This window comes from Shewanella denitrificans OS217 (genome assembly GCF_000013765.1).
GTDB lineage: Bacteria > Pseudomonadota > Gammaproteobacteria > Enterobacterales > Shewanellaceae > Shewanella > Shewanella denitrificans.
This window is the reverse complement of record NC_007954.1, coordinates 461374-518731: the sequence shown is the minus strand read 5'-3', so window position 1 is coordinate 518731 and position 57358 is coordinate 461374. Positions and strand designations below refer to the sequence as shown.

53 protein-coding genes, 4 tRNA genes and 4 pseudogenes (2 of these 61 running past the window's edge) are annotated in these 57358 nt (G+C 44.3%); 33 read left to right on the top strand and 28 right to left on the bottom strand.

From position 1 onward, the window contains the following. The 4 genes from rho to fis form a co-directional block, all read left to right on the top strand. A protein-coding gene (rho, locus tag SDEN_RS02360; protein ID WP_011494905.1) for a transcription termination factor Rho crosses the window boundary here: on the top strand, positions 1 to 1048 show its 3' portion. The gene continues 218 nt to the left of window position 1, outside the view; 1048 of the gene's 1266 nt are visible here — the last part of the coding sequence; its start codon lies off the left edge, out of view; the stop codon is at positions 1046 to 1048. Between the two features lie 126 nt (positions 1049 to 1174). After that, positions 1175 to 2056: a 50S ribosomal protein L11 methyltransferase gene (gene prmA / locus SDEN_RS02355; protein WP_011494904.1), complete on the top strand. Its 882-nt coding sequence runs from the start codon at positions 1175 to 1177 to the stop codon at positions 2054 to 2056. Between the two features lie 276 nt (positions 2057 to 2332). Then, the gene (dusB, locus tag SDEN_RS02350; protein WP_011494903.1) at positions 2333 to 3301 is read left to right on the top strand and encodes a tRNA dihydrouridine synthase DusB; all 969 of its coding nucleotides are present in this window, start codon (positions 2333 to 2335) and stop codon (positions 3299 to 3301) included. A gap of 16 nt (positions 3302 to 3317) precedes the next feature. Beyond that, positions 3318 to 3623 (top strand): DNA-binding transcriptional regulator Fis, encoded by a 306-nt coding sequence (gene fis / locus SDEN_RS02345; protein WP_011494902.1) that lies wholly within the window; start codon positions 3318 to 3320, stop codon positions 3621 to 3623. Positions 3624 to 3851: 228 nt separating this feature from the next. Here fis and SDEN_RS02340 read toward each other — a convergent pair whose 3' ends face one another. Beyond that, the gene (locus SDEN_RS02340; RefSeq protein WP_011494901.1) at positions 3852 to 4865 is read right to left on the bottom strand and encodes a GGDEF domain-containing protein; all 1014 of its coding nucleotides are present in this window, start codon (positions 4863 to 4865) and stop codon (positions 3852 to 3854) included. Positions 4866 to 4958: 93 nt separating this feature from the next. Here SDEN_RS02340 and SDEN_RS02335 point away from each other — a divergent pair, with 93 nt between their 5' ends. From SDEN_RS02335 to SDEN_RS02325, 3 genes are all read left to right on the top strand, one after another. Then, positions 4959 to 6038, top strand: coding sequence for a linear amide C-N hydrolase (locus tag SDEN_RS02335; protein ID WP_011494900.1), 1080 nt, complete (start codon positions 4959 to 4961; stop codon positions 6036 to 6038). A 247-nt stretch (positions 6039 to 6285) separates the two neighbouring features. Further along, a complete protein-coding gene (locus SDEN_RS02330) occupies positions 6286 to 7011 on the top strand; it encodes an excalibur calcium-binding domain-containing protein (protein WP_041405643.1) in 726 nt (241 codons plus the stop codon). A 201-nt stretch (positions 7012 to 7212) separates the two neighbouring features. After that, on the top strand, positions 7213 to 7491 hold the full coding sequence (locus tag SDEN_RS02325) for a hypothetical protein (protein WP_011494898.1): 279 nt from the start codon (positions 7213 to 7215) through the stop codon (positions 7489 to 7491). A gap of 140 nt (positions 7492 to 7631) precedes the next feature. Here SDEN_RS02325 and SDEN_RS02320 read toward each other — a convergent pair whose 3' ends face one another. Beyond that, positions 7632 to 8552: a PD40 domain-containing protein gene (locus SDEN_RS02320; protein WP_011494897.1), complete on the bottom strand. Its 921-nt coding sequence runs from the start codon at positions 8550 to 8552 to the stop codon at positions 7632 to 7634. Between the two features lie 24 nt (positions 8553 to 8576). Further along, the gene (locus SDEN_RS02315) at positions 8577 to 9461 is read right to left on the bottom strand and encodes a PD40 domain-containing protein (protein WP_011494896.1); all 885 of its coding nucleotides are present in this window, start codon (positions 9459 to 9461) and stop codon (positions 8577 to 8579) included. 258 nt (positions 9462 to 9719) lie between these two features. On the opposite strand from SDEN_RS02315, the gene SDEN_RS02310 reads away from it, so the two are divergent. The 3 genes from SDEN_RS02310 (at position 9720) to SDEN_RS19715 (ending at position 14037) form a co-directional block, all read left to right on the top strand. Next, positions 9720 to 12008, top strand: coding sequence for a winged helix-turn-helix domain-containing protein (locus tag SDEN_RS02310; protein ID WP_011494895.1), 2289 nt, complete (start codon positions 9720 to 9722; stop codon positions 12006 to 12008). A 164-nt stretch (positions 12009 to 12172) separates the two neighbouring features. Next, positions 12173 to 12661 carry a TIGR00645 family protein gene (locus SDEN_RS02305; protein WP_011494894.1) on the top strand — a complete coding sequence of 163 codons (489 nt, stop codon included), beginning with the start codon at positions 12173 to 12175 and terminating at the stop codon, positions 12659 to 12661. Positions 12662 to 13128: 467 nt separating this feature from the next. Beyond that, positions 13129 to 14037 carry an energy transducer TonB gene (locus SDEN_RS19715; protein ID WP_011494892.1) on the top strand — a complete coding sequence of 303 codons (909 nt, stop codon included), beginning with the start codon at positions 13129 to 13131 and terminating at the stop codon, positions 14035 to 14037. Here the strand turns inward: SDEN_RS19715 and SDEN_RS20455 are convergent. Both SDEN_RS20455 and SDEN_RS20780 read right to left on the bottom strand, forming a co-directional pair. After that, a complete protein-coding gene (locus SDEN_RS20455; RefSeq protein WP_157599817.1) occupies positions 14009 to 14167 on the bottom strand; it encodes a hypothetical protein in 159 nt (52 codons plus the stop codon). The genes SDEN_RS19715 and SDEN_RS20455 overlap by 29 nt on opposite strands. Continuing rightward, positions 14164 to 14322, bottom strand: a pseudogene (locus SDEN_RS20780) (helix-turn-helix domain-containing protein); the annotation flags it as partial. The pseudogene SDEN_RS20780 and the gene SDEN_RS20455, both read right to left, overlap by 4 nt. A gap of 228 nt (positions 14323 to 14550) precedes the next feature. Here SDEN_RS20780 and SDEN_RS02290 point away from each other — a divergent pair. The 4 genes from SDEN_RS02290 to SDEN_RS02275 all read left to right on the top strand — a co-directional run bounded on the left by SDEN_RS02290 (position 14551) and on the right by SDEN_RS02275 (position 19766). Continuing rightward, positions 14551 to 15795, top strand: a complete 1245-nt coding sequence (locus SDEN_RS02290; protein WP_011494890.1) for a hypothetical protein — start codon at positions 14551 to 14553, stop codon at positions 15793 to 15795. Beyond that, positions 15795 to 16232 carry a hypothetical protein gene (locus SDEN_RS02285; protein WP_011494889.1) on the top strand — a complete coding sequence of 146 codons (438 nt, stop codon included), beginning with the start codon at positions 15795 to 15797 and terminating at the stop codon, positions 16230 to 16232. Before SDEN_RS02290 ends, SDEN_RS02285 begins: the two co-directional genes overlap by 1 nt. After that, complete coding sequence (locus SDEN_RS02280; RefSeq protein ID WP_011494888.1) at positions 16225 to 17823, top strand: sensor domain-containing diguanylate cyclase; 1599 nt, start codon at positions 16225 to 16227, stop codon at positions 17821 to 17823. The genes SDEN_RS02285 and SDEN_RS02280 overlap by 8 nt, the downstream gene beginning before the upstream one ends. 191 nt (positions 17824 to 18014) lie before the next feature. Continuing rightward, positions 18015 to 19766 (top strand): putative bifunctional diguanylate cyclase/phosphodiesterase, encoded by a 1752-nt coding sequence (locus tag SDEN_RS02275; protein ID WP_232279921.1) that lies wholly within the window; start codon positions 18015 to 18017, stop codon positions 19764 to 19766. A 162-nt stretch (positions 19767 to 19928) separates the two neighbouring features. Here the strand turns inward: SDEN_RS02275 and SDEN_RS02270 are convergent, their stop codons facing one another. The 3 genes from SDEN_RS02270 to SDEN_RS02265 are packed head-to-tail and all read right to left on the bottom strand — an operon-like array spanning position 19929 to position 20530. After that, a complete protein-coding gene (locus SDEN_RS02270) occupies positions 19929 to 20108 on the bottom strand; it encodes a hypothetical protein (RefSeq protein WP_157599816.1) in 180 nt (59 codons plus the stop codon). Continuing rightward, the gene (locus SDEN_RS20450) at positions 20108 to 20278 is read right to left on the bottom strand and encodes a hypothetical protein (protein ID WP_157599815.1); all 171 of its coding nucleotides are present in this window, start codon (positions 20276 to 20278) and stop codon (positions 20108 to 20110) included. Before SDEN_RS20450 ends, SDEN_RS02270 begins: the two co-directional genes overlap by 1 nt. Before the next feature lie 3 nt (positions 20279 to 20281). Beyond that, positions 20282 to 20530, bottom strand: a complete 249-nt coding sequence (locus tag SDEN_RS02265; RefSeq protein ID WP_011494886.1) for a helix-turn-helix transcriptional regulator — start codon at positions 20528 to 20530, stop codon at positions 20282 to 20284. Positions 20531 to 20898: 368 nt separating this feature from the next. Between SDEN_RS02265 and SDEN_RS02260 the strand changes: the two genes are divergently transcribed. Then, on the top strand, positions 20899 to 21255 hold the full coding sequence (locus SDEN_RS02260) for an Abi family protein (RefSeq protein WP_011494885.1): 357 nt from the start codon (positions 20899 to 20901) through the stop codon (positions 21253 to 21255). On the opposite strand, the gene SDEN_RS02255 is transcribed toward SDEN_RS02260, so the two are convergent. The 4 genes from SDEN_RS02255 to SDEN_RS02235 form a co-directional block, all read right to left on the bottom strand. Next, positions 21232 to 22391, bottom strand: a protein-coding gene (locus SDEN_RS02255) for an IS3-like element ISSde6 family transposase (protein ID WP_086022092.1) whose coding sequence is annotated in 2 segments (ribosomal slippage) — positions 21232 to 22142 and positions 22142 to 22391 — 1161 coding nt in all. Because the reading frame shifts where the segments join, the coding sequence is not laid out codon by codon here. The two genes, SDEN_RS02260 and SDEN_RS02255, sit on opposite strands and share 24 nt — an antisense overlap. 135 nt (positions 22392 to 22526) lie before the next feature. Continuing rightward, positions 22527 to 23108: a hypothetical protein gene (locus tag SDEN_RS02245; protein ID WP_011494882.1), complete on the bottom strand. Its 582-nt coding sequence runs from the start codon at positions 23106 to 23108 to the stop codon at positions 22527 to 22529. A gap of 458 nt (positions 23109 to 23566) precedes the next feature. Beyond that, a complete protein-coding gene (gene groL, locus SDEN_RS02240; protein WP_011494881.1) occupies positions 23567 to 25204 on the bottom strand; it encodes a chaperonin GroEL in 1638 nt (545 codons plus the stop codon). A gap of 59 nt (positions 25205 to 25263) precedes the next feature. Beyond that, positions 25264 to 25554 carry a co-chaperone GroES gene (locus SDEN_RS02235; RefSeq protein ID WP_011494880.1) on the bottom strand — a complete coding sequence of 97 codons (291 nt, stop codon included), beginning with the start codon at positions 25552 to 25554 and terminating at the stop codon, positions 25264 to 25266. A 225-nt stretch (positions 25555 to 25779) separates the two neighbouring features. Here SDEN_RS02235 and SDEN_RS02230 point away from each other — a divergent pair, with 225 nt between their 5' ends. Next, positions 25780 to 27159, top strand: a complete 1380-nt coding sequence (locus tag SDEN_RS02230) for an MATE family efflux transporter (RefSeq protein WP_011494879.1) — start codon at positions 25780 to 25782, stop codon at positions 27157 to 27159. 49 nt (positions 27160 to 27208) lie between these two features. Next, positions 27209 to 27556 carry a hypothetical protein gene (locus SDEN_RS02225; protein WP_011494878.1) on the top strand — a complete coding sequence of 116 codons (348 nt, stop codon included), beginning with the start codon at positions 27209 to 27211 and terminating at the stop codon, positions 27554 to 27556. Between the two features lie 184 nt (positions 27557 to 27740). On the opposite strand, the gene SDEN_RS02220 is transcribed toward SDEN_RS02225, so the two are convergent. Then, the gene (locus tag SDEN_RS02220) at positions 27741 to 28394 is read right to left on the bottom strand and encodes an FxsA family protein (RefSeq protein ID WP_011494877.1); all 654 of its coding nucleotides are present in this window, start codon (positions 28392 to 28394) and stop codon (positions 27741 to 27743) included. A gap of 284 nt (positions 28395 to 28678) precedes the next feature. On the opposite strand from SDEN_RS02220, the gene cutA reads away from it, so the two are divergent. The 5 genes from cutA to SDEN_RS02195 all read left to right on the top strand — a co-directional run bounded on the left by cutA (position 28679) and on the right by SDEN_RS02195 (position 35124). Continuing rightward, on the top strand, positions 28679 to 29002 hold the full coding sequence (cutA, locus tag SDEN_RS02215) for a divalent-cation tolerance protein CutA (RefSeq protein ID WP_011494876.1): 324 nt from the start codon (positions 28679 to 28681) through the stop codon (positions 29000 to 29002). Further along, a complete protein-coding gene (locus SDEN_RS02210) occupies positions 28999 to 30873 on the top strand; it encodes a protein-disulfide reductase DsbD (RefSeq protein ID WP_011494875.1) in 1875 nt (624 codons plus the stop codon). Before cutA ends, SDEN_RS02210 begins: the two co-directional genes overlap by 4 nt. A 142-nt stretch (positions 30874 to 31015) precedes the next feature. Further along, on the top strand, positions 31016 to 32695 hold the full coding sequence (locus SDEN_RS02205) for a cation:proton antiporter family protein (RefSeq protein ID WP_011494874.1): 1680 nt from the start codon (positions 31016 to 31018) through the stop codon (positions 32693 to 32695). 225 nt (positions 32696 to 32920) lie between these two features. After that, complete coding sequence (galK, locus tag SDEN_RS02200) at positions 32921 to 34066, top strand: galactokinase (protein ID WP_011494873.1); 1146 nt, start codon at positions 32921 to 32923, stop codon at positions 34064 to 34066. A 29-nt stretch (positions 34067 to 34095) separates the two neighbouring features. After that, positions 34096 to 35124: an aldose epimerase family protein gene (locus SDEN_RS02195; protein WP_011494872.1), complete on the top strand. Its 1029-nt coding sequence runs from the start codon at positions 34096 to 34098 to the stop codon at positions 35122 to 35124. A 352-nt stretch (positions 35125 to 35476) separates the two neighbouring features. Here SDEN_RS02195 and SDEN_RS02190 read toward each other — a convergent pair whose 3' ends face one another. Further along, positions 35477 to 35902, bottom strand: a complete 426-nt coding sequence (locus tag SDEN_RS02190) for a hypothetical protein (RefSeq protein WP_011494871.1) — start codon at positions 35900 to 35902, stop codon at positions 35477 to 35479. A 325-nt stretch (positions 35903 to 36227) separates the two neighbouring features. Next, a complete protein-coding gene (locus SDEN_RS02185; RefSeq protein ID WP_011494870.1) occupies positions 36228 to 37217 on the bottom strand; it encodes an NAD(P)H-quinone oxidoreductase in 990 nt (329 codons plus the stop codon). A gap of 160 nt (positions 37218 to 37377) precedes the next feature. Between SDEN_RS02185 and SDEN_RS02180 the strand changes: the two genes are divergently transcribed. From SDEN_RS02180 to SDEN_RS02170, 3 genes are all read left to right on the top strand, one after another. Further along, the gene (locus SDEN_RS02180; protein WP_011494869.1) at positions 37378 to 38133 is read left to right on the top strand and encodes a substrate-binding periplasmic protein; all 756 of its coding nucleotides are present in this window, start codon (positions 37378 to 37380) and stop codon (positions 38131 to 38133) included. A gap of 184 nt (positions 38134 to 38317) precedes the next feature. Then, positions 38318 to 40765 carry a M1 family metallopeptidase gene (locus tag SDEN_RS02175; protein ID WP_011494868.1) on the top strand — a complete coding sequence of 816 codons (2448 nt, stop codon included), beginning with the start codon at positions 38318 to 38320 and terminating at the stop codon, positions 40763 to 40765. After that, the gene (locus SDEN_RS02170) at positions 40765 to 41274 is read left to right on the top strand and encodes a DUF6702 family protein (protein WP_011494867.1); all 510 of its coding nucleotides are present in this window, start codon (positions 40765 to 40767) and stop codon (positions 41272 to 41274) included. Before SDEN_RS02175 ends, SDEN_RS02170 begins: the two co-directional genes overlap by 1 nt. A 361-nt stretch (positions 41275 to 41635) precedes the next feature. Here the strand turns inward: SDEN_RS02170 and SDEN_RS02165 are convergent. From SDEN_RS02165 to SDEN_RS02150, 4 genes are all read right to left on the bottom strand, one after another. After that, positions 41636 to 41712, bottom strand: a tRNA-Pro gene (locus SDEN_RS02165). A gap of 153 nt (positions 41713 to 41865) precedes the next feature. Next, positions 41866 to 41942, bottom strand: a tRNA-Pro gene (locus SDEN_RS02160). Between the two features lie 129 nt (positions 41943 to 42071). Further along, positions 42072 to 42147, bottom strand: a tRNA-His gene (locus tag SDEN_RS02155). Positions 42148 to 42219: 72 nt separating this feature from the next. After that, positions 42220 to 42296: transfer RNA gene (locus SDEN_RS02150), tRNA-Arg, on the bottom strand. 218 nt (positions 42297 to 42514) lie between these two features. On the opposite strand from SDEN_RS02150, the gene SDEN_RS02145 reads away from it, so the two are divergent. Beyond that, positions 42515 to 45136, top strand: coding sequence for a sensor domain-containing phosphodiesterase (locus tag SDEN_RS02145; protein WP_011494866.1), 2622 nt, complete (start codon positions 42515 to 42517; stop codon positions 45134 to 45136). 75 nt (positions 45137 to 45211) lie between these two features. Here SDEN_RS02145 and rep read toward each other — a convergent pair whose 3' ends face one another. Then, a complete protein-coding gene (gene rep / locus SDEN_RS02140; protein ID WP_011494865.1) occupies positions 45212 to 47224 on the bottom strand; it encodes a DNA helicase Rep in 2013 nt (670 codons plus the stop codon). A gap of 158 nt (positions 47225 to 47382) precedes the next feature. On the opposite strand from rep, the gene ubiK reads away from it, so the two are divergent. Continuing rightward, a complete protein-coding gene (gene ubiK, locus SDEN_RS02135; protein WP_011494864.1) occupies positions 47383 to 47637 on the top strand; it encodes a ubiquinone biosynthesis accessory factor UbiK in 255 nt (84 codons plus the stop codon). Between the two features lie 149 nt (positions 47638 to 47786). Here the strand turns inward: ubiK and SDEN_RS02130 are convergent, their stop codons facing one another. Next, positions 47787 to 48926 carry a pyridoxal-phosphate-dependent aminotransferase family protein gene (locus tag SDEN_RS02130; RefSeq protein WP_011494863.1) on the bottom strand — a complete coding sequence of 380 codons (1140 nt, stop codon included), beginning with the start codon at positions 48924 to 48926 and terminating at the stop codon, positions 47787 to 47789. A gap of 542 nt (positions 48927 to 49468) precedes the next feature. Here SDEN_RS02130 and SDEN_RS02125 point away from each other — a divergent pair. Beyond that, complete coding sequence (locus SDEN_RS02125; protein ID WP_011494862.1) at positions 49469 to 49723, top strand: hypothetical protein; 255 nt, start codon at positions 49469 to 49471, stop codon at positions 49721 to 49723. 92 nt (positions 49724 to 49815) lie between these two features. Here the strand turns inward: SDEN_RS02125 and SDEN_RS20645 are convergent, their stop codons facing one another. The 3 genes and pseudogenes from SDEN_RS20645 to SDEN_RS21000 form a co-directional block, all read right to left on the bottom strand. Next, a complete protein-coding gene (locus SDEN_RS20645; protein ID WP_198134624.1) occupies positions 49816 to 49971 on the bottom strand; it encodes a hypothetical protein in 156 nt (51 codons plus the stop codon). Between the two features lie 144 nt (positions 49972 to 50115). Then, positions 50116 to 50349: a hypothetical protein gene (locus SDEN_RS20775; protein WP_049762924.1), complete on the bottom strand. Its 234-nt coding sequence runs from the start codon at positions 50347 to 50349 to the stop codon at positions 50116 to 50118. A gap of 60 nt (positions 50350 to 50409) precedes the next feature. Continuing rightward, a pseudogene (locus SDEN_RS21000) lies at positions 50410 to 50529 on the bottom strand (Abi family protein); the annotation flags it as partial. A 110-nt stretch (positions 50530 to 50639) separates the two neighbouring features. On the opposite strand from SDEN_RS21000, the gene SDEN_RS02115 reads away from it, so the two are divergent. Then, complete coding sequence (locus SDEN_RS02115; RefSeq protein ID WP_011494504.1) at positions 50640 to 51581, top strand: IS30-like element ISSde3 family transposase; 942 nt, start codon at positions 50640 to 50642, stop codon at positions 51579 to 51581. On the opposite strand, the gene SDEN_RS02110 is transcribed toward SDEN_RS02115, so the two are convergent. Together SDEN_RS02110 and ilvA are read right to left on the bottom strand one after the other, a co-directional pair. Next, positions 51570 to 52178 carry an Abi family protein gene (locus SDEN_RS02110; RefSeq protein WP_011494861.1) on the bottom strand — a complete coding sequence of 203 codons (609 nt, stop codon included), beginning with the start codon at positions 52176 to 52178 and terminating at the stop codon, positions 51570 to 51572. The two genes, SDEN_RS02115 and SDEN_RS02110, sit on opposite strands and share 12 nt — an antisense overlap. A 194-nt stretch (positions 52179 to 52372) precedes the next feature. Beyond that, a pseudogene (ilvA, locus tag SDEN_RS02105) lies at positions 52373 to 53290 on the bottom strand (threonine ammonia-lyase, biosynthetic); the annotation flags it as partial. Here ilvA and SDEN_RS20335 point away from each other — a divergent pair. The 4 genes and pseudogenes from SDEN_RS20335 to SDEN_RS02090 all read left to right on the top strand — a co-directional run bounded on the left by SDEN_RS20335 (position 53187) and on the right by SDEN_RS02090 (position 55747). Next, complete coding sequence (locus tag SDEN_RS20335; protein WP_157599814.1) at positions 53187 to 53585, top strand: hypothetical protein; 399 nt, start codon at positions 53187 to 53189, stop codon at positions 53583 to 53585. The pseudogene ilvA and the gene SDEN_RS20335 overlap by 104 nt on opposite strands. Then, entirely contained in the window at positions 53545 to 54075 is a 531-nt protein-coding gene (locus SDEN_RS20330) for a Kelch repeat-containing protein (protein ID WP_086022091.1), read from the top strand. The genes SDEN_RS20335 and SDEN_RS20330 overlap by 41 nt, the downstream gene beginning before the upstream one ends. A 561-nt stretch (positions 54076 to 54636) precedes the next feature. Next, positions 54637 to 55132: pseudogene (locus tag SDEN_RS02095) on the top strand (hemerythrin domain-containing protein); the annotation flags it as partial. Between the two features lie 111 nt (positions 55133 to 55243). Continuing rightward, positions 55244 to 55747, top strand: coding sequence for an AlbA family DNA-binding domain-containing protein (locus SDEN_RS02090; protein ID WP_011494857.1), 504 nt, complete (start codon positions 55244 to 55246; stop codon positions 55745 to 55747). Positions 55748 to 55782: 35 nt separating this feature from the next. Here SDEN_RS02090 and SDEN_RS02085 read toward each other — a convergent pair whose 3' ends face one another. Together SDEN_RS02085 and SDEN_RS02080 are read right to left on the bottom strand one after the other, a co-directional pair. Continuing rightward, positions 55783 to 56496, bottom strand: a complete 714-nt coding sequence (locus SDEN_RS02085) for an HAD-IA family hydrolase (protein WP_011494856.1) — start codon at positions 56494 to 56496, stop codon at positions 55783 to 55785. After that, on the bottom strand, positions 56493 to 57358 hold the 3' portion of the coding sequence (locus SDEN_RS02080) for a tyrosine recombinase XerC (RefSeq protein ID WP_011494855.1). 100 nt of this gene lie beyond the right edge of the window; only the last 866 of its 966 coding nucleotides appear in the window; the start codon falls outside the window, past its right edge; its stop codon occupies positions 56493 to 56495. Before SDEN_RS02080 ends, SDEN_RS02085 begins: the two co-directional genes overlap by 4 nt.

Genomic DNA, 57358 nt, shown 5'->3' with positions numbered 1-57358 from the left:
GGCAGGTCCTGATGACATTTATGTCTCACCAAGCCAAATTCGTCGTTTCAACATGCGTACCGGCGATAGCATATTCGGTAAGATCCGTCCGCCTAAAGAAGGCGAGAGATATTTCGCGCTGCTTAAAGTTAGCGAAGTCAATTTCGACAAACCAGAAAGCTCAAAGAATAAAATCCTGTTTGAAAACTTAACCCCGTTACATGCAGAAGAACGTCTGCGTATGGAACGTGGTAACGGTTCAACAGAAGACATTACCGCCCGCATCCTAGATTTATGCTCGCCAATTGGTAAAGGCCAACGTGGTCTTATCGTTGCGCCGCCAAAGGCAGGTAAAACCCTATTACTGCAAAACATCGCCCAAAGCATTACCTACAACAACCCTGATGTGGTGTTAATTGTATTGCTCATCGATGAACGTCCTGAAGAAGTGACCGAGATGCAGCGCCTAGTGAAAGGCGAAGTGATTGCATCAACCTTCGATGAGCCTGCTAGCCGTCACGTACAAGTGGCTGAAATGGTCATTGAAAAAGCCAAGCGCTTGGTTGAGCACAAGAAAGACGTGGTTATCTTACTTGACTCTATTACCCGTCTGGCCCGTGCCTACAACACAGTGATCCCTTCATCGGGTAAAGTGTTAACCGGTGGTGTGGATGCCAACGCCCTGCACAGACCAAAGCGATTCTTTGGTGCAGCTCGTAATATCGAGCACGGCGGCAGCTTAACCATTATCGCCACCGCTCTGGTAGATACCGGTTCTAAGATGGATGAAGTGATTTACGAAGAATTTAAAGGTACAGGTAACCAAGAGTTACACCTTTCTCGTAAAGCCGCTGAAAAGCGCGTCTTCCCAGCGATTGACTTCAATCGCTCTGGTACTCGTCGTGAAGAGAAGCTGACTACGACTGAAGAACTACAGAAGATGTGGATTTTGCGTAAAATTCTTCACCCTATGGATGAAGTTGCCGCAATGGAATTCCTTATCGACAAATTGGCCATGACCAAGACTAACGATGAATTCTTTACCGCGATGAAACGCGCCAAGTCTTAAGCATAAGATGACGTGTTAACATGCCGCTCACCGAGCGGCATGTTTGTTTACAGTCTCAAAATATTCAGAAAAAGACAGCCAGGCCCTCAGTGTCTGCAGTCGATATCGACAAAACAGGAGCATCCCATGCCTTGGATCCAACTTAGAATCAACACCAACAGTGACCATGCTGACGCCATTGGCGATATCCTTATGGAGCAAGGCGCTGTGTCTATTACCTATGAAGACGGTAAGGACACCCCTATTTTCGAACCTAAATTAGGTGAAACGCCGCTTTGGCAAGACACTGTGGTGGTGGCGCTATTCGATGCTGGCACAGATCTAGCGCCGACCGTAGCCCTATTAGCCACCTCGCCCATGCTAGGGGAAAACTTCCCCCACAAAATCGAGCAAATCGAAGACAAAGATTGGGTCCGTGAATGGATGGACAGCTTTCATCCGATCCAATTCGGTACTCGCTTGTGGATTTGCCCTAGCTGGCGTGAAATTCCCCACCCTGATGCGGTGAATGTAATTTTAGATCCAGGTCTCGCTTTCGGTACTGGTACCCACCCCACTACCGCTTTGTGCCTAGAATGGCTAGACAGCTTAGATTTAAGCGATGAAGAGGTGATAGATTTTGGCTGCGGCTCAGGCATTCTTGCCATCGCGGCCTTAAAACTTGGCGCCAAGAAAGTCACTGGCGTTGATATCGACTACCAAGCCATAGATGCCTCACAAGCCAATGCTGTGCGTAATAATGTCCAAGACCAACTGGCCCTGTATTTACCAGAAGATCAACCTGAAGGACTCATAGCCGATGTGCTGGTTGCTAACATACTCGCAGGCCCGCTGCGGGAACTTGCGCCGCTCATCGCAGAAAAAGTCCGTCAAGGCGGCAAGCTTGCACTTTCTGGCCTGTTGCAGGAGCAAGCTGAAGAGTTAGCCGAATTTTATAGCCAATGGTTCCAGATGGACCCACCTGCCTATAAGGATGATTGGAGTCGCTTAACAGGCATACGTAAGTAGTAGGCCCCAATAACGCTGTAAAAATAGGATTATTGACTCAAATATCAATGAGTGCCGCCAAGATTTGTCTTGGCGGCATTTTTTTTATCTGAATGTAGAAGCTATGTTAACCCTTTGCAACGCCCACTGGGCTTGATACTCGGTCAAAATCGACACGAACTTCTTGGCAAACAAAAGTCAAGCAAAAAAGTTTTGCTCAGGTCATTTATTGACCTTTTCATCGCCGCGAAAAAGGGCTACTATAGCGCCCCTTTGACGAGCAAGGTATATATCGTGATGCAAATTGGCCCCTATCAACTGAAGAATCAGCTGATCGTGGCACCAATGGCAGGTGTCACAGATCAAGCCTTTCGAAACCTCTGTTTACGTTATGGTGCAGCCTTAGCCGTTTCAGAGATGCTTTCCTCTAATCCCGAAGTATGGGACACAGAGAAAAGCCGCCAGCGCATGACACACTCTGGTGAAGAAGGTATACGCTCAGTACAAATTGCCGGCGCCGATCCTGATTTAATGGCCAATGCCGCTCAGTTCAATGTTGAACAAGGCGCGCATATCATTGATATCAACATGGGTTGTCCAGCGAAAAAAGTGAATAAAAAATTTGCAGGCTCAGCATTGATGCAAGATCCCGCGCTAGTAAAAGACATTTTACAAGCCGTGGTTGCCGCAGTAGATGTGCCTGTCACCTTAAAAATTCGCACAGGTTGGGATCCTGAACACAAGAATGGTGTTCAAATCGCCCAGATTGCCCAAGATTGTGGCATTGCCTCCCTCGCCGTTCACGGCAGAACGCGGCAATGTATGTATAAAGGCTTTGCCGAGTACGACACGATAAAAGCAATAAAACAGAATATCTCTATTCCTGTTGTCGCCAATGGAGACATAGACAGTCCAGAGAAAGCGCGGTTTGTGCTTGATTACACTGGCGTCGATGCCCTGATGATAGGACGAGGTGCCCAAGGACGGCCATGGATTTTTAAAGAGATCCAGCACTACTTGGAAACAGGTAAAAAATTAGCGCCCATTGAGATACACGAGCAACGACTTGTCATGCTCGAGCATCTAACCAAACTGTATGAATTGTATGGCGAATATAAAGGTGTCCGCTTCGCCAGAAAGCATACGGGATGGTATTTAAACCAAGAGGAACAGCGCCAATTTCGTGCTGACTTCAATCGGCTCGAAAGCGCTGACCAGCAATATTCCCTAGTGGAATGTTATTTTGATGAATTAGTAAAAAATTAATAAAGAGCAGAATAGAATGTTTGATCAGACAACTAACACTGAAGTTCACCAGCTTACCGTAGGCAAAATCGAAACTGCAAATGGCACTATCAAGCCACAGTTATTACGTGATGCAGTAAAACGTGCCGTAACTAACTTCTTCTCTCAGTTGGACGGTCAAGAAGCCTCTGAAGTATATGAAATGGTATTAAGCGAAGTAGAAGCGCCTTTACTAGACATCATAATGCAACACACACGTGGCAACCAAACACGTGCAGCAAACATGCTAGGTATTAACCGCGGCACCTTGCGTAAAAAATTAAAGAAATACGGCATGAACTAATCCGAAGGGATTAGCTTGTTGTATTGAAAAGGGTTTTCCAGAGATGGAAAACCCTTTTTGCTTTGTATGGGGCACACACCAGGAGCGACGCAACAGCAGACAACCTCTAAGTGTAAGGGGCTCGCATGGGGGCGCGCACTGGATTTTCCTTCATGTTAACAAGCTCCCACTAAGCCGCTTATTCGCAGCAACGCGCACCCAGTGGAAGGCGCTTGCCTATAAAAGCGCTTATTTTAAATAACCGCCGTCAAACATCACCTTGTTTCTGCCTAAATCTTTGGCTAAATATAGCTGCTTATCGGCTTTGGCCAGCAAGTTTGACAGTGTCATCTTAGCCTCGAATGTTGCGACCCCAACGCTTACTGTCACAGCTAAGTTTTGATTTTCAAATAAAAATTCAGTGTCACTTATCAGTTTTCGAATTGATTCCGCCAACTCAACAGCTTGGTTTGCATGTTCAGCTTGCACTAACACACAGAACTCTTCACCACCCACCCTAAAAGTGTCACTGTAGCCCGCAATACTGCTTATTTGTTTAGCACAAGCCTTCAGGACAATATCACCCGCTTCATGACCATAGGTATCATTAATCACTTTAAAATAATCGAGATCTAACAATAATATGCACATAGGCAGAGTGGAAGTTTGAGAAAGTGATTGAAATCTCTTACTTAAGGCTAAGCGATTGTAATGCTGGGTTAAGGGATCTAGCAGTGCCAATGTTTGTAATTCATTTTCAGAGCGTTCCCTATTATTTTCATAGACATAAGCAATAAGCCAAATCAGTGCATAGCTGCAAGAAAAGTTCAAAATCATAGGCCAAGGCATGACATCAGATTTAATGCTAATGTCGATTAATACAAAAATAAACAGAAAGCTGGCAGGTAGAGTGGCTGTTTGTTTGCCAAGCATAAGCAAGTAAAGAATGGGTAAGATCAACGCCCAACAAAACATAAAACTTTCTAACCTTGCTACATAAACAGCAAACATCACTATTGCCGTTAATCCATAAACATATAAGTGAGCCTCCCAAGGTTTGTGATTATCATTTAGTGCCCGTTGCATTAACCAAAATGACACCAAGGCATATCCTAGCTGCAGGCCTGCTAACACTGGACTTAAGCCTATAAAAAGAATGTTGATCACCCCAAGTAACAGCCCGAGCATTCCAAGTAATCCACAAGTTCCTATCAACACTTTTGCTCTTAACTTATGGGTTTTGTCTAACTCAACTTCATGCATAACACTTCCATATCATCTTGATTAGCTTTATGTTATTTCATCTTGGCTTGATATCAAAACAATGATTTATTAAAAACCCATTTAGGAGAGCATATGTGTTTACGAGTACTGAATAATTTAAATGAGCAATATCCAGTCACTGGCAGGAATATGAATTGGTTTAGGCCTATTAATGTCAGCCTGTATCGTTTTACAGAAGGACTCGAGAAACAAGGCCTAACTCACAAGCAAATGCATACATTAGCCCTGCCACAGAGTGCCGTCTTTAAGTGGCGTTCAAGCTATGCCAGCGTAGTCGCCATGATGGGTGATGACGAGCAAGGTTATGCTGCTGTGGATGGCATGAATGACCAAGGTCTTATGGTTAATGCTCTGTACGATACTCCCGCAACTTACGCGCCTGCAGAACCTAACCAAAATAACAGGAATATCAGCGTGCTTTGCTGGCCGCAGTATATTTTAGACTGCTTTGCCGATGCCAAAAGCGTGGCTGAGTATGCACGCCATAACACTTTAGTGATCTTGGATGACCTAGTGCCTGAAGGTGGGAATGAACGAGAGTTAGTCCCAGCACACATTCACCTTGCCGTGTCAGATAAAACGGGAAACTCAAGCATCATAGAAATAACTAATGGCGTGTTGAGCGTTTATGAAAATCCAAAATATCAAGTGGTCACTAACGAACCTGATTATGCAACTCAGCTGAGTATATTAAAGCATTGGCAATACTTGTGGGGCCAAACTCAGCCTAGAATTGATACACCTGTTTATACTGTGATGGGGGGTTATACACCCATCCAAAGTTTCGATAATGCAGCTTTCTACCTAAGCTTGTCCGACAAAACAGAGCAACCAGAAGACGTGCTGGCCCAAACCCGCGCTTTTATGCAAAAAGGTGCGATTCCTTACCAATTTAATCCCAAACAGTCTGACCATGCCACCTGCACACGTTGGACAAATATGGCAGATCATCACAGCAAAACTTATTACTTTATTAATCCACTGAACATGATGCCCGTTTGGTTAGACGTGAAACACACAGGTCAACCCAGTGCAAAAATTCAATTAATCACAGTCAAAGAATCTAAAATCGATAACCACTCAGAGTTACACGGCAATCTACAGAAACAATTAATACACTGCCAAGACCCGTTTGCGCTTATGACGCATTAATAAATGCGATGACCAATAATAGCGTCTCACATGGCGCTATCGATGCATTTATTTAGCCCTATATGAACGTGAACACTAACTTCTAATACTACTTTGTGGCTCCTCCCCATTACATCTTTGTCGTCGTTCACGCCTATTCGTATCTACCCTAATCACATCTATGCGTGTATTATATCCAAGCTAATAATCAAGGATTAGCGCTACAATATCGACAATGAGCAGTAAACAACCAAAGGAATGGGGTTATATGAACATGGAAAATGGCACATTAGTGCGTTGGAATGAAGGCAAAGGCTTTGGATTTATTCAGCCAGAACAAAAAATAACCTGCTTATTAAATAATAAACCGGATGAAGCGTTAAATATTGATGTGTTTATTCATATCTCGACCCTCAAACACATGGCGCGCAAGCCTAAAGTCGGTGACAACATAGAGTTTGAGCGCGAGCTGCAAGCCGATGGTAAAGTCAGAGCCCGTCGAGCTCATATTACTGGGGTTGCCATCCTAGCAAGCTCTCTTCAGGTCAATAGCCAAAGCCATTCAAAGGCTGCACTGAGTACAAATAGCAGTGCTATCCATCACAGCTCTCAGCACAATTCTCTGCACAGCAAAGACGCCTTTCATCTCGTCAAAAGCGGCCGCGACACGGCACCGAAGAACAAAATGGCTAGCCATATTATTACCACTTTATTGCTTATTAGCTTAGGGATTTATGGGTTTAGTCAATCTAACAAAATCACCGCCAATGCCAGCGAGCCAGTGCCAACCCAATTACAGTCAGATGCAAATACGCTTAGCCAAAACACGGTGCAAAAACTTCAGCCCAATTTTTATTGTGAAACAGCTAAAACCCATTGCAGCCATATGAAATCCTGTGAGGAAGCCACTTTTTATCTCAAAAATTGCCCAACGACTCAAATGGATGGCGATGGTGATGGTATCCCTTGTGAACGCCAACATTGCGGTTATTAACCACGCAGCATTTACCATCTAAAGATTAGGCGAGGAGGAACAGATGATAAATGTCACTCTGACCCCATTGGTTTCAGATTAACACGGCAACTTTATGCTAGGATCCGCCACCAGCTTTATGAATGTGCACCCGCCCACATTTGTTTAACTGAGCGTCATGACAACCTACCGTGATAAAATAGACCCATGAGGACACGATATATGAGCAAATTAAATGCCGAACAGCGTAAAACCCGCGATAATGAACGCTTCTCGCAGCGAGTGGATGAGCGCAGAGTAAAAGGCGAAGATGTGGTGGCCTATGCACTTGCCAATGATAAAGCCTATAAATTTCTGACTAAATCTGAAAAACACAGCTTTAAAGAAAGACAAGCTGCCCAGGGTGAAGTTGCCCAGCAAAACAGCAAGCTTAAACAGCAACAAGAATTAGCCAAGATTGAAGAAGGCTTCTTCGAAGACGAAGACGCACTAAGCACGTAATAATATCCCTTCAAAAATAGCCAGAAGACCGCAATAAACAGCCATTGTGAATCCCCTCTATAATCCAATGGCTAGCTCATACAACTGCCGCTAACGCCCTGCGTTTCAATAATGAAAAATCTGCATTTGTGGTCATCCTCCTAAAAATTCGTTTTCTTTAACTCGGTGATTATGTCTGTGCTTACCCAGTAAATATTAGGGTTGCCGCTTTTCTCATCATAGCGATTGAAAAATAAATATTTGCCATCGGGCGTGATAGTAGGGCTTCCTTCTCTAAAATTAGAATTGACGGTAGACCCAAGGTTGATGGGTTTTGACCATGTCCCGTCTTGCTGCTTAAAATAGACGTAAATATCCTTGTCTTTGGTTTCATCATTGTCTTTATGGGCGTCTACCACTAAGAAATCTTGAGATGGGGAAATAAAACCGTGGGAACCATACTCAATGCCGACATCCTGCCCTTCGGCAAATTGGTTATTGTTGTTAAGGGCGTAATACATTTTTCTTTTTGACGAATTGATATAAAACAGATCGCCGTTTTGGGCTTCACTCGACATGATAACTTCTTCTTTATTGAGTGGTGAATCCAGCAGTATCGCCTTGCTCCAAGCGTTATCTAAACGGTTTACATACCAGATTTTAAGCGGATAACTCGAGTCGTAAGTGGAAAAATAAATCCTGTTACCACTAAGGCTCGCAAATGGACTAAATTCATCCGCGACCTTACCTTGGGTAAAATTGGCTTTGATAGGCTGAGTCCAATGCTGGTTTTCGAGTGTTGAAAAATACACAATAGAGTGGCCTTTCACCGTTGCAGAAAAGTACATTTCATTAAAGTCAGCAGAAAAAGACACACCCCCTTCATATCGTCCATCCACAGAGACAATACCCGCCGCGAAAACCTCAGGCGTTAACCCAGGCGGTGTTTGCCCAAAGTAGGGACCTTTTAAGATTGGAAAGCTAGCCGCGTTTTCAATCGTGTCTTCAATCTTGGCTTCAGCAGCGGCTGAGGTTAGCGGTATCGCCCACAATAAGACTAATAATGTTAATGTTTTCACCATTTATTCCTTTTTTTTTTTCGTTTTTTATTGGGGTTTGAGGGTTTCAATAATCTGTGCATCCACCCAATAAATATCGACGTCACGCCCATCTACGCCTCTGTTAAACAGCATGTATTTGCCGTCTGAGGTGACACTGGCGTAGGCCTCCCATTTATCGGAATTGACCTTATCGCCCATATTGATGGCAGGGCCCCAAGTGCCATCTTGTTGTCGAAAACTGATATAAAGATCTGAATCCCCGTAGCCGCCTTCCCGCTTACTATCCCAAATAAGGTAACTCTCATCCGCTGCGATAAAAGGGTGGGCGGTATAGGTGCCCGAGTTGACCGCAGGGCCCATTTTTATGGGCGCTTGTCGCTTGCCGTCCTTGAGCCTAGATATGCGAATGACGTCTTTACTTTTATAATCGTCAAACACATAGGTACCTTGGGAGGACACGGTAAGACGCATAATGCCCCAGTCTTTGCGGTCAAACATAGGCCCAAGGCTTTTACGTTCTGACCAGCCCTCGCCTATCCGGTCTTTATAGCCCTCTGCCATATGCATGCGCTTGCCGTCAGGGGAAAACGCCGTTTCACCGCGTCGGGGGAATTCAATGTATTTAGTCCAGATATTGTTGTGCTGACGATAACCGATAACAGTTGGGCTAAATTTTTTATCGGGACCATTAGTGTATTCACTGCGGTCTAAAGTGAAGTAAAACTCTTTCATGCCGGGAGCAAACACACCTTCGAGCTCCCAGCCTTGTTTCGAGATGATGCCTGGTGCAAAGAGTTCTGCCATCATGCCCGGTGGTTGTTGACCCATATAGGGGCCTTTAAGGACTGGAAATCCCTCTTGGCTATAACTCTTACTGCTAAGTAAAAGCATTGAGAGTAGCAATACTATAAAAAAATAAAGATGCTTCATGAGTGATCCCTTATCTGGCTATACGTCAATTTAGATATGCTCTGTGAAATTAAACAGAGAAGCCAAATCTATACCCTGCGATTTTAAAATACTTGAAGTTATGATGATTTCTAGCTGACGTCTTGCTGATTCACTCAAAGCCACATGTTATCAATTAGTTATAAAATTATGTTCAGCAGGCCCCTGCGTTGTGCTAAGGTGACTCATCTTTTTTAGACTCACTTCTGAGCAGCAGATTTCATTCGAAATAGAGGTTTTATGGCAGAGCAATATTCGATTGGTGGTTTTTTTATTGATTTATCCAGAAATCAAATCACGCAAAATAACCAATCTCAAATAATTGCTCCAAAAGCCTTGGCAGTACTCACTTACTTGGCTGAAAACCAAGGTAAGGTGGTTAGTCATGACGCATTGCTGGAGAACGTCTGGCAAGGCACTGTCGTTTCACCTAATACATTACAAAGAAGCATCGCCCAATTAAGAAAAGCCCTAGGTGATGATGGCAAAGTTCAGGTTTATATTAAGACCCATGCAAAGCAAGGTTATAGCCTTGAATGTGATGTTAGGTGGCACGATAATATTGAATCCCCTCCCCTCAATGCCGCTCAAGAAAATATTGTCGACACGCCGACTATGAGTGAGACCAACGCCCTTGCTATGAGTGAGGACAACACGCAAAGCAAGGCGCAACATCACTCTCACGACAAGGATCAAAGTAAGAGCGCCACAACAACCGATAACGCCAAGCCTTCAAAGCTGACTGTAATGCCGCTGTTTACCCTCTTTGGCATAATTATCTTGGCGTATATCGGCTATCAGTATCTTATGCCTCAGCCGCCCTCGAAATTATCCTTTGGCGAGTTACGTCTACTGACCACCACAGACAATAAAGAATTCGCGAGCATTTATTCACCCGATGGTCAGTACGTGGTTTTTCATCGCTATTCAGCAGTGTTTTGCCGCAATAACATCTGGGCAAAAAACACTAAGACTCAGCAAGAAACTCAACTAACCAAAGACTTTGATTCATATGGAAGTCATAGTTTTTCTACCGATGGTAACCAACTGGTCTTTATTCAGACGGGGGGTTGTAGTAAACCTGAGCCCGATAATCAGTGTTATAAGCTCATGAGTTTGGATTTTCACAAGGCACTGCAAGCACCTCAATCGGCAAAGGTATTGGTTGAGTGTAAAAATTCAGAAATAAAATTTCCTAAATGGCTAAATAATGACGATATCGCCTTATTTCAAAAGCTGTCTAATCGTTGGAAATTGACCCGTTACTCGGTCAGTGCAAACAAAACCACAGATATTTACGAGATTGATGAGGGAAATTTAATTTACTACGATTATTCGCCAGAAGATGAACTGCTTGCCGTGATAAGTTCCCATAAAGATGGTCAGTATTACATTGAAATTCTCAAACCAGATGGCCGTCTTATTTCCAGCAACCGCATCGAATACCCAAAAGAAATCGCAAAATTTAAGAGGATCTACCCCAATTTCTCCCCCTTAAAGGAACAACTCATTTTTAGCACCGGCAGGCAATTATTTACCCTGTCTTTTGATGGCCAAGTCACTAACATCAGCTTGCCCCTCGATCAATCTATGGGCCAGCCCCAGTTTCATCCTGATGGAAAGCGTATGCTGGTCATTAAAGGCCACTACGACAGTGACATAGTATCTTTGCCACTCTCACAGTTAACGAGTTCCCCGCTAGTGAGCTCACAGCCCAATACCGCGCAGATTGAAAATGCACAAATAGTACAATCATCGGCGCAAACTCAAAGCCTTACAAGCAGCGATTATTCAGTAATAGAGCGCTCAACATATGGCGAAGATAGCGCCAAATTACAGCCCAATGGCGAGCTAATCGCATACCAATCGGATCGTTCAGGAGAAGAGCAACTTTGGATAACCGACGGTAAAAGTTCACAGCAACTCACCGACTTCCCGATGGATACGTATATATATGGCATGGATTGGGCGGCTGACGGCCAAAGTCTTTTAGTCAATGCTAACGATGTGCTCATTCAGGTATCTCTGGATTCAACGCAAACGATTTTTCCATTGGAATACCCTGTGTTTCAACTTTTCCAATGGGACAGTAAAAACAACCGCGCTGTGGTGCTTATTCGTATTCAAGAGGTACTCACATTCGCCGAGCTTAATTTAACCCACTTAGAGACTCGAACCATTAACGACAAGGACATTAATTGGGCGCTTAAAAGTGAAAATGGCCAACTGGTTTACGCGGATAAGATGGGCAGGTTTTGGCGCCCAGGGCCAGTTGAAGATCAACGGATTGAAGCACTCGATGGCCAAGAAGCCGAAAAGCAGCGCTTCGTGATAAATGACAATGTCATTTACGGCATTAATAAACAAAACCAATTGTGGTCCTATGGGCTTAACGAGGATAAATTTGACATCCTTGCAGACTTACCCAGCAATGTCGATTATTTAACCGACATAGATAACAGCCAGCTTTTGATGAGCATCCGCGTTTCCGCCAGAAAAGACGTAGCTGAACTCACCATAAAACAGTAGAAAATTTAAGGCCGATGCGAAAGCGCGGCCATGAGATAAGCACTCATGCCAGACGATCATGCTTGCTACTGCATATCAGCGCAGTTAAAGTTGCCCATCTTAGGGTTTAACGTTAATAGCTCGCTTCATTGCAACGATATTTTATCTGAAGGGTTAATTTTTTTATGGAAAAAGTGTTTGAAAAATTGATGTACGCATCGCGCTGGATCATGGCGCCTATTTACTTAGGCTTAAGCCTCATCTTATTTGCCTTAGGCATAAAGTTCTTTCAAGAAATTTTTCATCTCATCCCCAATATCTTCGAGATAGCTGAAGTGGACTTAGTGCTTATCACACTGTCACTTATAGATATCACTTTAGTGGGTGGTCTGCTCATCATGGTGATGTTTTCGGGCTATGAAAACTTCGTCTCACAACTCGATGTGGGTGAAAGCAGTGAAAAACTCAACTGGCTTGGCAAGATGGACGCTGGCTCCCTTAAAAACAAGGTGGCCGCCTCTATCGTGGCGATTTCATCCATTCACCTGCTAAAGGTATTTATGAATGCCGAAAATATCGCTAACGACAAGATCATGTGGTATTTGCTCATTCACATCACCTTTGTGCTATCCGCCTTCGCCATGGGCTATTTGGATAAAATCACCCGTAAATAACTCCCCATAAGCATGGGTTAATAAGAGCGCTACAGAAAATGACAAAGCCCCGATACGGTTAAGGATCGGGGCTTTTCTGTTACAAGAGATTCAGCTTTAAGCTTTTAGGCGTTAGACCCGCGCTGAATTTGATAATCTTAGCGCTGTATAGATCTTACGCTCAAGATTTATCAATCCGTGGAAAATTTAACAATACGTGGACCATTAAATTCCCCAAAGCATTACAGTATTTTAGTTATCCAAATAGCCATTAATCCGATGGAAATTGATGGTTTTTACAATCAAGGTAAGCAAAACATCCTGTTCTATAGAGAGTGGAAATCTGATATCTTCCCTCTGCCAATGACTCATAGTGATACCCTATTTTTTGGCAAGATAAAGCGCACCACTCTCAGTCGTTGGCCCCCTCTAACCCAGTCTATGAGTGTTGTAGTTATTACCTGAATTCAGGCTCAAAGAAGAAAACCATGATTAATATTATATATGTGTTTTTGTTAATGTTTATTTTATTAGGATGTAAGTCAACGACGGTAGACTTAACAGTAAAGCCAGGTAAATGTTACCAAATTGAGTACACAGCCAAACCCCATTACACGCTCCAAGTGTCACAAAAAACCGTTGCCGCAATAAATCGATTTAATAATTGTGATTTTGTTGAAGCGCAAACCATATTGAATACGGCAATGCCAATGTTAGCTAATGATAATATGCTAATAGCATCATACCATGCACAAATGGGGGCCTATGATATGATGAAAAACAGTCTAGATAGAGGAAATTATCAGCAGGTCATAAGTTCAAGTAAGGTATGGGCTAATTTTGTAAAAATAGAGAATGATCCCCGTATTATCAAAGAGCTGTATATTGCCTATCGCATGTTAAAAAACGAAGAGAAAACAACACAATTAGCAGCTTTAGCCTTTGAAACCCCTGATGCCGCAGAATCATACTTTTCTCTATGGCATCAAAAGAGTTTTCCTCAGCACTATAAAAATAAAAAAATAAACATAACATTGGCCTTGCTAGATCTTATGCATGAGCAACTGCAATCAATGAATGAATTACCAAGTTCAAGGTATCCTGGAGACACTGTAAACACTCGGTTAAATCGCACTGATTTGAGTAAACCTTTCTCTATATACAAAGTTGCACCTGAAGCAATATCACCAGGTTGGGTCATATTATCCTTCTCTGTTAACAAAAAAGGTAGAACTGAAGATATTAAAGTGATTGATGTAAGCCCAGTGGGAGGGTTTGAAGCTGATGCCATTAATACGCTTTCAAAGTGGCTTTATTTACCTGCTGAATCTGAAAATGGTAAGGCAATTAAAACAGAAAACTTAAAGGTTAAACTTGAGGTAAATACTCAAAATTAAAGCGGACGAGTTGTAGAAAATCATCAGTGTCATAAACAGTAAATGTCTCAGTCGCCGGGGCAAATGATCGCTCACCGATAACTTTATCGCCCAGACGCATGTCCAACGTCAGTGTTACCGCTGTGCTCATAGATTAGTGTCCCCACTGGGGTTGGCGTCACTATGCTGCCCCGCCACAATATTGGTCTCCAGACCATTCAGGATTTTAAACACTGTAGAGGTGTAAACATCTTCGCCTTTTTCGACACAGCTCAAGGTCTTCTTAGTCACCCCGCACAGCATTGCGTAACCTGTTGACTTGAAGCCTACGTACAAAATTTAACAATGCTGGCACGGTAAATTTGAGCACCGTTACTTTTCTGAACAATTGGCGACACAAAACCACGAACACCAACATCACCTTAACCATTGATTTTATTGAAATATATTCTTGTTTGTTTTTTCATCACATTGCTTAATGACCCATGTTCATATATATTTTATTCACAAACTTATCTCTCGTTGGCGCCTTGTATGTTTTTAGCACAATGTAAGAATCTATTATGCTTTTCCCTGCTTGTTTTAACACCCTATGGTGTAGCAAATGAGGCTAACAACGACAAATTACAATTCAGTGGTTTTGCCACCTTAGGAGCGGTTTACTCTGACTCCTCCCATCGTGGCTACCGTAAAGATGTCAGTTCAGATAAGGGCGTTTACTCTGGTGAAATTGATCTGAAGCAGCATTCATTAGTGGGCTTGCAAACTAATTGGGCCATTTCGCCTAGTTTCGATTTTGTCTACCAAGGGGTGTTCAGAGACTTACCTGAGCCATCACTAGATAGATATACCACGCTCGCTTTTTTACGCTATGAAATGAACACCAATTGGAGTTTCAGAGTTGGCCGAACCGCTCCAGATCTTTTTTTATTAACAGAATATCGTGACGTCGACTTTTCTTATGCCTGGGCGACAGCGCCAAATGAGATATATGGCATTATCCCTTATAGAAGTATTGACGGTGTTGACGTTACTTATACTCAAAGAGTCTTCGGTGGTGTTTTTAAAACCAAATTATTCACCGGCTCCAGTGAAGCTGAGATCTCGGCAACTTCGGTTGTTGAAGAGATAAAAATAGAAGATCTTGTTGGTCTCTCGCTTTCTTTCGATCACTTTAACTGGATAGTACAGGCAAAATATACCCAAGCGACCATAGCTAACGATGCAAAAACGAATCAAATGGGCATTGATATTATTAGTCAAATTCCTGATTTCTTATGGCCTAATGCAGATGCATTCGCTCAATCATTACGCTTGGCGGGCAAACAAGCCAATTACGCCTCGGTCAGTGGTCAATATGTTTGGCAAGATTGGCTAGCCTCTGCTGAATTGGCAAGGATAACCTCAGAAGACCAGGTTTTTCCTAGTATCACAAGCGGCTATGGTGCTTTGTCATATCAATTTAATGCCCATCAAGTGTATGGCATCTTTGCATTTACTAATTCAGATTATTATGTTTTCAATGAGCCTGGCGTTAATCGAGCTGCCTTAGGTGAGCTTATCCAAGGCGTGACAAGTTTGAAGAATTTCTACGCCACTAATCAGCAAACGTTCTCTCTAGGATGGCGTTGGGACATCACTAATTATATGGCTTCAACGTTACAATGGAACCATACCAAATTAGATGAGCAAGGCACGACATTATGGTTAACTCATCCTGGTCAAGAAGTGGCAGAAAATGTTAATACCTATTTACTTAGCCTGAGTATGGTTTTCTGATGAAAAAAATTAATCAGGCTAGCGCCGCCATTCTCGCATTACTTTTTTTCAGTGTTTCGGTTCTGGCGCAAGATTCTCTCGCTGTGGTGGTAAACAAAGCCAATCCAGTTGATGAATTATCGCGTTCTGAACTCATTGATTTGTTCATGGGAAAATATGTTGCCTTTCCTAATGATGTTAAAGCGATACCAGTTGAACTCAATGGTGATCATAAAATTAAAGTCGATTTTTATAAGCAGTTAGTCGATATGCCTTTATCACAAGTGAATGCTTATTGGTCAAGACTGCGCTTTACTGGAAGGAAGCGTTCAGCGATATTTCAGTCAAATGAAGCTGAGCTAATCGCGTTTATCATAGCTAATGAGCAAGCTATTGGTTATGTGCCTCAGTCACTCATTACTGATGAATTAAAGGTTGTTTATATTTTACATGAATAAATCAGGCTTAGTTATTCGATTAGCAATCGTTATTATTTTTACAGCAGTGATTGTTGGGCTGATTACCACCCAAATTTTCTATCGCTTTACGTTTCTTAATGAACAAGTACTGGGTCAGCAAAGTATTCACCAATTATCAAACACAGTATCAAAGACTGCATCGATAGCGAGTTATTTGGGTGATGAAGAACTGGCCAGAGAAGTGGTTAATGGCTTAATTAGTAATGATGTTATTACCTCTGCAGCGATTAAAACCGATACCCTAGTGGTGAAGAGTGATAATTTCCCTGACGCTGACGCTTCCATCGATACACTCGAGTTTGCTTTGTATTCTCCTTTTCAAAAAGATCGACGTGTGGGGTTACTTATCGTTGAAGCAAATGATGATTATCTGCGCGTTAAAGCGAATAATATAAGTGCAACTAATACGTTTTTTGTGGGTATTGAGGCACTGATTATCACCATCATTTCAATTTTAGTTACCTATTATGTCATTACTCGTCCTATTTTAAACATAGGCAAAGCCTTGCACTCAATCAGTCCAGGTACCAGCGAACGAATAGCCAAGCCTCTTTCTCATCAAAAAAGTGAGATAGGCCAGCTCGCCGATGATGTTAATGAATTATTAGCTAAAGCAGAACAACAATTACTAAAAGAAAAAAGTCTTAGAAGCGAAGTAGAAGTATTAGAGTCAAGATTCAGAATGTTGTTTGAAAATGCGACCTCTGCAATAGCCCTGGTAGAACCCAAGGGCGATTTACTGCTCTATAATGAGACGTTTGAAACCTTAATTCAAAAACTGCAGTTACCGTTGAAAAAAAATTACGGTAATTATTTGCAAGATCTGTTCATCATGAAGAAAGAACTGCATGAGCAAATCCAAATAGCGTTTGAAAATAACGAGTCAGCAATGGCTGAGTTAGAATTAATCTCACCTCAAGATGAAAAAATTTGGATGCAAGTGGTGGTAACACCTTTGGTCACTGATGATTTTCAAGAGAATTATCAAATTACCTTACACGATATCTCAAAACGTAAGTATCAAATATCATTACTGGATAAAAAAGCAAACTTCGATAGCTTAACCAATTTATTTAATCGTCATGCGGCAGAGCAACACCTAAGACAACTAATGGCAAATCGTGAGCCTTTTGCCCTGATCATGATGGACTTGAATGACTTTAAACCCATCAACGACATTTTTGGTCATGACGCGGGTGATGAACTATTGATACATGTATCAAGCCAATTATTAAAAAGTGTAAGAAAAGCAGACATATTAGCACGTTGGGGGGGTGATGAATTTGTGCTTATTTTACCAAAGGCTTCTAGGGAAGACGTTATTAATGTTTGCGCTAAATCAGCAGCAAAACTGAGTAAGCCACATAACTTGTCACAGCATGATAAAAGCGTTTTTGTTACTGCTAGTATGGGCGTTAGCTTTTATCCAGATGATCAAGTTGAATTATTAGAGTTAATCAGATCCGCTGACAAGGCCATGTATCAAGCGAAAAAACAAAAAACGATTAACAATGAACTTTACTTATCTTTTACCAGTGACAAAGCCAACCTAGTAAGTGGTAAAAAATGATAGTGGATCTACAAAAAGGCCAACTCACTAGCGCTTCATATACGCTCTTTTCAGAAGATGACAAAGTGCAGCGTCTGAAGTTGACACTGAAGATATTAATTACCATTCTTGTTTTATTGCTTGCCTGTGAACTGTATTTTAATGGTTTTCCAACTGCAAATGTAAGTTCAATATCTAGGTTAGCAGTGGCGATGTTGTCATCCATTGTCATTCTGGTCTTTTTTTTCTTGTGGACATCACCTGATACTTGCAGTGTGATTTCAGGCATGGTGTTGTGGCTAGTGGCGGTATTCATTACCTGCGCTTGTTGGTTAGGTAATGGTATCTTTGATACCAGTATATTAGCTTTTCCTTGTCTACTCCTGTTAGCCGTTATTTTATCTGGAAAATTAATTTTCACGTCTATCTTCGTATACCTTATTAGCGCGTTATGTTTCTTTGCTTATTCACATAGCCAAGGCTTATTAACAGGTGCAATATTGGTTGATGAAGTGCCTTTATCAGCGCGAGTGATTAGTTACCTTATAACACTTACTTTTTTCTCGGTGGGTGTGTTTTATGTTTTCAAAGATATACGAATAAGATTTAAACGCCTGTTAAAGAAAAACAATGCCCTTGAAATATCAAATTTCAAATTAAGAGAGCTTAGCCGTTATGATCAGCTAACACTTTTGCCTAATGAAAATGCCTGTAAAACTTATCTTGAGCAAATATTGCAGCAACAAAAACCTTCTAGTCACATACTCGCTTTTATCACAGTGAATATCAGCAATTTAGCGTCAATTAAGATAAATTACAGCCATACTCTTTGTGATAAAACATTAATAATGTTAGCTCAGGCATTGTCACTTTACGCCAGTGAGAGCGCAGTCATTTATCGATTTCAACAAAATGAATTTGTTATTTTAAAGCATTCTGCAGATCATCGCGGTATTAGTAAGTTTGCTGAAAAAATTCATCAAGCTTGTTCGCAAACGTTTCATGTAGAAGACTTTGACATAGTACTTCAACCTAATATAGGTATAGCGATTGCGCCTTTTGATGGTCGCTCAATGGAAGAATTAAGACACAATTCGCTGCTTGCAGTGCATGCTAAATTTGATGGAAATAAAGCCGATTTTAATTTCTTTGATCAAGCGATGGCCGATAAAGAACGGCATAAATTACAGCTCACTAAAGCATTAAGAAATGCCATTATTAACAATGAACTCGTGTTACATTTTCAGCCGCAAATCGATTTAGAAACCGGCCAAATCATTGGTGCAGAAGCGTTAATTCGTTGGATGAGTCCTCAGTACGGTTTCGTTCCACCGACGGTATTTATTCCTTTAGCTGAGCAAGCGGGTGTCATTACCGACATCACCCAGTGGGTCATTGAACACTCAGTCAAAGCATGTCAGCAATGGCACCAGTTGGGTTTCAATAAACTGTGCGTCGCCGTTAATTTATCTGCCGAAGACTTTAAGCGCGGCAACCTTGTCACATACACTATGAGTATTTTGCATCAGGCAAACTTACCCGCGCACTTTTTAGAATTAGAGTTGACCGAGTCAATGTTGATGGATGATATTAATAATATTCAAAAACAAATCAACGAGTTACGGGCTTTTGGCATTTCATTTTCTATCGACGATTTTGGCACTGGTTACTCAAACCTCGGTTATTTAACAAAATTCAATGTCAGCACCATCAAGATTGACCGTTCATTTGTGGCTAACATTTGCCAATCGAGTAATGAGTTACAAATTGTCAAAGCCATCATCGAAATGAGCAAAAGCCTCAGCATTACCAATGTTGCCGAAGGGATTGAAGATAGCGAAACGGCGCTGATGCTCAGCAAACTAGGCTGTGAAGTAGGCCAAGGTTACCTCTGGTCACAACCGTTAACACAACAAGATTTAATAGTGTTATTGTCAGCAAAACATAAAGAACTAAGCTACTGATAATATACTTTAAACTGGAAACTATCAGCAGAGTCCGGCAATGCAGAAGAGGCCGAAGGCTGGTGAACCCTGCCATGGGTTTATATCAATGCAGTAATGTTTATAATCTTAGCGTTGGATAAATCTGCAGAAAGAATTAACCATCTGTGGCAGTGTCCAACTCTACAACTCAACAGCCTTAACTTCGCTAGCCATATCAAGATAGCGTTCGCACCTTGCCACGACTTGCCGGCGATAGTCAGCCACAAAGGCACGCTCATCTTTATCCAGCGCTGGCAGCATGGCAATGACCTCGTCTATGACGTGCAATGCCTTAGTCGCCATCTTGGTTAAATTGCTCACTAATAAGGCCCGTGGCAAGCTAAGCTCTGCGGCGAAATAGGGAAGCCCCTTTGCTGCCAATCATGAGTGTAATGAACAGTGAATGTCTCAGTCGCGGGGTCAAATGACAGCTCACCGATAATTTGATCGCCCAGGTGCATGTCCAACGTCAGTGTTGCCGATGTGCTCATAAATTAGTACCAGCCACTCGCGTTAGCATCACTATGCTGTCCCGCCACAATGTTGATCCCCAGGCCATTAAGGATTTTAAACACAGTTGAGATATAAACATCTTCGCCTTTTTCGACGCGGATCAAGGTCTTCTTCGTCACCCCACACAGCATTGCCGCCACCTCTTGCGTCAGTGCCGCTTTGTTTCGGGTTTCTTTAACCAGTAACCCCAAGGATCCTTGATTGAGTGCTTGATTGAGTGAAAGTGCCATAACGTTAGCTCAAAGTGTACTTTGCTACACTTTAGCCCTGAATGCTCGAATATTCAACAGCAAAGTGTAACAAGCTACACTTTACAGTGATTTAACCCGCCATCACCACAAAAAGTGTAGCTCAGTACACTTTTACCTTATCTAAGCCGCCAAAAGAGCCAAAAGTGTCACTTGTTACACTATTGAAGCTATTACCCGATTAAGGTCAGATTGAACCTTGACTCTGAGCAAATTTATTGACGAAATAGGCAGCACCACTCATAATGTCCCTAACATAACCGCCACGCTTAGTATCCTTTGGGTGTCGCGCAACCTTGGCGGTTTTTTCTTGCCTGTATATTATGAGTTTGAGAATTTCGAGGAAAGTTATGTCGAAAATTCCTTACACCAAGCCCCCGCTCACCTTTACTGAACAAATCACTCGCCTTGAAGATAAAGGGATGATTTTCAGTAATAAAGCCACTGCTGAGATAAAGTTATCGAGCATTAACTATTATCGTTTAAGTGGTTACTGGTATCCATTTCGCATTCGTGACAAAGCAGGCAAAGTAAAAAATCAATTTCAATCAGGCACAAACTTCGATGATGTTCTGTTTCTATATGAAATTGATCGTCAACTTCGCTCATTGATCCTTGATGCCATTGAACGTGTCGAAATTGCAGTTAGAACACAGTTTACCTACCACTTAGGTCTGTACTGGTCAACCCAAATTGGACACTTTTAGTTGAGAATTTTCAAATTCTACAGGTGACAGATCACCATTAGCAGAATGAAGTCGCTCCAAGTTGTAATATTTCATGTAAGCAGTCACATCTTGCTTCATAAACTCCCTTGTTGGTTGAGCAACTTTAAAAATCCAATCGTGTTTCAAACTACCAAAGAAACGTTCAACGACGGCATTATCCCAACACGCACCCACATCCCCCATACTGGCTCGGATACCATAGCTCGATAGCAGCTTACCGAATTGCTTGCTGGTATACTGTGAGCCTCGGTCACTGTGAAATACCAGCCCTCTGGCCGGTTGACGCAGGTTGTAGGCTTTCATTAATGCCTTAGATATCAAATCCGTGGTCATACGCTTGTCTATGTGCCATCCAACAATCCGGCGTGAATATAAATCCATTACCACTGCCAAGTACATCCAGCCTTCACCTGTCTTTAAATAGGTCACGTCACCTGCCCAAACCTGATTTGCGGATACTGGGTTAAAGTTCATGTTTAACAGATTATCAGCCACTGCATCAGAGTGTTTTCGCTGTGTCGTCACCTTGTAAGCTCGTCGCTGGGTAGCTTTGAGTCGAAGGCGGTGCATAATTTTACGAACGAGATAGCGACCAACCTGGTAGCCTTCCTTGCGCAATTTCTTCACCATTTCACGATTCCCTAAGCTGCCTCGACTTTGCTTAAATAGCTGTCGAACAAGGCGATAAAGCTTCAATGTTTCAAGGCTTATCACATTTGTAGGGCGTTTATGCCAATCGTAATAGCCTGACTTACTGACACTCATTACTCGACATAACAGTGCTATAGGGAACAGGTTTGATTGCTGTTTGATGAAGCGAAATTTTACTTCATTTCTCTCGCAAAGAAGGCACTTGCCTTTTTTAGAATTTCTTTCTCCATGCGTAATTCTTTGTTTTCTCTACGCAATCTTTTTAACTCATCACGTTCCGATTCTTCTAAGGCGATACCTTGTTGTAGGGCTTGGTGTTTTTCCTTCCAGTTGTAAAGCAGACTAGTGCTAACCCCAAGAGACTTTGCTGCATCAGCAACGCTATAACCTTGCTCTAGCACCATCAAGACGGCTTCATCTTTATATGCTTGAGGATAACTCTTATGTGATTTTTTTAGACTCATATAGACCTCTTAATTTATTGACCATACTGTCTCAAAATTAAGTGTCCGATGGAATTAGACCAGAACAACCTGCTGACTTTAGAGCTTATGTACATTATTTAAATAATGTGTGGCAGCGTTAATGCCAATTTAAAATTATTCTCTTTGTTTATTTAAAATCTTCAATAAATCTGAAGCACCTTTCCTATAGCTATTAGATGATGAGCTGCTTTTAAGTGAACAGTAACCGAAAACACTGGAATTCATCAAGATAAAAAACTCTTCAACTGCATCAAATAAAGCAAAAATTTCACCTTCTAAAGGATCAACAATACTCGAACTCATCATCGTTGGATAATCTGCATGAGCACCTAATTTATGTCTAAACTCTTTTAGAGGTTTACGTAAATGGGTAATTTTATTCTCATATAAATCTATGATTTTTTGATATTTACCACTCTTTTCAACCACGTCAGACTTTAATAAATATTCCAAAGTCAGATTTAAATGACTATTCTTCCCGCGCCCTTGCACCTTGGGATCCGTCAGCTTACACAGTTGCATAATCATTGAATCACGAAATGACCAATGTACTAATCTAAAAAACTCGAGTGAAGCCTCAGAAATAATCTGCCAATTTCCAGCATCACTATAGAGCTGTTCATACGTAAGCTTAAGCTGCTTAACCTCGAAAAATATATTCCTAGCTCTATTAAACTCGCTCTCAAACTGTTCCACAACCTTTCCTTAATTATTGTTTTAAAATTCAAGCTGAAGCAATACATTACTATTATCTCTGCACCTTGCAGTTTGTCCATATAACTCGGCTACATAATTACCCTTATTTACCGAATAAACTTATTTCCCATCAATAGGATAAATCGGGTTAGAACAAGGCCCTTTAGCACGACAGTTAGTTCTTCAACTTTTATCAATCACCGAAGTGAGTGGCGAAGCAACGCAGTTATCTCAACTATTAATACAAGAATAGACACAAAAAAAGCCCCGATACCGTTAAGTATCGGAGCTTTCTCATTTCTTTTACAAGAAATTTGGCTTTAAGCTTTTAGGCTTCAGACAACACTGGATATAGCGCAGGATAAATCGGGTTAGAACAAGGCGCTTTACCACGACGTTTAGTTCTTCATAAACGAGTGGTGAAGCAACGCAGTTATCACCGATTTAGACTAGCTAGATCACATCATGCCGCCCATGCCACCCATTCCGCCCATTCCGCCCATATCTGGCGCTGACTCTTGTGGTATTTCAGCTATCATAGCTTCTGTGGTGATCATCAAGCCCGCAATCGATGCGGCGAACTGCAATGCACTACGAGTCACTTTAGTTGGGTCCAAAATACCCATCTCTAGCATGTCACCATAAGTGTCGTTACCGGCGTTGTAACCATAGTTACCTGTGCCGTTCTTCACTGTGTTAGCAACCACTGACGCTTCTTGACCTGCGTTAGTGGCGATTTGACGTAGTGGCGCTTCCATAGCGCGAAGGGCGATAACCACACCGTGCTTCTGGTCTTCGTTTAATACTTCAATATCGGCAATCATAGAAGCAACGCGCACTAAGGCAACACCGCCGCCTGGGACTACGCCTTCTTCAACGGCTGCGCGAGTCGCATGCAATGCATCTTCTACGCGAGCTTTCTTCTCTTTCATTTCAACTTCGGTGGCTGCGCCAACCTTGATAACGGCAACGCCGCCAGCCAATTTGGCCATACGCTCTTGCAGCTTCTCTTTGTCGTAATCAGAGCTTGAGTCTTCCATCTGCTGCTTGATTTGCGCAACACGTGAAGTGATCTGAGTGTGCTCACCGCTACCGTCGATGATGGTGGTGTTGTCTTTAGTGATAACAACGCGCTTAGCTGTACCTAAATCTTCTAGGGTGGCTTTTTCAAGCTCTAGACCGATTTCTTCAGCGATAACAGTACCGCCAGTTAGGATAGCTACGTCTTGTAGCATAGCTTTACGACGGTCACCGAAACCTGGTGCCTTAACGGCTGCCACTTTCACGATGCCGCGCATGTTGTTCACAACCAGGGTTGCTAGTGCTTCGCCTTCAACGTCTTCTGCAACAATAAGCAATGGCTTACCCGTTTTAGCTAGACCTTCAAGGATTGGCAATAATTCACGGATGTTAGAGATTTTCTTATCCACTAACAAAATGAATGGGCTGTCTAATTCAATGCTGCCAGTCTCTGGCTTATTGATGAAGTATGGAGACAAGTAACCACGGTCAAACTGCATACCTTCAACGACTTCTAGCTCGTTTTCTAGTGCTTGGCCTTCTTCAACTGTGATAACGCCTTCTTTACCGACTTTTTCCATTGCGGTAGCAATGATTTCGCCGATTGACTCATCAGAGTTAGCTGAAATTGTACCGACTTGGGCAATAGCCTTAGTGTCAGAACATTCTTGTGATAGCTTTTTAAGTTCGGCAACCGCAGCGATAACCGCTTTGTCGATACCGCGCTTAAGATCCATTGGGTTCATGCCCGCAGCTACGGCTTTTAGGCCTTCGACTACGATAGACTGGGCCAATACGGTTGCAGTCGTGGTACCGTCACCGGCGGCATCGTTGGCTTTAGAAGCAACTTCTTTCACCATTTGTGCGCCCATGTTTTCAAACTTGTCTTCAAGTTCAATTTCACGTGCAACAGATACACCGTCTTTGGTGATGACTGGAGAGCCAAAGCTCTTGTCTAATACTACGTTACGACCTTTAGGGCCTAAGGTGACTTTTACTGCGTTAGCTAGGATGTTTACGCCTGCAAGCATTTTTACGCGAGCGTCATTACCAAACTTTACTTCTTTAGCTGCCATGTTGAGATTCCTTTATTTCAAAATTTCAAAAAAGTGGAAGGGAGAATGAGGGCTTGGGATTAACCCACTACAGCCATCAGGTCAGCTTCTGACAGGATTAACACTTCTTCGCCGTCAATTTTTTCTTTCTTCACGCCATAACCTTCGTTGAAGATCACAACGTCGCCCACTTTAACGTCAAGTGGTTTAACTGTGCCATTCTCTAACAGACGGCCATTGCCTACTGCTAAGATTTCACCGCGAGTCGACTTTTCAGCTGCGCTTCCGGTTAGGACTATGCCACCAGCCGATTTTGATTCAACTTCTAAACGTTTAACGATTACGCGGTCGTGTAATGGACGAATATTCATCTATGAACTCTCCTAATGATGTGATGCCCAAAATTAAATCGAGGCGATTTACAATGAAAAGGGATTTCTCCCTTACTGTTCGAAGATATGGGGATAGATACTCAGACTTCCAAGGCCTTAGGCAAAAAAAATTGCATTTTTTTAAGGGGTTTTCTTTAAAGCCGCCCGCTTCCTGATAGAATTGCCCTCCTTAACAGTGAAAAGCCTGATAGTAGAAGTAGATTGATGAAAGATAAACACGGGCTACTGAGTGCGCCCATTGGCCGCGTACTGCTCACCATGAGCCTACCGAACCTGCTGGGGATTTTAACCGTGCTGGGTTTTAGCCTAGTGGATACCTTTTTTATCAGTCAGTTAGGTACCGAATCTTTAGCGGCTATCAGTTTCACCTTTCCCGTCACTTTAGTGGTCACCAGCATTGCCATCGGCATAGGTGCTGGAGTATCCACCCAGCTTGGGCGTTTAATTGGCTCAGGTAATGCCCCCAAAGCTAAAATATTTTTGTTCGATGCCTTAAGCCTAACTTTATTACTCACCAGTTTACTGGCATTAATGGCAAGCCTGCTTATTACGCCATTATTTAGTCTGTTAGGCGCTAATGCCGCCATCATCAGCTTGATTGAAGCATACATGCTGTTTTGGTATTTAGGCTGCCCACTACTGGTGCTATTAATGGTGGGGAATCAGGGTTTAAGAGCCACGGGAGACACCAAATCGCCGGCGATGATCATGATGCTCGCGGCGCTGGTGAACCTAATATTAGACCCACTGCTTATTTTCGGCCTTGGGCCATTCCCACGGCTTGAAATGCAAGGGGCGGCCATTGCCAGCCTGCTCTCTTGGTTAATCGCCTGTTCACTATCCGGTTACTTATTAGTGGTGAAAAGAAAGCTAGTGAAAATAAGCGCGGTTAATATCCAGCGGATGCGCGCGCACTGGCAGCAACTTGCCCATATTGCTCAGCCTGCGGCATTAATGAATCTTATCAACCCTGTGGCCAATGGCATACTCATGGCCATGCTGGCAAGGTTGAACCATGAGGCGGTGGCCGCCTTTGGCGCCGGCATTCGCCTAGAATCCTTATTGCTTATGGTGGTGATGGCATTGTCTTCAAGCTTAATGCCCTTTATTGCACAAAACTTAGGTGCAGGAAACCCCAAACGAGCCAAAGAGGCACTGCTGTTAAGCCTTCGATTTATTGTTATTTTTCAGCTAATTGTGTACCTGCCGCTGTACTTTTTTGCCGCTGATATTGCTGGGCTTTTCAGTCAAGATGCTCAAGTCATCGAGTGGCTTAGTTTCTACATCTTGGTATTGCCACTGGCCTATGGGCCCCTAGGCATAGTCATCATAGTGGCCACCAGCCTTAACGCTTACCATAGGCCCATGAGTTCCTTAGTGATAAACCTGTGCCGCCTAGTGCTTATCATGTTGCCCTTGGCTGCGCTGGGTTCATACCTTGGCGGGGTGAAAGGGCTATTATTGGCGCTGCCCATCACCAATACCTTAATGGGTCTTGCCTGTTATATACTCGCCACCAAAATATCTGAGCCCACAAGCTCACGCCCTAATCGGCTTGAACGAGAACAAAAATACCGTGCCTAAGCTATAAGCCTCAGCTCAGCCGAGCTCACAAATAGTAGAGTGATACATTATGAATAGTGCCATCAAAGCCGCGTTGTTATCGGCCTTTATCTGCCCAGGAACGGGTCAATGGTGGCTTAAGCAGCGCCTGGTTGGCAGCGGTTTTATGCTAGTGAGTGTTATCTGTTTGGGTTATCTGATGCTGGAGCTTGTAGCGCGGGCGCAGGTCATTGTAACCCAGATAGTCAATGGCGAAATCGCCAATGACTTAGTCAGTATTTATGCCGAAGTCAGCGCCATTCCCGCTGAGGCCATGGGCACCATGAACTTGCTCACTTGGGTGTTTATCGCCAACTGGCTGCTAAGTATATTGAACGCCTATTGGTTAGGCACACAGGCAGATAAAGCGGCGGACTAAGACTTTTAAATAGGCGCTTTATGTGTGGAGAACAAAGTCAACAGGGTAGCTGCTCTTGTGACGGCGCGAGTACCTCCCTGTAGCCTCGAGCGCCGCGTCCTTGCAGCACACGCACTCGATTCATCTACCCTATCGACTTTAGTAAGCTTTTGAAGTCTTCATCTAGCTTCAAAGCCAATTCAGCTTATGGGTTCGGTGCCTTTGGCTGGTCCGCTTTAGCACTATCAGTTGTACTTTCTTCAGCATTATCTTCAGCGCTTTTTTCAGTATTCGCTTTAGGGTTTTGCTCTGGAGTGATGTCTTTCTCAGCACGGCTTGGGTCGACGACATTGGTTTCAATGTGGTGACTGCGGGGTGTGGGTTCGTCTTTGCGTTCAAAATCGGCATCGAACACATTGCCAGCATCGAAAGGTGAGCGTCCCGCACCTGGGCCTTGTTGACCGTTAAAATGCGCGCCAAAACCTGCCCCACGGGTTTTCACTTTAAGCTGCATACGCTTAAATAAAAATCCGGCTATGGGTGAGCGGGTAAACGGCGTTAGCAGTAATAGCCCAATAAAATCGGTGACAAAACCTGGGATTAACAGCAATACACCGGCAGCCGCTAACATCATACCTTCGACAATTTCTTTGCCCGGTGCTTCACCGCGAGCAAGCTTCTGCTGCACTTGCATCATGGTGCTTAACCCTTGGCTGCGCACTAATGACACCCCGACGATGGCGGTCAAGAACACCAACGCCACTGTGCTTAATGCACCAATGGAGTCACCGACTTCAATCAGCACTGACAATTCGACCACGGGGATCAATACAAACAATAAAAATAGAATAATAAACATAAGCGGTCTCGGTTGTGGATAACATGGCGCTAGGTTAGCGTGCTAAACATTAACAATGTTATCTGAGTATGAAAGTAAAATGGGGATGATAAGGTCTTATTTCAAGTTACCACGGCCAATAGTTACCCTAACTAAAGGTTATTAAGGGTTAACTATTGTTAACCTTGTCGTCTTTATCGGCTTTTGACTGTGCAAGCGACGGTAAAAAAGAGTAAAGTTTGCCCACAAGCATTCGCCTAGAAGCGCAAGCCCTTAAATATTAACATTCATAAAATGAGCGAGCTATGTCGACCACAGCCTTAATGGTGTTAACCACTTGCCCCGATAAAACCATGGCAGATGCCATCGCCAAACGTTTGATTGAAACTGGCCTCGCCGCCTGTGTTCAACTGGGCCAAAGTGTGGAATCTTATTATGCCTGGCAAGGTGAAGTGTGCCAGTCAGTGGAAGTGCCGTTACAAATAAAGTGCCTTGCGGTGCATTATCACGCCATTGAACAAGTCATTGTTGAACTGCACAGCTACCAAGTACCCGAAATCATCGCCTTGCCCATAGAACAGGGCCTGACCACTTATTTAAAATGGATAGAAGAAACCGCCAAATCATGAACAAGATACTTTCCCTGCTATTATCCAGCCTTATTTTGCTGTCTCCCTTGGCCCATAGCGAAAGCTTTGGCCAGAGTAAAAGTTTTTCATTCTTATCCAGTGAGCCTGTGTTGCTGCCAGTCAATGAAGCGTTTTCATTTGACTATCAACAGCAAGGTAACCAGCTCAAAATTAGCTGGGTCATCGCCGACGGCTATTACATGTATCGCGACAAGCTCAGCTTTAGTATCGAAGGTGCCAAGCTTACTGAAGTGGTATTGCCCCGTGGCAAGATGCATCTAGATGACTATTTTGGCGAGCAGGAAGTCTATTACAGCTTTATCGAATTCCCATTGGAATTACAGCAAATTGATGCCAATGCCAACTTGTCGGTCACCTTTATGGGCTGCGCCGAAGGCAAACTTTGCTACCCCCCCACCAAGCGCATGGTGCCCTTAATCGCATCCGCAGGCGAGGCCGCGTCATCATCGGCAAGCCCCGCTGACAAGGCCATCATAGGTGGCAGTCAACGCGATGCTATTTCGGCAGATAATACGCCAGCAGCCGAGGCTGTCCATGTATCGACTCAAGACAGCCTAAGCCAGATGCTAGCCGGTGACAGCCTATTGTGGACCCTAGCCATCTTCTTCGGCTTAGGCATAGGTCTCGCACTCACCCCCTGCGTATTCCCCATGTATCCTATTTTGTCGGGCATTATTGTCGGTCAGGGCAAGAAATTATCCACGGCCAAGGCCTTTACCTTATCCATGGCCTATGTCCAAGGCATGGCAATCACTTACTCTCTCCTTGGATTGGTGGTGGCGTCTGCCGGGCTTAAATATCAAGCCGCATTGCAACACCCAGCCATTCTTATTGTGCTGGCTATCTTGTTTGCAGTATTAAGCTTATCCATGTTCGGCCTCTATGATTTAAAACTGCCGGCCAAATGGCAGGAGAAGATGAACTCGCTGTCCAATAATCAAAAGGGGGGTAACCTCATTGGGGTGTTCTTGATGGGGGTCATATCGGGCCTTGTAGCCTCCCCTTGCACTACGGCGCCACTCTCGGGGGCACTGATTTATGTGGCTCAAAGTGGCGATCTTATGCAAGGGTTCTTAGCCCTGTATGTGCTCAGTATGGGCATGGGCATTCCCTTGCTTATTTTAGGCACATCGGGCGGTAAGATACTGCCAAGAGCCGGCGCTTGGATGGATATTATCAAGACAGTGTTCGGCTTCTTGCTGATTGCCGTGTCTATCGTGATGCTCAGCCGCATTTGGGTTGGCGTGGTGTCTGATGTGCTTTGGTCTGTGTGGGCACTCGCCTTCGTGGGTTACCTGATGCATCAGAATAAGCTCAGCGAATTTAACTGGAAACAAACCGCTCGCAGCATAATGCTAATCCTAATGTTGATGGCAAGCTTTTCTTATGGTTTTCAGGCGGTAATGAATCATTTTGGTTTCACTAGTCCAAGTCTGGCACAGCAAGCCGCATCCCAAAGCACAGGTATGAAAGCGGCTAAACATATTGAGTTCATTAAGATTAAGTCTCTTGACGATCTCAATCGCGAGCTTGCCAAAGCCAGTGCCAATAACCAGACGGCACTGTTAGATCTGTATGCCGACTGGTGCGTAGCCTGTAAGGACTTTGAGACCATTACCTTTAAAGACAGCCAAGTCGAGCAGCGCTTTCAACAGCTGGTCTTATTGCAAGCTGATGTGACCAAAAGCGATGATATCGATGTCGAGCTGCTAGAACATTTTAACGTGCTCGGCTTGCCCACTTTGTTGATGTTTGATAAAAATGGCCAACAGCGTGAAGATCTACGGATAACAGGCTTTTTAGGCCCTAAAGACTTCGTTAAGCAGCTAGATTTACTGATAAACAAATAATTTTTATAAAATTCAAGCAACTGAAATAAAGACAGTTTATTTAACTAAACTGTCTTTATTTTATTTAGTTCGCTAATTTTAATTCAAACTTCATTTTTTTCTTATACAATAAACACCATAAACTCTTCAATCAAGGAGCGATATGGAACCTGCAATTCTGATCATTACCCTGTTATGCGGTATGTTAGTGAGTCGAATTGGCCTCCCCCCTCTCATCGGCTACCTAGGTGCCGGTTTTGTGCTATTCATGTTTGGCATTGAAGATGCCAGCCTGCCGTTACTGCAACAATTAGCCGATCTCGGTGTTACCCTCTTATTATTTGCCATTGGCCTGAAACTAGATGTAAAGAGCCTACTTAAGGCTGAAGTTTGGGCAGGATCTAGCCTGCACCTCATGGGTTCCTTACTGTTTTTCGTGCCTGTGCTCAAGCTCCTTGGCGTGCTCGGCATAGAACAGCTCACCGGCCTTGGCATTAATCAGCTGCTGCTTATCTCTTTTGCATTGAGTTTTTCAAGTACCGTATTTGCGGTAAAAGCCCTCGAAGATAATGGTGACATGCAGTCACTCTATGGCCGCGTCGCCATTGGTATCTTGATCATGCAAGACATCTTCGCGGTGTTATTCCTGACCATATCTAAGGGCGCTGTGCCTTCGGTCTGGGCCTTAGGTTTATTGCTGCTGCCTTTTGCTAGACCCTTTATTTATAAAGTCTTTGATAAGGTCGGTCACGGTGAAATGCTGGTCCTCTTTGGCCTAGTCATGGCCTTAGTGGTCGGTGCTTGGCTATTTGAAGCCGTGGGGCTTAAGCCAGATTTAGGCGCGCTTATCATAGGTATTCTGCTGGCAGGCCATGCCAAGTCTTCAGAGTTGGCTAAGTCGATTTACTACTTTAAAGAATTGTTTTTAGTCGCGTTTTTTTTAACCATAGGCCTCAATGGTTTACCTACCTGGGCAGACGTGGGTCTGGCGGGGATTTTAGTGGCCTTAGTGCCCCTTAAAGTCATGCTGTTCTTGTATTTACTCACCCGCTTTAGATTGCGCTCACGCACCTCTTTATTGGCGTCATTTAATTTAGGTAACTACAGCGAGTTCGGACTCATAGTCGCCGCCGTGGCCGCTCATAAAGGTTGGCTAGCGCCAGAGTGGCTTATTGTGATTGCCGTGGCATTGAGCTTAAGCTTCCTGCTCGCCGCACCGTTTAATGCCAATGTCAGCAAGCTTTATCAGAAATTTCAGCCTTATTTAACTAAGCTTGAGCGCCACCCACTGCACCCTGAGGACAGGCAAATTCGCATCGGTAAGCCAAGATTTTTGATTTTAGGTATGGGCCGCATTGGCTGCGGCGCCTATGATGAGCTGCGCTTAAGGTTTAGCGGTGAAATTCTTGGTATTGAACACAAACAGGAATTAGTGGATTTTCATCGCAGTGAAGGTCGTAATGTGGTTCAAGGCGATGCCGGCGATAGCGATTTTTGGGAAAAACTTGAGAAAGCCCCCCAACTTGAATTAGTGCTACTGGCCATGCCCCATCACGTGGGTAACTTATTTGCGGTGAAGCAATTACAGCGTCTCAATTATGAAGGCAAGATAAGCGCCATAGTCCAGTATGCAGAGGATGCACAGGCCCTAAGAGAATCTGGAGTCGACAGCGTCTATAACCTCTATGAAGCGGCAGGTGCGGGTTTTGTTGACCATGTGGTAGCCGAGTTGTTTGAAACACAACAACTAGAAACTGAGCAGCTTAAAACCGAGGGCAAGGCTTCAACGTCTGCGCTTACAACAACCGCAAAATCAATCAAAAAGCCCAAAGCCAGTAGCTAAGGCTTAGGAATAAACACTTAACAAAGCGATGAACAATAAGGTCGCAGGCGAGTCATATAAGCCATAAAAAAGTGCCTAACTAAGGGTTAATGAATACTTAACCTAGTCAGGCATTTTTTTTATCTGATTTTGATGATTTCTATGCTTACACCTCAGGCTAAGTCGTGATATAACAAGTATTCACTGTACATTTTCATCATAGTTTAAGCTGGAATTATTTAACCCATGCCCAATCCCACGCAGCGCGCTACAAAGCTGTTTATGCAAACCTTTGGCACCACAGCCGATGCCCTATATCAAGCGCCAGGTCGCATTAATATTTCTGGTGAGCACACAGATTATAATGAAGGCTTAGTCCTGCCTGTGGCGATAAACTTTCATACTGTCATCGCGGTTAAGCGCCGTGATGATGATGTGTTCCGCGCCGTGAGCGATGCCTTTCCAGGACAAATAAAGCAATGGCGATTCGCCAACGAGCAGCCATTTAATCATGATGATGGTTGGGTTAATTATTTAAAGGGCGTGACCGCTGCCATGTCACATTCAGGCTTACACGCCAAAGGGCTAGATTTAGCCATAGTCGGGAATGTGCCCTTAGGCACAGGCTTGTCATCCTCTGCCGCCCTAGAGGTGGCCTTTGGCACAGCGATTAGCTACGCCAGTCAGCTGCATTTATCTCCCTTAGCGATAGCTCAACTTGCCCAGCGTGGCGAGAGCCAGTATATGGGGCTTAAGTGCGGCGTAATGGATCAAATGATTAGTGCCTTGGCCGAGGCCGACAATGCCTTACTCATAGATTGCGCCGATCTGGAGGGTGAAAACGTCGCCCTGCCTGAATCACTGAACATCATAGTCATAGATCCAAGGCTGGATAGAGCTGCCTTTAATGAGCAGACCTTGCAGCGTCAGCGACAATGCGATCAAATCAACGCCTTATTAGGCACGGACTCTATCCGTCATTTGTCCTTAGCTCAGCTCGAGGCGGTAAAAAATAGTTTAACCCCAGAGCAAGCCAAGCTGATTAATCACATCAAAACCGAAAATGAACGTACCCCAAGTACCGCCCGTGCGCTCAAGCAAAATAACATCCCTCGCTTTAGTCAGCTTATGCAGCAATCCTATTTATCCTTGCGTGATGACTTTATGCTGCATTACCCCGAGGTGGATACCTTAGTGAACATGCTTCATCAGCTTGTAGGCGAGCGCGGTGGAGTACGCTTTAGCGATGGCTGCGTACTGGCATTAGTGGATCATGAACTCACGGATGCTGTGGTCAATCTAGTGGAACAAGATTACTTCAAACAAACGGGCATAGAAGCCAAAATCTATTTGTGCTCCGCCAGCGGCGGCGCCAGCAGAATAGACAGTTAGCCTAGTATTTACATTAGGGATAATCAGTTATGGTACGTTTTTCAGTATTAGCCCCTTGGCAAGATCCAAGGGGGGGAGAAATCGAGCGTATTCGCCTCGATAATGGCATTATCGCCATCGAAGTATTGAGCCTAGGCGGCATTATCCGCTCCTTGTGGGCACCGGATAGTCAAGGTGAGCGGGCCAACCTAGTACTAGGCTGTGACAGCGCGGCAGATTACCTCGAACAAGATGCCCACTTAGGTGCGATTGCCGGACGTTATGCTAATCGTATCGCCAAGGCCAAGCTCAAGTACCAAGATGAGCAATATCAATTAGATGCTAACCATGGCGAGCATTGTCTCCATGGTGGCAGCGAAGGTTTTAATCGTAAACTCTGGCAACTGGGCACCCTGCCCGATGGTGTCAGATTAATCCTTAAAAGCCCTGACGGTGAGATGGGCTTCCCCGGTAACTGCACGGTACAGCTAGATTATCGCCTCGTAGGCAATAACCTCTATGTAGAGATGTTTGCCAGTGTCGATAAGGCCTGCCCTGTGAGTCTAACCCAGCACAGTTACTTTAATTTAGATGCCAGTCAGAGCAGCTTAAATCACCAGTTACAATCAGCGGCAACACACTACCTCACCATGGACGACAGCGGCATTCCAATCGCCAAACGTGCCGTTAAAGACAGTGCGTTCGATCTAAGCCAGGGTGTTGAGCTTTCATTGCAAACTCATGCCCCTGAGCTTAAGGCCACCCAAGGCTTTGATCATTGTTACTTGATGGACAATCCCGCAGGCGAGCTTAAATGCTTTGGCACACTGTCAAGCCCAGTGTCCGGTCGTCGCCTGACCTTATATACCAACCAAGCAAGTGTGCAAGTCTATGGCGCCAATTTTCTCGCCCACACCTTAGGTCGCAACCAACAGCCACTGGCCCAATATCAAGGGGTATGTTTAGAGCCCCAGCATTTACCGGATGCCCCTAACCAGCGCGAACTCGGTCAAGACCCTTGGCTCCAACCCAATAAGGTCTACCACCATATCAGTCGCTATCAGTTTGATACTATCTAACCTCAGCTCGGGATAATAAATGCATATCAAACAGCCCTTTACACCGCTAACAGCGTTATTCCTTTACACGAGAAGACTTGCAATAGGCTAGCTATTGACGCTCAATCATTAATGAGCCGCGAGCAATACAGACACTGGAGAGAATAAAAAGGAGGCAATTAAACGGGAGAATTGGACAAGGTATATTTTGTAATACCGCTGGCAAAAAACGCGAGCAATAACACCAAATATACCCAGCCAATACCAACGAAGGGATAACAATCTTTTCGTTTATAGATCAAAACCTTGCAGTACGTACTCCACCAGCCACAGGCTAAGCTAAGCTTGAATTCTTAAGCGTGATACTCAAGTGTTATTCACTGCTGTCATCATCGGGATAATCATCTTCATCATCACCGAAATCATCGTCATCACTGACGTCTAGATCCGGTATATCATCGACCTCAGGCACAGGCTTAGCCTTACGCACAGGTGCAGTATCTGGCACTTTAGAGAGATCGATACGAGTCTGGTTTTTTTCCATAAACTCGGCGCGCGCCGTCTTAAACGCGCCACCGAATTCAGCTTCTGCCGCTTTTACTTCAGCATCACTGAGATCATATAAATTAACTTTTACGATATCTTCAACATACTCACCTATGACATTACGCAAGGTGTTGTAAAGATAGATGCGCCCCTTGGGTGCTTCTGGTAACTGGTTATCATGCACGACGACAGTATTGCCTTTCGACGTTCTGAGTTCACCAAACCAAACTTGCTTTTTTGCTGTGTTATACATATATGCTAACGCCCTTAAATCAACACATATACCAAAGATGACTTGCTTGAATAAACGAGATAAGCCTTGCTTTTTACTACTTAATGCCAGTAACAACTGAACTGGGGTATTTAAACAGAAAATTTCTGAGAATCAATGCCCAATATCATGAAATTTTCCCCATACATCAAAAAATTTAATGTGAACGCGTTTTTATCCAACGTTTAGGGGTAAATTTAGCCAGCAAAAAATAGCTACTAAGGGAATTTAGTTCAATTCACTTAAGCTTCAAGTTTTTTCGAACATTCTTATTTAACGGCAATCAAGCTATCGATTAAACTTCGGCCTAAATCAGGCTCAAGACTATCTTGCCTTTATGCTGACCCGATTCCATTCTTTGATGGGCCGCTATCACCTCAGAGAAGGGATAGACACTGTCTAAGGGCAACGAAATCTTGGCCGCTGCAATTAATGGCCACACTGTATTCATCAGTGCCTTGGCAATCTCAGCCTTAGCTTCAACCGACTGAGGCCTGAGGGTCGAGCCTGTCCAAGTAATGCGTTTGGCCATAATTCTAAACACATCTACCTGCGCCTGCGGGCCGCGCTGCATGGCAACCGACACCATGCGTCCATCCATCGCCAAGGCTTTGAGGTTTTGGTTAATAAAATCTCCCCCCGCCATATCCAGCACCACATTGACGCCCTTACCCTCAGTCGCGGTCAATACAGGTTCTACAAAATCTTGCTGGTTATAATTGATGGCAACTCTCGCCCCTTGTTCGAGACAATACTGGCACTTGTCATCACTGCCTGAGGTCACTATCACATCGGCGCCTAAGGCGCTGACTAACTGAATTGCCGTGGTACCTATGCCGCCTGAGCCCCCATGAATGAGCACAGATTCTCCCGCCTTTAGGCCGGCGCGCATAAATAGATTGCCCCACACGGTAAACAAGGTTTCAGGCAAAGCGGCGGCTTGCTCGAAACTCAATCCTTCAGGGATAGGCAGGCAATGGGCGGCAAAGGTATTCACCCGCTCGCTGTAGCCACCGCCTGGCACTAAGGCGCAGACTTTATCGCCCAACTGCCATTGGCTAACGCCTTCTCCTAAGGCGCATATCTCGCCTGAGACTTCTAACCCCAGAATAGGGCTTGCACCTTCTGGCGCAGGATAGGCCCCCATGCGCTGCTTGATATCAGGCCCATTCACCCCGGCGGCATACACCTTGATTTGCACTTGTCCGGCTAGCGGCTGGGCTAGGTTTGTCGCACTAAAGGTCATCACATCGGCGTTGCCGGGCTGAGTGAAACTAACATGGGTAGAGAGCGTCATAGCGGTTCCTTGTTATCCAGAGTCTGTAGTGATAATCACACACTCATAACAGATGTGAAAGTATCGAATTAAGGCTATAGTCAACTCACAGTATTTTGCTTTTATTTGTAGCCGCTTATCTAGCATGCTACTTGCCGACTTTGATTGAAGGAGCCCTATATTGCACTTAACTAAGCTCCACATAACTTCATTGGTATTGTCACTCAGCGCTATTCCTGTATTTAACGGCCATGCGGACACTATCAATATCAGCTCAGACATCTGGTGCCCCTATATTTGTGATGAAAACCCAGGCTATGTAGTCGAACTGACTAACAGGGCTTTTGAGCTTATGGGCCATGAGGTGCAATTTAATTTAATGCCCTTTAATCGCGCCTTGTTGGAAGCACAAAAAGGCAATGTTGATGCCGTGCTGGCAGTCACGCCTAAAAATTTAGTCGACCACCAACTTCACAGTGGCGAGATGAAAATTGGCTTAAGTTATAATGACTTTTACACCCTAACAACCAACAAGTGGCGTTTTACTGAATTAGAAGATCTGAATCAACATTCTGTTGCCATCATCAGCGGTTATGATTACGACGCTATCCAAGATCATATCGATACTAACCCCGATGCTTTCTACCTTGCCACAGGGGAAAACCCCTTAGCCATGAACATTAAGCGATTGATAAGAGGTAGATTTCAGATCTTATTAGGCAACCGTAATGTCATCAGTTACACATCCAAACAACTTAAAATGGGAGAGAAGATCCGTTATGCGGGCAGTTTTGGCACTCCTTTACCCTTGTATATAGGGTTCAGTGTATCCAAGCGTCATTATGCGGATATTTTTACAGAAGGAATGGCTAAGCTTAAGGCCAACGGTGAATACGATAAAATCTTAATTAAGTACCAAATTTATCCTTTCGACTAGCGTAATCATCCCACTCAACTAGCTCAATAATCCCAAGTGACCCACTCATTAATCTCATGCGGTAATAGCCTATTACATCAAAGTGACCACAAGACGCTGCAATCCCAAAAGAAACTAGGTACAATCAGGCGCTTAAAAACTAGTCTATTCACATTTTGAGGCTACTGCCCTCTGCAGGAACACTATGCGCTTATCTTGCCAACTCTTAGCCCTACTCTCTGGGGTCATTCTGGTGCTCAACGCCCAGGCCAATCCCATATTACAAACCAAAGGGGATTTTCAAGATAAGTTCCGCCAGCTCGACGAAGACTTGCCCACAGCCAATGACTATCGCAATGCCGCAGGAGAGCCAGGCAAAGCCTATTGGCAGCAGCAAGTGGATTACCAAATTGAAGCCAGCCTAGATGAAAACTTGCGCCGCTTAAGCGCTAAGCAAGTGGTGACTTACCACAATAACTCCCCCTATGGGCTTAAGTATTTATGGCTGCAACTGGAGCAAAACCGTTTTAAAGCCGACTCCATAGGTGAACTCACTCAAACGATTGACTCTGTGGATGCCGACAGTGCACGCATGGGTGAGGTTGCAGCACAAATCAATATCCATGACTTGCGTCGGCAACAATTTTTAGCCGATACCCCCATGGGTTATCAGCTTGGTAAGATAACGGATATCAAGGGCACGCCACTTAAGTACACTGTCGTGGGTGAGCAAATGCGCATCGACCTGCCAAAGCCCTTGGCTGCAGGCGAAACCATGCAATTTAAGCTGGAATATAGCTTTAATATACTCGAAGAAGATGCCGTTGATGCCCGTTCAGGCTTTGAGCACTTCCCCGACGATAAGCGCAAAAATGGCAACGACATCTTTATGATGGCCCAGTGGTTTCCGCGCTTATCGGCTTATTCCGACTATGAGGCTTGGCACAACAAGGCCTTCTTAGGCAGCGGCGAATTTACCTTAGAATTCGGTGATTACGATGTAAAATTGACTGTGCCTAAAGATCATATCGTCGCCTCTACCGGTGAACTGCAAAACCTCACCTCGGTATTGACTCAACAACAAGCTAAGCGCCTTAAACAGGCCGAAACAGCCACTAAACCTGTGTTTATTGTCTCCCCCGATGAAGCCTTAGCTAACGAATCGAGCACTGTCAGTGGGCATAAAACCTGGCACTTTAAAGCCGAAAACGTGCGTGACTTTGCTTGGGCATCCTCTCGTAAATTTATTTGGGATGCCAAAGGCTATCAGCAAGGCGGTGACACTCAAGCCAAGGTGATGGCCATGTCTTTCTACCCCAAGGAAGGCGGTGAGCTGTGGCAGCGTTATTCCACTGAGTCTGTCATCCATACCATGCAAGTTTATTCTCGCTTCACCTTCGATTATCCTTATCCCACCGCCATCAGTGTCAATGGCCCAGTTGGCGGTATGGAATACCCCATGATTAGCTTCAACGGACCACGCACCATTTGGCATCCTGAAGATGATTCCCGCACGTATACCTTATCTGAAAAACAGTTTTTGATTGGGGTAGTGATCCACGAAGTGGGCCACAATTATTTCCCCATGATCGTCAATTCAGATGAGCGCCAATGGACCTGGATGGATGAAGGCTTAAATAGCTTCCTCGACGGTGTGGCCAGCAAAGAATGGGATCCCAAATTAGATTGGGGCCGTGAGGCACAAGATATTATCGAATACATGAAATCGGACGTCCAAGTGCCTGTGATGACCCAATCTGACAGCGTGCTTAAGCTTGGCCCTAATGCTTATACTAAGCCTGCTGTGGCGTTAAACATCTTGCGTGAAGTCATCTTAGGCCGTGAGTTGTTCGACTTTGCCTTTAAAGAATACGCCCTGCGTTGGGAAAACAAACGCCCAACCCCAGCGGACTTTTTCCGTACCATGGAAGAGGCCTCAGGGGTGGATTTAGACTGGTTCTTCCGTGGCTGGTTTTACACCACAGATCACGTGGATATTTCGCTGGATAAAATTTATAAGCTGCGTTTAGACACACTTAATCCCGATATCGATTTCAAGCGTCAGCGCCAAGACAGTTTAGCTAAACCCAGCTCTTACTTTAGCCGCAGTAACCAAGCAGAAGGTAAGCAGGCTTGGGTCGACAAGCACCCAGACAATCAAGACTTTCACGATAAACACGATAAGTTTACCGCCACCAATCAAGACAGAAATGATTATCAAGAAATGCTGGCAGAGCTTGAGCCTTGGGAACGACAAGCCCTAAAGCGCGCCATAAAAGAAGACCAAAACTATTACGTGCTGGAATTTTCTAACCTTGGCGGCTTAGTCATGCCCTTGTTGCTTGAGCTCAGCTATGAAGATGGCACTGTGACCAAAATGAATATCCCCGCTGAAATTTGGCGTAAGTCGCCGCATCATGTGAGTAAACTCATCATCACAGACAAGAACAAAGTATTAGCCTCGGTGGCGCTGGACCCTAATCAAGAAACCGCCGATGTGGACAGAGAAAACAATTTTTACCCGAGGCGCATTATTCAATCACGCATCGAAGCCTTTAAAGATGACAAAGATGATGCCAAAGATAGCCGCGATCTTATGTTCGATGTTAACGCCGAATTAGAATCCCCTGAGACCAAGGAGTTTAAGAAATAATGTTAAGACTGATGTTGAAACTCGCCTTGGTACTCATGCTCAGCACGAATGCCTTGGCCCACCAGCAGCAAGAAACCTATACCAATGTGAGCTTTAATCAGCGCAGCGCTATGCTGGAAGTGCAGCACAGATTTTATCTTCATGACGCCGAGCATGCGGCCAAGCGTCTACTTGATAAAAACAGTGACTTAATGAGTGACCCGGTCAGCCGTGAGGCATTCGCCTATTACGCCATCGCCAAGTTCGCCTTGCAAGATGAGACCAAACAAACATTGCCACTTAACTATGTAGGTACTGAGCTTGACGGTAAATACCTGTGGGTTTATCAAGAGACGCCGATCACCGATAAGATGCAGGATCTTTGGATCAAGATGAGCAGCTTGCAAGAGATTTGGCCGCTGCAAATTAACCACATCAATCTTGAAAAAGACAAGAAAGTGACCTCAGTGCGCTTGCACGCAAGCGATGCCAACCAGTGGCATAAACTCAGCTTTAATCTCGCTGATTAACTTTAGTACCCGTTAAGAGCTGAATCCCTCTCACTGGGATTGGGCTAAACGGGGAAGTCTTTAATCCTAATTGATACAACCCGAATTAATGTATGACACTCTTTAAAGTGGCTTTTTATGCTTGGTTCGCTGCTTACAGACCCTCTGCCTTATGTTACAACACCCGAAAAGCAAAAAAGCCACTCTTTCGAGTGGCTTCTTAAATGTGGTCGGCTGCTTGTATAAAGAGCTAGGATTCGAACCTCTGATTCTCTGCTCGCTCCAGCAAGCTCCATCGATAAAGAGCATCATTACTAGATTGCATTAATCTATTTATCCAAACATAAAAAAAGCCACTCTTTCGAGTGGCTTTTTTTATGTTTGGTCGGTGATAGAGGATTCGAACCTCTGACCCTCTGCTCCCAAAGCAGATGCGCTACCGGGCTGCGCTAATCACCGAGAAATCTGTTCAATTATGTAATCTTGCTGAGGGAAAGCCTCTGCTCCGCTCTTTCAAAGAGCCGTGATGCGCTACCGAGCTACGCTAATCACCGGGAAATCTTTTTTCTTTTTTAAGGAAAAAGGTTTCGACTAAAATCGAAACCAAAAATGTGGTCGGTGATAGAGGATTCGAACCTCTGACCCTCTGCTCCCAAAGCAGATGCGCTACCGGGCTGCGCTAATCACCGAGAAACTTGTATGATATTGTGAGACTTAACGGGTAAACCCTCTGCTCCACCCTTTCAAAGGGCCGTGATGCGCTATCAAACTGCGCTAATCACCGAGAAATCTTTTAAAACGAATTATGTAAGTTTGAATGGGGTGACTGATGGGGCTCGAACCCACGACAACCGGAATCACAATCCGGGACTCTACCAACTGAGCTACAATCACCACTGCTTTCAAACTGTATCACTTAAGATACTTGCTAACGTCTACCAACTTCCAGATATGCATTCAACAGAATGGTGCGCCCAGAGGGATTCGAACCTTCGGCCTCACCCTCCGGAGGGGTGCGCTCTATCCAGCTGAGCTATGGGCGCTCGCCTTGGTTAGCGCCGCATATACTAGGGTTAAAACTGCCTCGAGTCTACACTTGTTTTATCTTTTTTTAGCTGTTTGCTTAAGTTTTGACACATAGTGCTATTTTTTATACAAAAAAGAAGCCTTTAGCCTATTGGAACAAGGTAAGAAGTATGTTAAAAATGTGATCTGGGATAAAACTACTTTGGGAGCTTAAGTCTAAGTGGGAAACAAGAATATGGATGTCGCTCCCTCCTTTATATCTTCCGATATCGAGCACTTGCAAAAAAGAGTCATTCGACTAAAGCGCTTGGCGAGGAAATATAAACGGGCTGAGATCATTCAAAATGCATTATTGGAAATTTCCAATATTGCCACAAAAGCCGCGTCCTTAGATTTATTTTATCAAGGTGTGCATCTGCACCTAAAAAAACTCATCCCAGCAGATAACTTCTTTATTGCTAGTCGAGATGCCAACACAGGCCTCATTAGTTTGCCTTTTTTTGCCGATGAAAAAGACCCTCATCCCAGTGAACTTTATCCTGATGAGGAGATTTCGTCCATCATTGAACGTGGCATTACAGGGTATGTCCTTAAAACCGGGAAACCACTGCTTTGTGACACCAATAAATTTGATGAACTTATTGCCACTGGTGCCATCGATGATTTAGGCTCTCCTAGCCATCAATGGCTAGGCGTTCCCATTAAGCGAAACCATCACAGTATAGGGGTATTGGTGGTACAAAGTTACCATCCTGATATCACCTATGGCGAATTAGAGCTCGAGCTAATGGGCTTTATTTGCCATCATATTTCTGGTGTCATGGAGCGCCTGAAACATCATGAGCAACTCGAGCAAGCCATTGTAGAGCGCACCAAAGAACTCAGCCATGCCTACGAAACAGTAAAACAAGAAGTCAAAGAGCGTGTTAGAGCCGAACGACTACAAAAAGCCTTATTTGAAATAGCCGATTTGTCAGCGTCTAATGCGGACCAGAATCGATTCTATGTGCAACTCCATCAAATTATTAGTCAACTGATCCCGGCACAAAACTGTTTTATCGCTTTGATCAATAATGTAGATGCGACGCTATCCTTCCCTTTCTACGTATCCCAAATGAATTTAAGTTATCCCGCATCGAGACCCATGCAAGATGGTTTAACAGAGTACATTCTAGCCACAAAAGAACCTAAGCTTCTGAGTCAAAACGATATTAAGACATTAATAGAACAAGATGAAATCTACGCTATTGCACCTGCTTTGAACCAAACTCATGCCATGCATCAATGGATAGGCATCCCTTTATTCATTCACGGTAACATAGCCGGTGCATTAACCATTTACAGCATAAGCCAAGATCAAAACTATCAAGTCAAAGATCTCGAACTATTGAACTTTGTCTCCCATCACATCGCCAATGCCATAGAACGAAAGATGGCAGTTGAGAGCTTAAAGCGCAGTCACGATGAGCTAGAGGATAAGGTAAGCCAACGAACCCAAGCATTGGCGGAATTGAATGACAATTTGCAAGAAGAAATCATGCAAAGACGTAAGATTGAAGCTCAGCTGCAACATGATGCCAAGCACGATGGCTTAACGGGCCTGCCAAATCGTAGCTTCTTTATGGAGCGCTTATCTTATGCCATCAAGCACGGTCGCAGACATGGACATGATCAATTTGCACTCTTGTTTATCGATTTAGACAGATTTAAACAAATCAACGATACCTTTGGTCACCTCGAAGGGGATAAGTTTTTAATCGAAACTGCTAGACGCTTAAAATCCTGCATTCGAGAAAACGATGCCTTAGCTCGCTTAGGTGGTGATGAATTTGTGATTTTGCTCGATAGCATACAAGGCACCCAAGATGCACTGGATGTTAGTGATCGCATCTTGTATCAGGTGTCACAGCCCTATAAATTAGGCAAGCAAGATTTTATCTCAGGCGCCAGTATCGGCATCGCCTTTAGTGGTCATCATAAAGAGGATACCAGCGAATCCTTACTTAAATCCGCCGATGCAGCCATGTATCAGGCTAAATCTAAAGGCAAGGGCTGTTATGTCATATTTGATAGTCAAATCGATAAACAGGCAAAACAAGCCGCCGAGATGAAAAAAGCCTTTAAACGGGCACTTTTACAACAAGAAATCAATATCAGCTACGCCCCTGTGATGAATTTCAATGATTTATCTATCATCGCCTTAGAGCCACAAGCCTCTTGGAAGCATCCTGATGGCAGCCTTAAAACCCACAATCAGCTTAAATCTCTGGCTGAACAGTGCCAGTTGATCATTCATTTCGATGCCTATATTTTCGATCATCTGAACCATAATTACAGCAAATTAGTGCAGCAATTTAGCAATAAGATTTGTATCCATTTGTCCGTTTCAAGCCAGCATATTAAACATAAGCACGGCCTTAGAAACCTAAAGCGTACCCTTAAAAAGAGTCAGTTAGATCTCAGTAGCATCTGGGTGTTTTTCCACGAAAAGGCCTTCGTGCAAGACACTGAAAACCACATCAGTGCCTTTCAGCATTTATCGCAGATGGATGTGAATATCGGTATGAATGGCTATGGCACGGGTTACAGTTCACTGAGCAGCTTAAGTTTATTACCCATCAGCGCACTAAAACTCGACAGTAACATCAGCAAGCACTTAGTCAATGAACAGCAGATGCAGCTCACTAAGGCCTATCAATTAGCGGCAAGCTCGTTAGGTGTCGATATGTTTGTTGAGGGGGTGGATACAGTGCAGCAAAAACGCCAACTCAGCCAGTTAGGTTACCAGCAAGGCCAAGGTAAGACCTTCGAGAAAAAACACCTTAATTACATTAAAGTACAAAAAAGCTGCGCTTAATCGCTACAATCTACTAAGTAGCAGACCTTAAACCATGAGGGCTTCATCCGAAGCCCCTAGTTTTTCTACGTTACACTATTTCTTAAACATGTCCCGCAAATTGGCGATATGTGACTTGCCTGTCTCTTGCCTCTGTTCTTCTGTTTGTACCGGTTTACGGTTTTCCCAAATCAAATCATCTTGAGGTAGCTCAAGTAAAAAGCGGCTTGGCTCACAGCGCATGGTTTCACCGAATTGACGCCGCTCTCGGCACAAGGTAAACCATAGCTCTCTCTGGGCGCGAGTAATCCCCACATAGGCAAGACGGCGCTCTTCATCCACATTATCTTCATCTATGCTGACCTGATGAGGCAAGATACGCTCCTCAGTGCCCACCATAAACACGAAGGGATACTCCAAACCTTTAGAGGCATGCAGCGTCATCAACTGTACCTGATCGCCGCCCTCATCCTCATTATTGCGCTCCATCATGTCTCGAAGCGTCAAGCGGGTCACCACTTCAGGGAGCGTCATAGGCTCATCCAATTCATCCCCTTGCAGCATCTCTGTCACCCAGCGATATAACTCGGAAATGTTCTTCATCCGCATCTCAGCAGCTTTTGCGCTGGTGCTGGTCTCGTACAGGTAATCTTCGTAATTAATCTTACGAATTAATTGCTTGATGGCATCCACGGGCTCACCGCGAGTCGCAATTTCGCCAGTATCCACAATAAAACGGCCAAATTGATATAAGGCCGCCGTAGCTGCTGGAGCTAGATGATGATTAAGCTCCCCTTCAAAAATCGCTGAAAATAGCGAAATATGCTTCTCATTGGCAAAGCTGCCTAAGCGCTCAAGGGAGGCAGGACCTATGCCACGTTTAGGTAAGTTCACCACCCGCAAAAACGCATTGTCATCATCGGGATTAACCACAAGCTTTAGGTAAGCCATGATGTCTTTAATCTCGGCGCGAGCAAAAAATGAGGTGCCACCACTGATTTTATAGGGAATACGGTTAGTCATCAGCGCTCGCTCCAGCAAGCGAGATTGATGATTACCACGGTACAAGATGGCGTAGTCCCCAAACTTGGTCCGGCCGACAAACTTGTGGCGAACTATCTCCGCTACCACTCGCTCGGCTTCTTGCTCCTCGTTGGCGGCAATTAACACCCTAAGCGGCTCACCATAGGCAAGTTCACTGAATAAGGCTTTGTCATACACGTGAGGATTATTAGCAATTAAGATGTTAGCCGCGCGTAAGATACGCTGGCTGGAGCGATAATTTTGCTCCAACTTAATGAGTTTAAGTGCTGGGAAGTCCTTACCCAGCAGTACCAAGTTCTGCGGCTTAGCACCACGCCAAGAATAGATGGACTGATCGTCATCCCCAACCACAGTAAATCGTGAACGCTCGCCAACTAAGAGTTTTACTAACTCGTATTGGCTGGTATTGGTGTCTTGATATTCGTCCACCAGCAGGTATTGAATACGAGTCTGCCAGCGAGTGCGCACTTCTTCATTGTGCCTAAGTAACAAGGTAGGTAGCAAGATCAAATCATCGAAGTCTAAGGCGTTATAGGCCTTCATCTGCTGGGCATATTTTTGATACAAGAAGCTAAATAGCTGGCTCTGTTCATCCTTGGCAAGCTTACGAGCTTGGGCAGGGATAACCAGATCGCCCTTCCAATTAGAAATTGCACTGGCAAGGGCTTTGAGCAAGTCTTTATCACCATCAAACTCATCTTCGGTGAGATCTTTTAATAGTGCTAAGGTATCTTGGTCGTCAAATAATGAAAAACCCGCCTTTAGCCCTAATACCTTGTATTCACGCTTAATGATTTCAAGCCCTAAGGTATGAAAGGTAGAGATCCACAGGCCCCGTGCCTCTTTACGCCCCATAGATTGAGCCACACGCTCTTTCATTTCTCGGGCGGCCTTATTGGTAAAGGTTACCGCGGCGATATTTCTCGCCTTGTAGCCACATTTTTCAACCAGATAAGCAATTTTATTGATAATAACCCGCGTCTTGCCACTGCCCGCACCGGCAAGCACTAGGCATGGACCAGAGACATAATGGACGGCATCGTTTTGGGCGGGGTTAAGTTTCATTGAAAAATTGTATCCTTAAAGCGTGGGAGCTGGATCATAGCAGAAGGGCTTTGCTTAACGTAAGCTTTAATGTGCCGATAAATTTCCACTAAGGTATTGGGCTTTTTCTTGAAGGCGAGCTCGGTTACACTAATCAAAATGGCTATGGAATACAGACTATGTTTAACCCAAAGAAAATCGAAGATGTTGCCAAGCAGCTCAGTGAGAACTTACCTAGCGGACTTAAGCAGTTTGCTGGCGAATTTGAAGAGCGCAGCAAGCAAATATTGCAAAATCAGTTAATGAAGCTGGATTTTGTCTCTCGGGAAGAATTTGAAGTACAACAACACGTATTACTAAAAACCCGCGAAAAGCTAGAAGCCTTGCAGGCTCAAGTTAATGAATTAGAAAAGAAGTTAGCCGAACAAGCTTAAGCTGTATTTGGCGGGCGTCTCACCCGCCAAACACGTTTCTATCTCAGCTTGCCTATTTCAGGCGTTTTCACTGCACAATGCTAACTCTTAAATCCTAACGCTTAAATCCTAACGCTTAAAAGTTAGCGGTTAGCAGTCAGCGGCCTGTATTAGTTCATCACCTCTTCCAGCGCTTTTAAACACAAGGCCACGTTTTCACGGCGGGCGCCAAAGCCCATCAAGCCTATGCGCCACGCTTTACCCGCTAACGCCCCAAGGCCTGCACCAATTTCTAAATTGTATTCTTCGAGTAACTGAGTGCGGACTAAGGCATCATCGACGCCTTGAGGTAAATACACGGCATTGAGCTGAGGCAACCTGTGCTCCGCTGCTACGACAAACTTAAGCCCTAATTGCTCAAGCCCAGCGGCTAAGACTAGGTGCATTTTTTTATGCCTTGCCCAAGCATTCTCTAAACCTTCTAAAGCCAATAAACGAAATGCTTCATGCAAGGCATACAGTGCATTCACAGGCGCTGTATGATGGTAACTGCGCTTAAGCCCGCTGTCTTTATTACCCCAATAGCCCATGACTAAGGATTGATCTAAAAACCAGCTCTGCACTGGGGTTTTACGGCTCATGAGCTTAGCCACCGCCTTGGGCGAGAACGACACTGGCGATAAACCCGGTACACAAGACAAGCACTTCTGACTGCCAGAATAGATGGCATCTATGCCCCACTCATCCACTAAAAGCTCAACACCGCCTAATGAGGTCACCGCATCCACTATGCTAAGGCAATCATGCTCTTGGGCTAAGCGGCATAGGGTTTTGGCATCCGATAACGCCCCTGTTGAGGTTTCTGCATGAACAAAAGCTAAAAACTTTGCATCGGGATTGGCCTTAAGCGCCGCTTCCACCGCTTTTGGGCACACAGGCTCGCCCCATTCATTATCCACCACCACAGCAAGGGCGCCGACACGCTCAACATTTTGCCGCATACGCTCGCCAAATACGCCATTGCGGCACACAATCACTTTCTCGCCCGGCTCAACCAGATTCACAAAGCAGGCTTCCATCCCAGCGCTCCCTGGGGCAGAAATCGCTAAGGTCATTTCATTTTTAGTCTGAAACGCGTATTGAATTAAGCTTTTAAGCTCATCCATCATGCCGACAAACAGAGGATCTAAATGCCCTATGGTCGGCCTAGCTTGGGCAGCCAGCACTTCAGGATACACATCAGAAGGACCCGGACCCATCAAGGTACGGCGCGGCGGGGTAAATGAATTGACTGTAGGGGCTGATATCATCTGAGCTTTCCTTATGGATCTAGTTATTATCTAGTTATATAGCTGTAGGGCCGAACAAAAATAGAGTATTCACTCTTTCCTACTTCAAACTATCACACTCAAGTGGTTATTTATACGCCAAAATAGGGTGTTTTGGCACCGAGGATAAGTTTGATGACTGAGGTGGCATAACTTCATAGAAGCTGGCAGCAAGCTTTAAGACATTTAGATGTTTTTTAAATAAGCTTAATTGGCGATCTCGGCCATTGTGCTAATGTCCCGAGTGACGCCGTCAACACATCCTTGTGGGCTCGGGCGCAGCATCCCTGCTGCACACGCACTCGAGCCATTTAGCCCAATACCCTCTCATTAGCATCAGTGTCGTCTAGTACATGAGAGCTACTATAAATTCAATATAGATGCATTCATTGGTTTCACAATAACTACACCATTGACAAAGCCGTCAGTCAAGTGACTGATTTAAATCATTTATTGCGTTTGGGACTTAGTGTAAAATATCTGTTAGTTGTTACTTTGTGCTTAATATGAAAAGGAGTTTTATCATGTCTCGATTTGGAACCGCACAGTTTGGTAGTGCGCAGTTTAGTGCATATGAAACCGTAATCAGTGGCATAGAAAAATCTGAAATTATTCCTGAAGATGCTAAACGTGCAATAAAAGACTTTCTTAAGGATACATTTCATGATCTTTGGAATGAACTTCAAGATATCTTTGATCTTGAACCACCGCTGCAATTATTAGAACACTGGGAACCACTATTAGAAATGCTACAGTCTATGCTCCAAAGTGCAATTTAAGCTGGCCTCGTATCACTAACTGAGATTGACCTTATTAACAGGTTCAAGTTTTATGTTTTATGTTTTATGTTTTATGTTTTAAAGATAAAAAGTTACATAAATCTAAAAAGGTGAGGCATGCGTATTTGCGAGACGACCGTCCATCCCATGGACGGGATGTTCGAGCCCTCAGGGATGAGTTTACGGCGTGTCGACGAGTGAATGCCATGGCGAGCCAGTATGATGTGATTATCAATTGTTCTTAGCATTAAGCCATCTTATTAAAATATAAATAGGAAGACAGCACCATAAAATTATCACTCAAAATCAACACCTTGATGATAATACATGGCATGTCGACACGAATGTTTCCCCTATCAGGAATAAGCTTAGTGTTTAGTATCGAATTAAGTTTATATATCAAAAAGCAAAATTTCATGTTTCCAAAGTTCAGGAAAACCCATAGAATTTTTGAATTGCTGCGCAACTGGATACTTTTCAAATAGAGCTTGTATTTTGGGTCCTATTTTTTCCGTATATCCAAGACCACTGTAAATAATTTGCATCGCTGTAACCGTAGTATAAAGACGATTAAGCTGGTCCTCTTCTCTTTTACCTAAAGCTGGTACAGTCCGAACTAGTTTCACTTCATTACTAAGTAGGCGCTTTATTCCTGTAGGTGCATTAAGGTTACGATTAAACAGTCGATTGTGATGACCGCAATGGTTCCTTACTTCGCGAATAGAAGCCAGCCAAGACCTTAATGAAACAAACTTCTGTATATTGAATGCTTTTTTAGTAAATCGATCAAGTTTTAGGGATTGGATGCTATCTCCCGAATTCAGATAATAACTGCGACACTCTTAATTGAGGCGTAGAAGAAGCCAACTGCTGAAAGTGGTAGGCTTTATCTCGCCAAAGAAAAAAGAGTATCACTATGAGTTATCAGCAGTTGACTGAGGGAAGAAGATATCAGATTTCAGTCCTTTTAGACCAGGGTATTTCGATAGCTTTGATTGCAAAAGCTATCAATTGTCATCGTGCGACTGTCTATCGAGAACTAAAACGTTGTCATGCCCTGCAGGGTTATTGCCCTGACAGCGCTCAAGCCAGTGCGTGTAAGATGCGGCGTCATTCAGCCAAATATACCATCCCCGATACAAGAATAAACTTCGTCCGCTTCCTACTGCAACATGATTGGAGCCCAGAGCAGATTTCACGGGTGTTATCGGGCATGAACCAAGCTGTTAGTCATGAATGGATTTACCGCTTTGTGGCAAGGAATAAACGTCAAGGCGGCAAGCTATATCGCCATCTACGGCAAGGTCATAAGCGCTATCGCAGAGGTAAAAAAGAGAAAGCGCCAGCGATTAAAAATGGTACCTCTATCGACTCTAGACCTGCCATTGTTGATACTCGCGAACGTTTCGGTGATTGGGAAATCGATACCGTATTAGGCAAGCATGGGACAGGTTCAATAGTGACAATTTTAGAGCGAAAGACCCGTTTTTATTTAATAAAGAAAGTGGCCTCAAAATCTGCTGAAGATGTGACTAAAGCGACTATCGAATTATTGATGCCCTATAAGCAATATGTGCACACTATAACTGCCGATAATGGTCGTGAATTCGCTCATCATGAAGTCATAGCCAACGCGTTAGACACAACATTTTACTTTGCTCATCCGTATAGTTCTTGGGAACGTGGCGCCAATGAAAATGCCAACGGTTTATTAAGGCAGTATGTAAAAAAAGGGACTGACTTAAGGACAGTAAGCGACGCCATCATCTTATTTGCCCAGAACAGGATTAATTACAGACCTAAGAAATGTTTGAAGTTTAAGCAGCCAGCTGTTGTGTTTAAACAATTAGCCGCTTAATTTGGTGAGTGTCGCACTTCGGAGTTGAATTCGGGCTTCAGTAATATTTTCCAGTAACTTAACTACGTTACCAAACGTCATTATCTCGATGGCAACCCATGCAGGTGGAAGATCACGATAAAATGGGCAATATTGATTGTAGTACTTTTCTCTATAATGCTTGGCAAACTCTTCTTTTGAGTCCTTAAAACTATCCCTGACACGGGACACAGTTTTGATTTGATCACCATTATGACTAAAAAGGGATGAGTCTAAATACCAAAAAGGATTATTGGTTTGAGATGTAATCCATTGGTCGACGGATGAACGAACACCAACTTCAATCTTCTCTATAATTTGAAATAATGTGCTTCGTAACTCACAATCGAATTGGTATAGTAAATGGCTGTTTTCGAAAGTAGAGCCTTCGTTATAAGTTTTTGTATTGTTGTTCTTAAAGGGGATAAGGTACGCTTTGAAGCGATAGTAACTATAGCGCTTTATGATTTTTTCTGCTTCATTTTGATCTTCGATTTTCAGCCCTTGTTTAGCCAACCTCTCACAAAGCTCTTTACTTTCTTGATAGGGTTTAATGTAAGGAATAAGTGCTGGAGCCATCGACTTTTCTCTAGGCAAAAAAAAGCTCCCACTCTTATGAACCTAAGTTCTGGAGGAAGCCGTTGTTAACAACAGTTTTGCGCTTATTGACGACATTGTCAATATCTATCTTATAAAAAAGACAGAAGTTAATAGTAATCCCATGCATTGCGCCTAGCGGCCTTTCCTTAGATACTTATGCATCTGCCAATACTTTACACCGCCGGGGTATTCAAAAATAACTGGTACGCTGGGCTGTGGGTTTCTTCTTGATAGACAAAACCAAGCTCAGTTAAAAAGCGCGCAAAGGGCAAGGCATCACTGGCTGGTACTTCAAAACCTGCTAATACTCGTCCAAAGGCGGCGCCGTGGTTGCGATAGTGGAATAAGCTGATATTCCATTGGCTTTGCAATGTGGTTAAAAACTTGAGCAAGGCACCTGGGTGCTCAGGGAATTCGAAGCTAAATAACCGCTCTTGCAGAGGTTTTGGCGGTCTGCCGCCCACCATGTAACGCACGTGCAGTTTTGCGGTTTCATCTTGTGATAAATCTTGCACTTCAAACCCTTGAGACTCAAGGGTTTTGATAATCTCAGCCAGCTCCTCGGCGCCATTGCTTAAGCGAATACCGGCGAACACCATAGCTTGGTCGCGACCACTAAAGCGGTAGTTAAACTCTGTCATCACCCGCTTATTTAATAGCTCGCAAAATCGCAGAAAACTGCCGGGTTTTTCTGGGACCTTGACCGCAAGAATCGCCTCTTTTTGCTCGCCTAGTTCGCAGCGCTCAGACACATAACGCAGGCTATGAAAATTCACATTAGCGCCACTTAAAATAGCCGCCACTTTCTCGCCCTTGCCTGTTTTTCCAAGGTGTTTCTTAAGCCCTGCCAATGCTAGCGCCCCAGCGGGCTCAGCAATAGCGCGGGTGTCTTCAAAAATATCCTTGATGGCGGCGCAGATTTCATCTGAGCTTACGGTTACCACTTCATCGACGTATTCTTTGGCGAGTCGAAAAGGCTCAGCGCCAATGCGCTTGACCGCCACGCCATCGGCAAATAACCCCACCTGGGATAGAGTCACAGGCTCACCCGCTAACAGTGCCGCCTTTAAGCAGGCGGCATCTTCTGGCTCAAAGCAACAAAATGGCCAGCCATTGAAAAATTCATTCTGCAGTTTAGCCTTACTTGCTCTAATGAGTAGCCAAGTTCACGGGACGCAAATTCATACCAGTTTTCAAGACTCTCCAGCTAGCGCAGCCAAGCCAATATTGACTTACCCCAATCTTCCCCAAGCTGTGAGTAATAATGCTGTCGCGTTAGTGAAGAAAAATGATAACAGCTACCTAGTCAGCTTTATGGGCCTAGGTGCGAATAAGGGTTATCAAGATGTGCATAATCACGCTTGGTCATTGGCAAGCTTTGGATGATGTGCCCTATATCGCGCCACTTTCTGGCAGGCTTGCCTCTGTCGCTATTGGCATAAAAGACAGTGCTTATATTTTTGGCGGCTATACCGTGGCTGAAGATCATCAAGAGCTCAGCACCGCAGACAATTACCGCTTTAACATTCAAGATTTACGCTATCAGCGCATTGCCGATATGCCCGTCGCCGTGGACGACAGTGCGGTGGCAAGCTACCAAGACAGGTACATCTATCTCTTTGGTGGCTGGCATCAAGATGGAAACGTCAATTTAGAGCAAGTGTATGACACCCATACCGATACTTGGTCGCAAGCCAGCCCTATTCCAGCCCCTGCAGTATTTGGTCAGGCTGTCTGCATGTTTGCAAATCAGCTGGTGCTGTGTGATGGCGTTAAAATTAAAGCCAATCTCAGGCAGAAGCGCAGCTACCAGGCATCACCTGTGTGTCTTTTTGGTGAAATATCCCCAGATAACCACCAGAGGATCGCTTGGTAGCTTATCCCTCACTATTCTATTGCATCATCACTAGCCGCAAACCGCCATAATGAGCATAAATCCTTGCCCTCTGCCAGTGCTCAAGCCCATTACAGAATGGCGGCTACTGCATCCTCATTTAAAGGTAGTGGGCAAATCATCTTTATGGCCGGCAGCAGCACCCCTACAATTACAATGGTATAGGTTATAACGGCAAACCAAGTGAAGCATCAAACCAACAATATAGTTTCGACCTTAAAACCAAGGTTGGCTCAAACCCATTAACTTGAGCAAGCCAGCATGGATCGTCGAGGCCTTATTTTTCATAACAATCAACAACTTAGGGCGACCAACATAACAGAAGACCAACAAGTGTCAGCCAAGGTACTCAGCTCCCCACTTACAAAGGGGCAGCGCTGCCTGCTATAGCCAGTCATTAGCTCTGATAAGCGAAGAATGTGAGCAAGGACTCAATTTCGCTGTGGAGAATTTGAGGCCGTAACTTAAGGTCGCTAGTATAGATGCAATTATTTTGCATCTTTAGGTTCACTTATGTCTAGCACTCAAATTCTGCCCCTTAATCAAGAGGAAGTCGCGGCCTTAACACCTGGCGACATTATTGATTATTTAGAATCAACTCATCATCAATACATACGTGACACTGGCCCTTTGCTTATTGAATACACGCAAAAAATGCTACGAGCTCACGGTAATGATTGCCCGGAAGTAAAACCTTTAGCAGCGCTAGTACAGGCTTTAGTGGATGATTTAACCCCTCATTTATACAAGGAAGAGCAAATCCTCTTTCCCGCGATCAGGGCCTTAAGTCAAGGTGAACAAGTCAACAGCTGTTTTGGCCATATAGGTAATCCTATCAATGCTATGGAGCATGAGCACAGAGAAGCTGAGCAGTTATTACAAGCAAATTCGACAGTTAACTGATGGTTATCGCATTCCAGAGCAAGCTTGTTACACTTGGCGTAACTGTTATAAAACCTTGGCAGAATTCGATGCTGACCTTCAAGTTCATATTCAACTAGAAAACAACATACTCTTTCCAAAAGCCCTCGCCTATTGAGCCAATCAGCCTTGCGTGGCCTGTTTTCGCCTTTATGACTCAGCCACTTGCTGAGTCATTTTATTTCTCATATGCTCAATCTATCGGCTCACTCATTCAAAGGCAGCCTAGATGACCACGCTTACCTTCGCATTAGATGATATTAATCACCTACAAGAATCGGCTCAAGTTGAGTTTAAATTGGCAGGCGGCCGCGATGGCACTGGCCAGTTACCTGAAGATATGTGGGAAACCTACAGCGCATTCGCTAATACTTTAGGCGGTGAGATCATTCTTGGGGTGCGTGAAGACAAGGGCGAATTTACCATAGAGGGAATAATCAATCCTATGCCTATGTTGAGTGAAATTTGGGAAATCCTTAACGACCCGACCAAGATAAGCCATAACATACTGGCGCCAACTGATGTGCAAATTATCGAGATTGTGTCAAAAAAGCTTATTCGCCTGCATATTCCCGCTGTAGATAAAAACCTCAGGCCCATCTATATTGGCCAAGATCCATTTTCCGGCAGCTATTTTAGAGTGGGAGATGCCGACATGCGCGCCAGTCATGAACAAGTAAAACAAATGCGCCAGCGTTCGGGCATAGATCTTACACTGGCGAAACGCGGCTAACGTAACTGAGCCATACAGTTTAACTCACTAAAAAATCAGACTAAATTAAGCAATTTATTCAGATCATCAAGCTCAACATGAGGCAAGATACTACCGGTGCGGCGTGTTAGCGGATGCTTTTCAGGATTAAACCATACGCTCTGACATCCGGCGCGGCGGGCACCACTCACATCGGCCATTTGATGGTCACCCACATGCAGCAGTTCAGCGGGAGAAATATTCAAGCGCTGGCACGCCAGCTCAAACATATCCCCATGAGGCTTCATCTTCACCCCATGACCTGGATGCTGCACAAACGCTAGCGACTCACTCAAGCCAATACGACTGGCATCCACATTGCCATTGCTGATTCCAACCAAGGTGACTGACTCGGCGAGCTGCTTGAGTAAATTCAGCACCTTGTCGTCTAAGGTAAAATCGCTGCGATAAAAATGAAAACAGGCCATGGATTTCTGTGCGCCTTCACTGGCCTCACTCTCCTTGTAACCTAAACTCATTAGCCCATCGTGAACCATGGCGTAGCGAGCAGCGCTGGTGTCGTGTTTAAGCTCTGGGTGCAAGTCAAACAAATCGTGTTTAATCGTCAGCCAGCCTTGAGCGTGCAAGGTTTGCGTCTTAGGGTAATTCTGATTGAGAAAGGCAAAAAACTTGTCCGTCGCCAATTGCAGATAAGGCGTGTTGTGATACAAGGTATCATCGAGGTCAAAACTTATGGCCTTGAATGCTCGTAATCTTAGGTATTGCTTCATCCTTTCTCCCTCCCTTTTTTCGCCCTTGGGTGCGCACCATCATAGACCTTAGCAAGATGTTGAAAATCCAAACTCGTGTAAATTTGGGTGGTGGATAAATTGGCATGCCCGAGTAATTCTTGCACCGCGCGCAAATCCCCACTCGATTCAAGCATATGTGTCGCGAAGGAATGACGCAACTTATGAGGATGAACCGGTACGGATAAGGCCTGATTTTGACCCCATTTAGCCATTCTGGCTTGAATACTACGATGAGATAGGCGCTTGCCCTGGTTACTGACAAACAAGGCTGGCTCATCAGCTTGCACTAGCAATAACCTTTGAGTGTGCCATAAGGCCAGCGCCTCCATGGCGAGCTTTCCTACCGGCACGCGCCGCTCTTTCCCACCTTTACCCAGCACTTTTACTTCTTGTAACCCCAAGTGAATATCGCCGTAATTTAGACTGGCCAACTCCCCGAGGCGCAGGCCGCTGGAATAAAACAACTCCATGATGGCCCTATCTCGTATAACCAGGGGATCATCGCCATCTATTGCCAATAAATGGCTGATGGCATCCACATCGATATTCTTAGGTAAAGGTTTGGCTTGTTTAGGCGCAGACAAGCCTTTAGCCGGGTTATGAGTGATGCAGTCTTCTGCCAACAGGTATTCAAAAAATTGCTTTAAGGCAGATAAACACAGGGAAAGTGAGCGAGGACTTAAGCCTTGGCGGTGAAGTTTTGCCAGCAGAGCTTGCAGCGCCTCATGGCTTAATGCTAACCACTGCTCATCCGTTTGCGGAGACGTTATTGCATTGGTTTGCGAGGTTTGTGCCGCATATTCAGGCAAACTAAGTGTTGTAAATAAATACGGCTCGGCTC

Coding starts and splice junctions, on each gene's coding strand:
- SDEN_RS20450 (WP_157599815.1), bottom strand. CDS start 20,278: ATGAGCACATCGGCAACACTGACGTTGGACATGCACCTGGGCGATCAA.
- SDEN_RS02280 (WP_011494888.1), top strand. CDS start 16,225: ATGAATAAATCAGGCTTAGTTATTCGATTAGCAATCGTTATTATTTTT.
- SDEN_RS02315 (WP_011494896.1), bottom strand. CDS start 9,461: ATGAAGCATCTTTATTTTTTTATAGTATTGCTACTCTCAATGCTTTTA.
- cutA (WP_011494876.1), top strand. CDS start 28,679: ATGTCGACCACAGCCTTAATGGTGTTAACCACTTGCCCCGATAAAACC.
- SDEN_RS02235 (WP_011494880.1), bottom strand. CDS start 25,554: ATGAATATTCGTCCATTACACGACCGCGTAATCGTTAAACGTTTAGAA.
- SDEN_RS02125 (WP_011494862.1), top strand. CDS start 49,469: ATGTCTCGATTTGGAACCGCACAGTTTGGTAGTGCGCAGTTTAGTGCA.
- SDEN_RS02340 (WP_011494901.1), bottom strand. CDS start 4,865: ATGCATGAAGTTGAGTTAGACAAAACCCATAAGTTAAGAGCAAAAGTG.
- SDEN_RS02115 (WP_011494504.1), top strand. CDS start 50,640: ATGAGTTATCAGCAGTTGACTGAGGGAAGAAGATATCAGATTTCAGTC.
- SDEN_RS02170 (WP_011494867.1), top strand. CDS start 40,765: ATGTTAAGACTGATGTTGAAACTCGCCTTGGTACTCATGCTCAGCACG.
- SDEN_RS20645 (WP_198134624.1), bottom strand. CDS start 49,971: ATGCTAAGAACAATTGATAATCACATCATACTGGCTCGCCATGGCATT.
- SDEN_RS02090 (WP_011494857.1), top strand. CDS start 55,244: ATGACCACGCTTACCTTCGCATTAGATGATATTAATCACCTACAAGAA.
- SDEN_RS02310 (WP_011494895.1), top strand. CDS start 9,720: ATGGCAGAGCAATATTCGATTGGTGGTTTTTTTATTGATTTATCCAGA.
- SDEN_RS20335 (WP_157599814.1), top strand. CDS start 53,187: ATGCGCTTGACCGCCACGCCATCGGCAAATAACCCCACCTGGGATAGA.
- SDEN_RS20455 (WP_157599817.1), bottom strand. CDS start 14,167: ATGAGCACAGCGGTAACACTGACGTTGGACATGCGTCTGGGCGATAAA.
- SDEN_RS02285 (WP_011494889.1), top strand. CDS start 15,795: ATGAAAAAAATTAATCAGGCTAGCGCCGCCATTCTCGCATTACTTTTT.
- SDEN_RS02195 (WP_011494872.1), top strand. CDS start 34,096: ATGGTACGTTTTTCAGTATTAGCCCCTTGGCAAGATCCAAGGGGGGGA.
- ubiK (WP_011494864.1), top strand. CDS start 47,383: ATGTTTAACCCAAAGAAAATCGAAGATGTTGCCAAGCAGCTCAGTGAG.
- SDEN_RS02175 (WP_011494868.1), top strand. CDS start 38,318: ATGCGCTTATCTTGCCAACTCTTAGCCCTACTCTCTGGGGTCATTCTG.
- dusB (WP_011494903.1), top strand. CDS start 2,333: ATGCAAATTGGCCCCTATCAACTGAAGAATCAGCTGATCGTGGCACCA.
- SDEN_RS02185 (WP_011494870.1), bottom strand. CDS start 37,217: ATGACGCTCTCTACCCATGTTAGTTTCACTCAGCCCGGCAACGCCGAT.
- SDEN_RS02265 (WP_011494886.1), bottom strand. CDS start 20,530: ATGGCACTTTCACTCAATCAAGCACTCAATCAAGGATCCTTGGGGTTA.
- fis (WP_011494902.1), top strand. CDS start 3,318: ATGTTTGATCAGACAACTAACACTGAAGTTCACCAGCTTACCGTAGGC.
- SDEN_RS02320 (WP_011494897.1), bottom strand. CDS start 8,552: ATGGTGAAAACATTAACATTATTAGTCTTATTGTGGGCGATACCGCTA.
- SDEN_RS02130 (WP_011494863.1), bottom strand. CDS start 48,926: ATGATATCAGCCCCTACAGTCAATTCATTTACCCCGCCGCGCCGTACC.
- SDEN_RS02260 (WP_011494885.1), top strand. CDS start 20,899: ATGTCGAAAATTCCTTACACCAAGCCCCCGCTCACCTTTACTGAACAA.
- SDEN_RS20330 (WP_086022091.1), top strand. CDS start 53,545: ATGTGCATAATCACGCTTGGTCATTGGCAAGCTTTGGATGATGTGCCC.
- SDEN_RS02220 (WP_011494877.1), bottom strand. CDS start 28,394: ATGTTTATTATTCTATTTTTATTGTTTGTATTGATCCCCGTGGTCGAA.
- SDEN_RS02210 (WP_011494875.1), top strand. CDS start 28,999: ATGAACAAGATACTTTCCCTGCTATTATCCAGCCTTATTTTGCTGTCT.
- SDEN_RS02230 (WP_011494879.1), top strand. CDS start 25,780: ATGAAAGATAAACACGGGCTACTGAGTGCGCCCATTGGCCGCGTACTG.
- SDEN_RS02145 (WP_011494866.1), top strand. CDS start 42,515: ATGGATGTCGCTCCCTCCTTTATATCTTCCGATATCGAGCACTTGCAA.
- groL (WP_011494881.1), bottom strand. CDS start 25,204: ATGGCAGCTAAAGAAGTAAAGTTTGGTAATGACGCTCGCGTAAAAATG.
- SDEN_RS02205 (WP_011494874.1), top strand. CDS start 31,016: ATGGAACCTGCAATTCTGATCATTACCCTGTTATGCGGTATGTTAGTG.
- galK (WP_011494873.1), top strand. CDS start 32,921: ATGCCCAATCCCACGCAGCGCGCTACAAAGCTGTTTATGCAAACCTTT.
- prmA (WP_011494904.1), top strand. CDS start 1,175: ATGCCTTGGATCCAACTTAGAATCAACACCAACAGTGACCATGCTGAC.
- SDEN_RS02305 (WP_011494894.1), top strand. CDS start 12,173: ATGGAAAAAGTGTTTGAAAAATTGATGTACGCATCGCGCTGGATCATG.
- SDEN_RS02325 (WP_011494898.1), top strand. CDS start 7,213: ATGAGCAAATTAAATGCCGAACAGCGTAAAACCCGCGATAATGAACGC.
- SDEN_RS02335 (WP_011494900.1), top strand. CDS start 4,959: ATGTGTTTACGAGTACTGAATAATTTAAATGAGCAATATCCAGTCACT.
- SDEN_RS19715 (WP_011494892.1), top strand. CDS start 13,129: ATGATTAATATTATATATGTGTTTTTGTTAATGTTTATTTTATTAGGA.
- rep (WP_011494865.1), bottom strand. CDS start 47,224: ATGAAACTTAACCCCGCCCAAAACGATGCCGTCCATTATGTCTCTGGT.
- SDEN_RS02275 (WP_232279921.1), top strand. CDS start 18,015: ATGTTGTCATCCATTGTCATTCTGGTCTTTTTTTTCTTGTGGACATCA.
- SDEN_RS02225 (WP_011494878.1), top strand. CDS start 27,209: ATGAATAGTGCCATCAAAGCCGCGTTGTTATCGGCCTTTATCTGCCCA.
- SDEN_RS02085 (WP_011494856.1), bottom strand. CDS start 56,496: ATGAAGCAATACCTAAGATTACGAGCATTCAAGGCCATAAGTTTTGAC.
- SDEN_RS02190 (WP_011494871.1), bottom strand. CDS start 35,902: ATGTATAACACAGCAAAAAAGCAAGTTTGGTTTGGTGAACTCAGAACG.
- SDEN_RS02330 (WP_041405643.1), top strand. CDS start 6,286: ATGAACATGGAAAATGGCACATTAGTGCGTTGGAATGAAGGCAAAGGC.
- SDEN_RS02290 (WP_011494890.1), top strand. CDS start 14,551: ATGTTTTTAGCACAATGTAAGAATCTATTATGCTTTTCCCTGCTTGTT.
- SDEN_RS02110 (WP_011494861.1), bottom strand. CDS start 52,178: ATGGCTCCAGCACTTATTCCTTACATTAAACCCTATCAAGAAAGTAAA.